Source organism: Streptomyces sp. NBC_01669, assembly GCF_026339735.1.
Lineage (GTDB): Bacteria > Actinomycetota > Actinomycetes > Streptomycetales > Streptomycetaceae > Streptomyces > Streptomyces yanii.
Map to the genome: position 1 here is coordinate 8252026 of NZ_JAPEQG010000001.1, position 55811 is coordinate 8307836.

The 55811-nt window shown below is 68.3% G+C and carries 52 protein-coding genes and 3 pseudogenes; 29 read left to right on the forward strand and 26 right to left on the reverse strand.

Annotated elements, in window-relative coordinates; genetic code table 11:
• Positions 1–50: 50 nt before the first annotated feature.
• Positions 51–1433 (reverse strand): MFS transporter, encoded by a 1383-nt coding sequence (locus OG972_RS36900; RefSeq protein WP_266988929.1) that lies wholly within the window; start codon positions 1431–1433, stop codon positions 51–53.
• A 496-nt stretch (positions 1434–1929) separates the two neighbouring features.
• Between OG972_RS36900 and OG972_RS36905 the strand changes: the two genes are divergently transcribed.
• Together OG972_RS36905 and OG972_RS36910 are read left to right on the forward strand one after the other, a co-directional pair.
• Positions 1930–2889, forward strand: a complete 960-nt coding sequence (locus tag OG972_RS36905) for a nitronate monooxygenase family protein (RefSeq protein ID WP_266988931.1) — start codon at positions 1930–1932, stop codon at positions 2887–2889.
• 552 nt (positions 2890–3441) lie between these two features.
• On the forward strand, positions 3442–4638 hold the full coding sequence (locus tag OG972_RS36910; RefSeq protein ID WP_266988933.1) for an RNA-guided endonuclease TnpB family protein: 1197 nt from the start codon (positions 3442–3444) through the stop codon (positions 4636–4638).
• 200 nt (positions 4639–4838) lie between these two features.
• Here the strand turns inward: OG972_RS36910 and OG972_RS36915 are convergent, their stop codons facing one another.
• The 11 genes and pseudogenes from OG972_RS36915 to OG972_RS36965 all read right to left on the reverse strand — a co-directional run bounded on the left by OG972_RS36915 (position 4839) and on the right by OG972_RS36965 (position 19904).
• The gene (locus OG972_RS36915) at positions 4839–5915 is read right to left on the reverse strand and encodes a CU044_5270 family protein (protein ID WP_323135921.1); all 1077 of its coding nucleotides are present in this window, start codon (positions 5913–5915) and stop codon (positions 4839–4841) included.
• Positions 5916–5917: 2 nt separating this feature from the next.
• Positions 5918–6541, reverse strand: coding sequence for an RNA polymerase sigma factor (locus OG972_RS36920; protein WP_266988937.1), 624 nt, complete (start codon positions 6539–6541; stop codon positions 5918–5920).
• 360 nt (positions 6542–6901) lie between these two features.
• Positions 6902–7909, reverse strand: a complete 1008-nt coding sequence (sbnA, locus tag OG972_RS36925) for a 2,3-diaminopropionate biosynthesis protein SbnA (RefSeq protein WP_266988939.1) — start codon at positions 7907–7909, stop codon at positions 6902–6904.
• Positions 7910–8122: 213 nt separating this feature from the next.
• Positions 8123–9193 carry a 2,3-diaminopropionate biosynthesis protein SbnB gene (gene sbnB, locus OG972_RS36930; RefSeq protein WP_266988941.1) on the reverse strand — a complete coding sequence of 357 codons (1071 nt, stop codon included), beginning with the start codon at positions 9191–9193 and terminating at the stop codon, positions 8123–8125.
• Positions 9190–10194 carry a TauD/TfdA family dioxygenase gene (locus OG972_RS36935; RefSeq protein WP_266988943.1) on the reverse strand — a complete coding sequence of 335 codons (1005 nt, stop codon included), beginning with the start codon at positions 10192–10194 and terminating at the stop codon, positions 9190–9192. Before OG972_RS36935 ends, sbnB begins: the two co-directional genes overlap by 4 nt.
• A 23-nt stretch (positions 10195–10217) precedes the next feature.
• On the reverse strand, positions 10218–13481 hold the full coding sequence (locus OG972_RS36940; protein WP_266988945.1) for an amino acid adenylation domain-containing protein: 3264 nt from the start codon (positions 13479–13481) through the stop codon (positions 10218–10220).
• A gap of 63 nt (positions 13482–13544) precedes the next feature.
• On the reverse strand, positions 13545–16079 hold the full coding sequence (locus tag OG972_RS36945) for a Pls/PosA family non-ribosomal peptide synthetase (RefSeq protein ID WP_266988947.1): 2535 nt from the start codon (positions 16077–16079) through the stop codon (positions 13545–13547).
• A 491-nt stretch (positions 16080–16570) separates the two neighbouring features.
• Positions 16571–17662: an ABC transporter ATP-binding protein gene (locus tag OG972_RS36950; RefSeq protein ID WP_266988949.1), complete on the reverse strand. Its 1092-nt coding sequence runs from the start codon at positions 17660–17662 to the stop codon at positions 16571–16573.
• 109 nt (positions 17663–17771) lie between these two features.
• A complete protein-coding gene (locus tag OG972_RS36955) occupies positions 17772–18650 on the reverse strand; it encodes an ABC transporter permease (protein WP_266988951.1) in 879 nt (292 codons plus the stop codon).
• The gene (modA, locus tag OG972_RS36960) at positions 18647–19468 is read right to left on the reverse strand and encodes a molybdate ABC transporter substrate-binding protein (RefSeq protein WP_266988953.1); all 822 of its coding nucleotides are present in this window, start codon (positions 19466–19468) and stop codon (positions 18647–18649) included. Before modA ends, OG972_RS36955 begins: the two co-directional genes overlap by 4 nt.
• Positions 19469–19476: 8 nt before the next feature.
• Positions 19477–19904, reverse strand: a pseudogene (locus OG972_RS36965) (TOBE domain-containing protein).
• A 139-nt stretch (positions 19905–20043) separates the two neighbouring features.
• Between OG972_RS36965 and OG972_RS36970 the strand changes: the two are divergent.
• Together OG972_RS36970 and OG972_RS36975 are read left to right on the forward strand one after the other, a co-directional pair.
• Positions 20044–20514 (forward strand): molybdopterin-dependent oxidoreductase, encoded by a 471-nt coding sequence (locus tag OG972_RS36970; RefSeq protein ID WP_266988955.1) that lies wholly within the window; start codon positions 20044–20046, stop codon positions 20512–20514.
• 165 nt (positions 20515–20679) lie between these two features.
• Positions 20680–21077, forward strand: a pseudogene (locus OG972_RS36975) (NAD-dependent formate dehydrogenase); the annotation flags it as partial.
• Positions 21078–21113: 36 nt separating this feature from the next.
• On the opposite strand, the gene OG972_RS36980 reads toward OG972_RS36975, so the two are convergent.
• The gene (locus tag OG972_RS36980) at positions 21114–21509 is read right to left on the reverse strand and encodes a molybdopterin-binding protein (protein WP_266988957.1); all 396 of its coding nucleotides are present in this window, start codon (positions 21507–21509) and stop codon (positions 21114–21116) included.
• A gap of 553 nt (positions 21510–22062) precedes the next feature.
• On the opposite strand from OG972_RS36980, the gene OG972_RS36985 reads away from it, so the two are divergent.
• Both OG972_RS36985 and OG972_RS36990 read left to right on the forward strand, forming a co-directional pair.
• Positions 22063–22314 carry a DUF6400 family protein gene (locus tag OG972_RS36985; RefSeq protein ID WP_266988959.1) on the forward strand — a complete coding sequence of 84 codons (252 nt, stop codon included), beginning with the start codon at positions 22063–22065 and terminating at the stop codon, positions 22312–22314.
• Complete coding sequence (locus OG972_RS36990) at positions 22298–22543, forward strand: hypothetical protein (protein ID WP_266988961.1); 246 nt, start codon at positions 22298–22300, stop codon at positions 22541–22543. Before OG972_RS36985 ends, OG972_RS36990 begins: the two co-directional genes overlap by 17 nt.
• Before the next feature lie 50 nt (positions 22544–22593).
• On the opposite strand, the pseudogene OG972_RS36995 reads toward OG972_RS36990, so the two are convergent.
• Both OG972_RS36995 and OG972_RS37000 read right to left on the reverse strand, forming a co-directional pair.
• Positions 22594–23286, reverse strand: a pseudogene (locus tag OG972_RS36995) (class I SAM-dependent methyltransferase); the annotation flags it as partial.
• 114 nt (positions 23287–23400) lie between these two features.
• Positions 23401–24009 carry a TetR/AcrR family transcriptional regulator gene (locus OG972_RS37000; RefSeq protein WP_266988963.1) on the reverse strand — a complete coding sequence of 203 codons (609 nt, stop codon included), beginning with the start codon at positions 24007–24009 and terminating at the stop codon, positions 23401–23403.
• Between the two features lie 119 nt (positions 24010–24128).
• Here OG972_RS37000 and OG972_RS37005 point away from each other — a divergent pair, with 119 nt between their 5' ends.
• The 5 genes from OG972_RS37005 (at position 24129) to OG972_RS37025 (ending at position 29976) form a co-directional block, all read left to right on the forward strand.
• Complete coding sequence (locus OG972_RS37005; RefSeq protein ID WP_266988965.1) at positions 24129–25634, forward strand: APC family permease; 1506 nt, start codon at positions 24129–24131, stop codon at positions 25632–25634.
• An 8-nt stretch (positions 25635–25642) separates the two neighbouring features.
• Positions 25643–26512 (forward strand): carbon-nitrogen hydrolase family protein, encoded by an 870-nt coding sequence (locus OG972_RS37010; protein WP_266988967.1) that lies wholly within the window; start codon positions 25643–25645, stop codon positions 26510–26512.
• Positions 26513–26999: 487 nt separating this feature from the next.
• Positions 27000–27149 (forward strand): hypothetical protein, encoded by a 150-nt coding sequence (locus OG972_RS37015; RefSeq protein ID WP_266988969.1) that lies wholly within the window; start codon positions 27000–27002, stop codon positions 27147–27149.
• A gap of 68 nt (positions 27150–27217) precedes the next feature.
• Entirely contained in the window at positions 27218–29080 is a 1863-nt protein-coding gene (locus OG972_RS37020) for an ABC transporter ATP-binding protein (RefSeq protein WP_266988971.1), read from the forward strand.
• Between the two features lie 8 nt (positions 29081–29088).
• Positions 29089–29976 carry a serine/threonine-protein kinase gene (locus tag OG972_RS37025; protein WP_266988973.1) on the forward strand — a complete coding sequence of 296 codons (888 nt, stop codon included), beginning with the start codon at positions 29089–29091 and terminating at the stop codon, positions 29974–29976.
• 80 nt (positions 29977–30056) lie between these two features.
• On the opposite strand, the gene OG972_RS37030 is transcribed toward OG972_RS37025, so the two are convergent.
• The 5 genes from OG972_RS37030 to OG972_RS37050 all read right to left on the reverse strand — a co-directional run bounded on the left by OG972_RS37030 (position 30057) and on the right by OG972_RS37050 (position 34914).
• On the reverse strand, positions 30057–31316 hold the full coding sequence (locus OG972_RS37030) for an arginine deiminase (protein WP_266988975.1): 1260 nt from the start codon (positions 31314–31316) through the stop codon (positions 30057–30059).
• Entirely contained in the window at positions 31313–32830 is a 1518-nt protein-coding gene (locus OG972_RS37035; protein ID WP_266988977.1) for a basic amino acid/polyamine antiporter, read from the reverse strand. Before OG972_RS37035 ends, OG972_RS37030 begins: the two co-directional genes overlap by 4 nt.
• 43 nt (positions 32831–32873) lie before the next feature.
• Positions 32874–33443: a Na+/H+ antiporter NhaC family protein gene (locus OG972_RS37040; protein ID WP_266988979.1), complete on the reverse strand. Its 570-nt coding sequence runs from the start codon at positions 33441–33443 to the stop codon at positions 32874–32876.
• A gap of 312 nt (positions 33444–33755) precedes the next feature.
• Complete coding sequence (locus OG972_RS37045; protein ID WP_266988981.1) at positions 33756–34196, reverse strand: hypothetical protein; 441 nt, start codon at positions 34194–34196, stop codon at positions 33756–33758.
• 274 nt (positions 34197–34470) lie between these two features.
• Positions 34471–34914: a hypothetical protein gene (locus OG972_RS37050; protein WP_266988983.1), complete on the reverse strand. Its 444-nt coding sequence runs from the start codon at positions 34912–34914 to the stop codon at positions 34471–34473.
• A 333-nt stretch (positions 34915–35247) separates the two neighbouring features.
• Here OG972_RS37050 and OG972_RS37055 point away from each other — a divergent pair, with 333 nt between their 5' ends.
• The 4 genes from OG972_RS37055 to OG972_RS37070 all read left to right on the forward strand — a co-directional run bounded on the left by OG972_RS37055 (position 35248) and on the right by OG972_RS37070 (position 38274).
• The gene (locus OG972_RS37055; RefSeq protein WP_266988985.1) at positions 35248–35832 is read left to right on the forward strand and encodes an RNA polymerase sigma factor; all 585 of its coding nucleotides are present in this window, start codon (positions 35248–35250) and stop codon (positions 35830–35832) included.
• Entirely contained in the window at positions 35825–36529 is a 705-nt protein-coding gene (locus tag OG972_RS37060) for a hypothetical protein (protein ID WP_266988987.1), read from the forward strand. The genes OG972_RS37055 and OG972_RS37060 overlap by 8 nt, the downstream gene beginning before the upstream one ends.
• 306 nt (positions 36530–36835) lie before the next feature.
• A complete protein-coding gene (locus OG972_RS37065) occupies positions 36836–37984 on the forward strand; it encodes a transposase (protein WP_266988989.1) in 1149 nt (382 codons plus the stop codon).
• Positions 37891–38274, forward strand: a complete 384-nt coding sequence (locus tag OG972_RS37070; protein ID WP_266990955.1) for a hypothetical protein — start codon at positions 37891–37893, stop codon at positions 38272–38274. Before OG972_RS37065 ends, OG972_RS37070 begins: the two co-directional genes overlap by 94 nt.
• Positions 38275–38282: 8 nt before the next feature.
• Here the strand turns inward: OG972_RS37070 and OG972_RS37075 are convergent, their stop codons facing one another.
• Both OG972_RS37075 and OG972_RS37080 read right to left on the reverse strand, forming a co-directional pair.
• Entirely contained in the window at positions 38283–38717 is a 435-nt protein-coding gene (locus tag OG972_RS37075) for a CBS domain-containing protein (protein ID WP_266988991.1), read from the reverse strand.
• A 214-nt stretch (positions 38718–38931) separates the two neighbouring features.
• Positions 38932–39231: a hypothetical protein gene (locus OG972_RS37080; RefSeq protein WP_266988992.1), complete on the reverse strand. Its 300-nt coding sequence runs from the start codon at positions 39229–39231 to the stop codon at positions 38932–38934.
• A 618-nt stretch (positions 39232–39849) separates the two neighbouring features.
• Between OG972_RS37080 and OG972_RS37085 the strand changes: the two genes are divergently transcribed.
• The 6 genes from OG972_RS37085 to OG972_RS37110 are packed head-to-tail and all read left to right on the forward strand — an operon-like array spanning position 39850 to position 45498.
• Positions 39850–40587: a DUF1684 domain-containing protein gene (locus OG972_RS37085; RefSeq protein ID WP_266988994.1), complete on the forward strand. Its 738-nt coding sequence runs from the start codon at positions 39850–39852 to the stop codon at positions 40585–40587.
• A gap of 46 nt (positions 40588–40633) precedes the next feature.
• On the forward strand, positions 40634–42151 hold the full coding sequence (locus OG972_RS37090) for an ABC transporter substrate-binding protein (RefSeq protein WP_266988996.1): 1518 nt from the start codon (positions 40634–40636) through the stop codon (positions 42149–42151).
• Entirely contained in the window at positions 42151–43116 is a 966-nt protein-coding gene (locus OG972_RS37095) for an ABC transporter permease (RefSeq protein ID WP_266988998.1), read from the forward strand. The genes OG972_RS37090 and OG972_RS37095 overlap by 1 nt, the downstream gene beginning before the upstream one ends.
• Positions 43113–43940 carry an ABC transporter permease gene (locus OG972_RS37100; protein ID WP_266989000.1) on the forward strand — a complete coding sequence of 276 codons (828 nt, stop codon included), beginning with the start codon at positions 43113–43115 and terminating at the stop codon, positions 43938–43940. Before OG972_RS37095 ends, OG972_RS37100 begins: the two co-directional genes overlap by 4 nt.
• Positions 43937–44734, forward strand: a complete 798-nt coding sequence (locus OG972_RS37105; protein WP_266989002.1) for an ABC transporter ATP-binding protein — start codon at positions 43937–43939, stop codon at positions 44732–44734. Before OG972_RS37100 ends, OG972_RS37105 begins: the two co-directional genes overlap by 4 nt.
• Positions 44734–45498: an ABC transporter ATP-binding protein gene (locus OG972_RS37110; protein WP_266989004.1), complete on the forward strand. Its 765-nt coding sequence runs from the start codon at positions 44734–44736 to the stop codon at positions 45496–45498. The genes OG972_RS37105 and OG972_RS37110 overlap by 1 nt, the downstream gene beginning before the upstream one ends.
• 140 nt (positions 45499–45638) lie before the next feature.
• Here the strand turns inward: OG972_RS37110 and OG972_RS37115 are convergent, their stop codons facing one another.
• Together OG972_RS37115 and OG972_RS37120 are read right to left on the reverse strand one after the other, a co-directional pair.
• Positions 45639–46337, reverse strand: coding sequence for a response regulator (locus OG972_RS37115; RefSeq protein ID WP_266989006.1), 699 nt, complete (start codon positions 46335–46337; stop codon positions 45639–45641).
• Complete coding sequence (locus OG972_RS37120; protein ID WP_266989008.1) at positions 46334–47932, reverse strand: sensor histidine kinase; 1599 nt, start codon at positions 47930–47932, stop codon at positions 46334–46336. Before OG972_RS37120 ends, OG972_RS37115 begins: the two co-directional genes overlap by 4 nt.
• Before the next feature lie 217 nt (positions 47933–48149).
• Here OG972_RS37120 and OG972_RS37125 point away from each other — a divergent pair, with 217 nt between their 5' ends.
• The 8 genes from OG972_RS37125 to OG972_RS37160 all read left to right on the forward strand — a co-directional run bounded on the left by OG972_RS37125 (position 48150) and on the right by OG972_RS37160 (position 54376).
• Complete coding sequence (locus OG972_RS37125; RefSeq protein ID WP_037693453.1) at positions 48150–48965, forward strand: ABC transporter ATP-binding protein; 816 nt, start codon at positions 48150–48152, stop codon at positions 48963–48965.
• Positions 48955–49818, forward strand: a complete 864-nt coding sequence (locus tag OG972_RS37130; protein ID WP_266989013.1) for an ABC transporter permease — start codon at positions 48955–48957, stop codon at positions 49816–49818. Before OG972_RS37125 ends, OG972_RS37130 begins: the two co-directional genes overlap by 11 nt.
• 52 nt (positions 49819–49870) lie before the next feature.
• Positions 49871–50908 (forward strand): ABC transporter substrate-binding protein, encoded by a 1038-nt coding sequence (locus OG972_RS37135; RefSeq protein WP_266989015.1) that lies wholly within the window; start codon positions 49871–49873, stop codon positions 50906–50908.
• Positions 50909–51252: 344 nt separating this feature from the next.
• A complete protein-coding gene (locus tag OG972_RS37140) occupies positions 51253–51717 on the forward strand; it encodes a hypothetical protein (protein ID WP_266989017.1) in 465 nt (154 codons plus the stop codon).
• Positions 51718–51801: 84 nt separating this feature from the next.
• Positions 51802–52311, forward strand: coding sequence for a DUF664 domain-containing protein (locus OG972_RS37145; RefSeq protein WP_266989019.1), 510 nt, complete (start codon positions 51802–51804; stop codon positions 52309–52311).
• 297 nt (positions 52312–52608) lie between these two features.
• Positions 52609–53598 (forward strand): D-cysteine desulfhydrase family protein, encoded by a 990-nt coding sequence (locus tag OG972_RS37150; RefSeq protein WP_266989021.1) that lies wholly within the window; start codon positions 52609–52611, stop codon positions 53596–53598.
• A gap of 17 nt (positions 53599–53615) precedes the next feature.
• On the forward strand, positions 53616–53966 hold the full coding sequence (locus tag OG972_RS37155) for a hypothetical protein (protein ID WP_266989037.1): 351 nt from the start codon (positions 53616–53618) through the stop codon (positions 53964–53966).
• Positions 53967–54136: 170 nt separating this feature from the next.
• Positions 54137–54376 (forward strand): DUF6296 family protein, encoded by a 240-nt coding sequence (locus tag OG972_RS37160; RefSeq protein ID WP_266989039.1) that lies wholly within the window; start codon positions 54137–54139, stop codon positions 54374–54376.
• A 33-nt stretch (positions 54377–54409) separates the two neighbouring features.
• On the opposite strand, the gene OG972_RS37165 is transcribed toward OG972_RS37160, so the two are convergent.
• Together OG972_RS37165 and OG972_RS37170 are read right to left on the reverse strand one after the other, a co-directional pair.
• Positions 54410–54889, reverse strand: coding sequence for a VOC family protein (locus OG972_RS37165; RefSeq protein ID WP_266989041.1), 480 nt, complete (start codon positions 54887–54889; stop codon positions 54410–54412).
• A gap of 150 nt (positions 54890–55039) precedes the next feature.
• Positions 55040–55774, reverse strand: coding sequence for a serine/threonine protein kinase (locus OG972_RS37170; RefSeq protein WP_323135922.1), 735 nt, complete (start codon positions 55772–55774; stop codon positions 55040–55042).
• Between the last annotated feature and the right edge of the window lie 37 nt (positions 55775–55811).

The window sequence follows — 55811 nt, forward strand, 5'->3', positions numbered from 1 at the left end:
CGCGCCGTGGCCGGACGGGCCGGTAACCCGGCCCGTCCGGCCACCGGAACTCAGGCGGTACGGGCATCGGCGGGCAGCACCGCGGGCGCGTCCGGCTCCGCCGTCGCCTCGATGTCCGCGAGATCCCGGTGCCTGGTCTCCTTGGCGCACACGACCGCCAGCACGGTGATGAGCGCCGCGGCGATGACGTACAGCGAGATCGGTGTCGAGCTGTGGTAGTCCGCGAGCAGCGCGGTGGCGATGAGCGGAGCCGGAGCACCGGCCGCGACCGATGAGAACTGCGCACCGATCGACGCACCCGAGTACCGCATCCGGGTCGCGAACATCTCCGAGAAGAAGGCCGCCTGAGGCGCGTACATCGCTCCGTGGAAGATGAGCCCGACGGTGACGGCGAGCAGCAGACTGCCGAAGCTGCGGCTGTCGATCAGTGCGAAGAACGGGAACATCCACAGCCCCACACCGACCGCCCCGATCAGATAGATGGGCTTGCGGCCGAACCGGTCCGACAGTGCGCCCCACACCGGGATGACCGCGAAGTGGATGGCAGAGGCGATGAGTACGGCGTTCAGCGCCGTCTGCTTGCTCAGGTCGGCGGCCGTCATCGCGTAGACGAGGACGAACGCGGTGATCACGTAGTAGCTGATGTTCTCCGCCATCCTGGCGCCCATGGCGATGAGCACATCCCGCCAGTGGTGCCGCAGCACGGCGACGAGCGGCATCTTCTCGGCCGCCGCGACGGCCCCCCTGCGCGCCTCGGCCTGCGCCAGCGCAGCCTTGAACACCGGTGATTCATCGACAGAGAGACGAATCCACAAGCCGACGATCACGAGCACACCGGAGAGCAGGAACGGGATGCGCCAGCCCCAGGACCCGAAGGCGGAATCCGAAAGCAGCGCGGTGAGCGCGGAGAGCACCCCGGTCGCGAGCAGCTGCCCGGCCGGCGCCCCGGTCTGCGGCCAGGAGGCCCAGAACCCACGCCGCTTCGCATCCCCGTGTTCCGATACGAGGAGCACAGCCCCGCCCCACTCACCACCGAGGGCGAAGCCCTGCACCAGTCGCAGGACCGTGAGCAGTACCGGCGCGGCGACACCGACGGTGGCGTGCGTCGGCAGCAGCCCGATGGCGAAGGTCGCCCCACCCATCAGCAGCAGACTCAGCACCAGCAGCTTCTTGCGGCCGAGCCGGTCGCCGTAGTGCCCGAACACCAGGGCGCCCAGCGGCCGGGCGGCGAAGCCGACCGCGTAGGTGAGGAAGGAGAGGAGCGTTCCGACGAGCGGTTCGGACTCGGGGAAGAACAGCTTGGGGAAGACCAGCGCGGCTGCTGACCCGTAGAGAAAGAAGTCGTACCACTCGATGGTGGTCCCGATGAGGCTCGCGGCGACGATGCGCTTGAGTGAGCGGGTGGTCGGTGGAGCGGATGCCGAGGCAGCCATGGATACCACTTCCGGACGGTTGCGGGGACGTTTCCGTGTCGCCACACCGTAGGAACGGGCAGGTCAGAGGCGTATGTGGTGGGAGACCATAGTTCCGGAGGCGGCTGTGCGCGCGGCCACCATGAGGCAGGGGTTCGCGCGCCCTCGGGAGCCGGCTGAGCGGGGTACGGGCGCCTTTCGGACTTGCGTCGTTCGGCAGCCAGTGCAGCCCTCTTCGGAGCGTCTCCGTCCGAGGGGCGAGGTGCCGGAAGGAGTGGTGATGGACGCCGACATACCGCGTTCGGCGGCCGGCCCCGATCAGCCGACTCACCGACCTCACGGGGCAAAACACCTGGGCCATATCCGTCGGATCATGTGAATGCCGGCTGACGCGTTGCTCTCGTCATGGGGCGGGGTGATCTGACAAATCTCCAGTGGACCCGGCTGGAGCCGCATCTGCCTGCTCACTTGGCCGATACCGCTGTGCACCGGCACGGCTTGGGTGATGATGGCGGTCATGGCATTGTCGACGGCGTTCACAGAATTGTTCGGTGTGCAGCACCCGATTGCGCTGGCGCCGATGGGAGGGTCGGCCGGTGGCGCCCTGGCGGCGGCCGTCTCTCGCGGCGGAGGACTCGGGCTGTCGGGCGCGGGGAACGGGGACCGCGGCTGGCTGGCCCGTGAGTTGCCGATCGTTGCGGAGACCGGGAAGCCGTGGGGGGTCGGCTTCCTGGCCTGGGCTACCGATGTCGGCGCGGTCGAGCATGCGCTGGAGCACAGCCCCAGGGCGGTGATGTTGTCCTTCGGTGATCCGAGCCCGTTCGTCGACCGGATCCGTGAGGCGGGCGCGTCGCTGATCATTCAGGTCACCGATCTGGACGAAGCCAGGCGGGCTGTGGACGTGGGCGCCGATGTCATTGTGGCGCAGGGCACCGAGAGCGGTGGGCACGGTGCCCGGCGGGGGCGATCCACCCTGCCGTTCGTACCCGCCGTGGTCGATCTGGCGGCACCGGTGCCCGTGCTGGCGGCCGGCGGGATCGCCGACGGCCGCGGTGTGGCCGCAGCCCTGGCCCTCGGCGCCGCCGGGGCGCTCATCGGAACCCGCTTCCAAGCCACCACCGAGGCCCTTGCCGACCCCGCGACCATCAAAGCGATCATCGAGGGAGGTGGGGAGGACACCGAGCGCAGCAGCGTGCTGGATATCGCCCGAGGTTCCCAGTGGCCGTCGAAGTACACCGCCCGCACCCTGGGCCACCCCTACCTTGACCGGTGGCGGGGCCGGGAAGCCGAACTCGCCGCGGATGCCCAGGCCAAGCAGGACTATCACGATGCCGCGGCACGAGGAGACGTTCCCTCGTTGCCCCTCTGGGCGAGCGAGGGCATCGACCTCATCAACGACCTGCCCACCGCAGCCGATCTCGTCGCCACGCTGGCCGCGCAGGCTGAGGGCGCGCTGGGCCGGGCGGGAAGGCGTTGACTCAAAGGGCCTGCCCGACGTGGTCACGGCCGGGCCATCAGCCGCAACCGGCCATCCGCCGGTCAAGTCCCCAGGCCACGCACGGCTACTGAGGCTGACATCCGCAACTGGCCGTCCCTGGGGAATACCGGATGGCCGCTACACAAGCGGCCCACCTGACCGTCACCGACATAGACGCAGAGAACTCCGGCGCTCCGCGCTCAGGATGCGTTTACCTCCCCGACTGAAGCCGGGGACACCCACGCAAGATCAGGGATGGAGGACGGTCGCGACGGTTGTCGGGTGGCCTTGTGCGCGGCCGTCGGGGCCGGACGTGGGGCGCGCATCGCCGGAGGGATGCCGGCCAGTGCACCGATGGCTGGAGGGGAAGGGGGAGGGCCGGCCGCGGGTCGCTGACGGCCGGGTTCATCCCAAATTCCTTGCGTGGATACCCCGTGCTTCAGCTCGGGGAGGAAACGCATCCTTGGCCCGTAGCCGCGAAGCGGCGGAGTCCGGGTGCGTATCCGTTCTGGCCGTTCGGTGTTCACGAACGGATCTGATAGTTTGTGAGATGTGAAGACCGAGCTGGTGAAGCGGGCGTTCAAGTACCGTTTCCACCCCACGAACGAGCAGGCAGCGGAGCTGTCGCGCACGTTCGGGTGTGTCCGCAAGGTCTACAACCTGGCGTTGGAAGCCCGCACGGTGGCGTGGTTCCAGCGTCAGGAGCGGGTGAACTACAACGCCACCTCGGCGATGCTGACGCAGTGGAAGAAGACCGACGAGCTGGCCTTCCTGTCCGAGGTGTCGTCGGTGCCGTTGCAGCAGACGCTGCGGCATCTGCAAGGGGCGTTCTCGAACTTCTTCGAGGGCCGGGCGAAGTATCCCCGGTTCAAGTCGAAGAAGAAGACCCGCCGCTCCGCCGAGTACACCAAGTCGGCGTTCACGTACCGCGACGGTGTGCTGACGCTCGCGAAAATGAGGAACCCGCTCGCGATCGTGTGGTCCCGGCCGCTCCCGGCGGGGGCGGAGCCGTCCATGGTGACCGTGTCCCAGGACAGCGCGGGCCGCTGGTTCGTGTCCATGCTGTGTGAGGACGCGTCCGTCAAGCCCCTGTCGAGGCTGGATACGGCGGTCGGGATCGATGCCGGAATCACCAGCCTCGTGACGCTGTCCACCGGGGAGAAGGTCACCAACCCACGCCATGAACGCCAAGACCGTGCACGCCTGGCCAGGGCGCAGCGGGTCCTGGCGAAGAAGGAGGAGGGCTCCCGCAACCGGGACAAGGCCCGCGTCAAGGTCGCCAAGGTGCATGCCCGGATCGCCGACCGGCGCCGGGACTTCCTGCACCAGCTCACCACTCGGCTCGTTCGTGAGAACCAAACGATCGTGATCGAGGACCTGAGCGTCCGCAACATGGTCAGGAACAGGAGTCTCGCCCGCGCCATCTCGGACGCGGCCTGGACCGACATGCGCTCGATGCTGGAGTACAAGTGCACCTGGTACGGAAGGAACCTGGTCGCCGTCGACCGTTGGTTCCCCTCCACCAGACTGTGCTCCGCGTGCGGCACCATCCGGGAGAAACTGCCGTTGAACGTCCGCGCGTGGACGTGCGACTGCGGCACCACGCATGACCGCGATGTGAACGCGGCACGCAACATTCTGGCCGCCGGGCTGGCGGTTACGGCCTGTGGAGCGGGTGTAAGACCTCAACGGGAGTCCTCCCGGACGGGGCAACTTGCTGCGAAGCAGGAAACCTTCACTGCGAAGTGAGGAATCCCCCTCGTTCACGAGGGGGAGGATGTCAACCCCTCCAGCGGGTACGTCGGCCCCGGCCGCATCAACGTGCCGTCTGCTGAACGTAGTGACAGCGATACCGCCGGATCGTCACGCGGGCTGCGGGGAACGAGGGCGCGGCAGTAAACCGCTGTCGCGGATGGGGCTGTCCCGCGATCGGTCGACGCCGCGGGGTGCTACGCGGCGGAGGAGGGAAGCTGCTTCATCTCGTCGACGGCCTGTCGCACGGTGATGGCCGAGGTGTAGAGGATGGTGCCGGGCTTGATCTTGCCGGAGTCGCCGCCGTGGGGGCGGACCTGGATGGTGCGCTCGCCCAGGTAGGTGTAGCTCTTGGCGTCGAAGATCCATTCGGTGCGGGCGCCGGAGGTTTCGTCGAGCCGCGCGACGGCCACGCCGTGGCGGCCGGCTGCGTCCACGGCGTCCTTGACCTGGACCACGCCGGGGATCTTGGCCGCGGTCTTGAAGAGGGAGACGTTGAGATCGGCGGGGGGCATGGATTCGTTGAGGAGATCCCCGATGGTGGTGAAGGCCTGCTGGTCGGGACTGTTGCCCTGTCCCTTGGTCTCCTTGTAGATCTTCGCCAAGAGTGCGTCGGGGTCGGTGGTCAGGGTGGCGAGATAGTCGTAGGACGGGCCGCCCAGCCGTGCGGGTTCGATCTCACCCTTCTCGTTGATGTGGTCGATGGTCTCGCCGCCGGGCGGGGAGACGGCCGGGTCGATGAGCCAGCCCTTCGCGCCGTCGGTCGAGCGCCAGGTCTGTCGGCGGTGGATGCCATCGCTGACGACGGTGGTCTTGTCGCCGACTGTCTTCTCGTAGGTGGTGCCGACCTGGCTCTCGATATAGACGTACTGCCCCGAATGCACGGTGGGCGCCGGGTTCTTCGCCGCGGTCAGCGAGATCTGGTTGAGCAGCTGTGGCACACCCTGGGTGGTACCCGCACCGACCTGTGCAGTGAGCGCCGGCCCGGCGACGGGGGATTCGTTACCGCTGCCGGATTCGGTGAGGGTGAGGACACCGGCGGCGATCACGGCCAGCGAGCAGGCGGCGGCCGGGATGACGATCAGGGGCCGCATGAACCCGCGGCGCCGCGCGGGTGCGGTGGCCGGGGCGGCCGACTGGGTGTCCTGGTGGATGAAGTTCATCAGTTCTTCCCTGTGGAAGGCGTGGCGGCCCGCGGGAAGGTCGGCTTCCTCGAGGGAGACCAGACGCGCGGTCTCCTGCCATTCATCAGGCATAAGACGGGACTGGCTCATGTTCACCGGGTTCCTTCCTGTACGGGCCGGGCCGCGATGTTGCGGTCCCCTCTTACCTGTCGATCCACAGGTCGGGGTTCCCGGAAATCTGCCTGCATTTCCGTATCCGCGAGTTTGCGCAGCTTGGTCCGGGCCCGTGAGAGACGGGAGCGGACCGTTCCGACGGGGATGCCCAGGACCTGGGCGGTGGTGGCGTAGTCCAGGCCCTGCCACAGGCACAGGCTGAGCACTTCGCGCTCGGTGCGCCGCAGCCCGGAGAGAGCGGTGGCGGTGGCGGCCAGGCGCCGGCGGTCGTCGATCCGGCCGGCGACCTCGTCGGCGTGATCGGCCACAGCAGTCTCTGCTTGGGCGGCGGCGAGGGCGGCCGCCTTGAAGCGGCGGTTGCTGCGAGACTGGGCGCGGACCAGGTTGGTGGCGATGCCCAGCAGCCAGGGGCGCAGGGTGCCGCCGTCGGCGTCGAGCCGCTGATGGCCCCGCCATGCTTCCATGAACGTCGCGGACACCACGTCCTCGGCCGCTGCCCAGTCCGCGGTCAGTCGAAAGGCATGGTTGTAGAGGGTTCGCGCGTACTCGTCGAAGAGTTCCGCGAAGGCCTGCGGATCCCCTGCGCGTATACGCGCGCGCATAGTTGTCGTCACATCAATCAGCTGTCGATTCTGAGCACGGGGTTCCCGAGACGTGAGTCACAGGGATCATGCCCTCGGACGGTCCCGCGGCGGAATAACCACAAAGTCCGTTCCTGTGTGCCGTCGATCGCTCACATCCGCAGCCGGTTGTGAGCTCGGGCCCGACGGCGGCGAGCGTACCCCAGCAGAGCCCACCGGAGCCGCACGTCCCCTTGGCCGGTACCGGCCCCCCGGGCTGTTGGTCGAAGTTCGACCAAGCGCTCCCGACATCGGAATTTCGAGCGGCCCTGGGCCTCATGATCCTGGAACTGACGGCGCTGGTTGCCATTGACGCTGGTCAGCAGGTCCAGCCGCCGGGCCTCACCGTGTCGGTGGCGCGGGGGAGGCCACCCAGGAACCGGCGGTCACCTCGTCGGATTCGAGCACGTCCTCGCCGTAGAGATCCTGCAGCCAGTTGGTCTGGTAAATGGTGTCGAGGTACCGCTCGCCGAGATCCGGGCCGACGGCCACCGCGGTGAGATCGGGGGCGTCATGCCGGGCCAACCAGTCCGTTGCGCCGCTGACCACCGTGCCGGTGGAGCCGCCGAACAGGAATCCGCGCCGGGCCAGACGATGGCAGGTACGGACGGTGTCCGCCTCCTCGACACGTATCACCTCATCCACATAGGACTCGTCGAGCAGTGGCGGGCGCATGCTCATCCCCAGGCCGGGAATCATCCGGCGGCCCGGCGAACCACCGAAGGACACCGAGCCGACGCTGTCCACGGCGATGATCCGCACCGGCCGGTGCCACTCCCGGAAGTAGCGCGCGCAACCCATCAGGGTGCCTGTGGTGCCGGCCCCGACGAACAGCACGTCCAGCCGCGGGAACTGGCGGGCGATCTCCGGTGCTGTCCTGCGGTAGTGCGCCTTCCAGTTGCTCGGATTGGTGTACTGACTGAGCCACACGTACCGGTCGTCGGAGGCGCACAGCGCACGGACGTACTCGATCCGCGCGCCGAGAAAGCCGCCGTTGGCCTCCTGCCCGGCGATCATGTGCACCTGGCTGCCCAACGCCTCCATCATCATCCTGGTCGACAGGTTGCCGCGGGAGTCCGTCACACACAGGAACCGGTAGCCCTTGCTTGCCGCGATCATGCTCAGCGCCACGCCGAGGTTTCCGGACGAGGACTCGACCAGGATCGATTCCGGCGTGAGGATTCCATCCCGCTCTGCGCTCTCCACCATCTCGGTCGCGGCCTTCAATTTGATCGAGCCGGCGAAGTTGAAGCCCTCACACTTCAGGAAGAGCGAGTGCCCGAAGATCGACCGAAGGTCGACATAGAGCTCCTCTTCGTTGAAGGCGTAGGGATCGGATACGACGGGCACGATGGTCTCCTCTGTCTGGAGCAGAGCACTTCCGGAACGTCCATCCGACCGTGGGCGGGCTTATCGCTCTTGCGGGCGGGAGCCAGTGCCCAACCGGGCCGGACGGGGCCCTGCGTCAGCGGTCGCTGTCTCGTACGCCCTGTCCTGCGGCGATTTGACCGGCGATCTCTCCTGGGATGAGTCCTGGACAAGCCTCCTGGGCTCCGGGCGGACTCATCCGTAACGGCTCAGTTCGTGGAAGAAGTCGTCGACGACGTGCAACTCTCCGCGGCGGACCACTTCGTCGTAGACGTCTTTGCCCACCGCGAGGTCGAGCACCCCGAGGCCGAAGGGCGAGAACACCACCGGCCGGTCCGCCGGCACCGTCACGCGCCCGGCCATCACGTCGTCCAACGTGCCGTGCAGGAAGTCCCGGTTGCCGGTGAGCTGCTCGGCCAGATGCGGCGAGGTGTCGGCTTTCAGACAGTGCTCGATGTCATCGACGATGTTGGCCGAGGCGAGCAGGATCTCCGGCGCGAGGTCGCGCAGCGACACGTGCAGCACCAGCGGATGGTGTGCGAACCATGACAGGTCGCCGACATGCGGCCGGCCGGCGACGGTGGCGAAGACCACCAGGTCGCTGTGTCGGATCAACTGCTCGGCGCTGTCGTGCACGGTGATCCGGCCGGTGGTCCCCGACTGCTCCAGGTAGCACCGGAAGCCTGCCGCGCTGTCGGCGGACAGGTCGTGCACACCGATCTCGTCGAACGACCAGCCGGTGCCGGCCAGGAAGGTGTGGATGTAACGGGCGATCAGGCCCACCCCGACGAACCCGACACGCGTCGGTCGCGGCCGGTCGCGGCTGAGCCAGTCGGCCGCCGACGCCGCCGACGCGGCCGTCCTGGTGGCGCTGATGATCGAGCTCTCCAGGCAGGCGAACGGGTAGCCGGTGTCATGGTCGTTGAGGATCAGCACGGCGGAGGCCCTCGGAATGCCGGCCGTCACGTTCTCCGGAAAGCTGGAGATCCACTTCAGGCCGTCCACCCCCACCTCGCCGCCGATCGAGGCGGGCAGCGCGATGATCCGTGAGGACGGGCGGTCGGGGAAGCGCAGGAAGTACGACGGCGGGTTCACCGAATCACCGGCGCCGTGCACCCGGTAGGTGGCCTCGACCAACTCCACGAGCTGTTTCTCGCGCCCGTGCAGTGCGCGCTGGACCTGGGCACCGGAGATCACGGCGAACGGGGGCACGGTGACCGGAGCGGACCTTGCGGACTTCGTAGCGGTGGAACCGATGGTGGTCATCCCGCGGTCACCTCGACGGTCGGCGAGCAGTCGGCCAGACGCACCGGGTCGGCCATGGCGACGAGCACCTCGCGCGGCCCTTCGAAGGGCTCCCTGCTGTGCGCGGTCCGGACATTGTCGACGAGCATCAGGTCGCCGGTCTGCCACGGCTCGCGTGCGGTGTTGGCCTCGTAGACGCTGTTGAGCAGTTGCACGACGTCCTCGCCGATCGGGTCGCCGTTGCCGAAGCGGGTGTTGAACGGCAGCCCGTCGGCGCCGTAGACGTCGACCAGGTACTCGCGCACCTCGGGGGCCATCGTCCACTCGTTGAGGAACGCGATCTGGTTGAACCAGCAACGTCGGCCGGTGACCGGGTGACGCACCACGGCGCTGCGGCGCTGTCTGGTGCGCAGTCCGCCGTCGGGCTGCCACTCGAACGTGATCGCGTTGGCACGGCAGTAGCTCTCGACGGCGCCACGGTCCGCGGTGCCGAACGCCTCGGCGACGGACGCCCCGATCTCGTCGTTGTAGCTGCGGGTGAGCAGCCAGCCCTCCCGCTCGAACCGCTCGGTCAGGTCGGCGGGCAGCGCGTCGAGCACGGTCGGTGAGTCGGCCACCGCGGTTGCCCCGCCGGTGGTGGGCGCGCCGAGACAGGCGAACATCATCAGGCTGGGGAACTCAAGCGTGTAGCTCAGTTCGTGGTGCATGCACATCGGCTGGTTTGGCGGCCACTTCGATGAGGAGTACACGCCGTCGGAGTAGGTCCGTCGGGGCGCGAAGACCTCCTTCTCGGTCATCAGACCGGTGGCCAGTCCCGAGAAGACGGCGCCGGTCCCGTCCACGTCGCGCAGCCCGAGGCCGCGGACCAGGACCGAACCGTGCTCGGCGACGACAGCGCGCAGCGCGTCCCGGTGCTCGGCCGCCCAGCTCAGCGCGTCGCCGGTGGCCCCGGCCCGGAGGAGAGGAGGTTTGCCGGTTTCGAGTTCGACGTCGAGCGGCGACACCGTGGATATGGAAGACATCTCGGTTTCCTTTCAGTTGCCGGTCAGGAAGAAGCGAACAGTTCGGCGCCGCGCAGCACGGCCTGTGCCGCTTCGGTAGGACGGGTACGCAGGAAGTAGTGGCCGCCGTCGGTGAGTTCGTGCAGGTCGACCTGCTCGGCGAGGAGCTGCCAGTCGCGATGGCGACGCGAGTACTCCGCCGTGCTCGGGTCGTCGGCGGCAACGACCACGGTGACCGGCGCGGTCAGCTTCAGCGTCGGCGGGCTGTCCAGGGCGTCGGCGAAATAGCGGTGTGCGGACAGGCAGTCGTGCCGGTAGGCGGCACCGATGTGCTCGGCGTGCTGTGCATCCAGCTCACCGAGCTCGGGGTACCCGCCGTCCGCGCTCAGCATGCCGGTGATCTCGGCGTCGCTGCGCCGGGTCAGCTCGGTGATGCCGGCGCGCCGGTCGGCGGCGTTGCCGAGCAGCTGCGCGCCGAGGAACACCCGCTGGACGTCCACCCCGCGCTCCTGCAGCTTCCTGGCCGTCTCCACGGCCAACGCGGCGCCCGAGGAGTGGCCCCAGAGCAGGACCCTGGTCAGGCCACGCCGGATGATCTCGACGACGACCTGCTCGACCACCTGTGCCATCGGCGCGAACGGCTCGCTCCCGGCGGCCACGTCGTGACCGGGCAGCTCGACCGCGTAGACCGCCGGCCTGCCGCTCGGCAGCGCCCCGGCCATCGGCTGGAAGTTCACCGCGTTGCCGCCGGCGTAGGGGAAGCACACCAGGGCAGCAGCCTGCGTACCGTCCGATTCCGACAGTGGCTGAAGCAGCCCGGAGCGCCCGGAGCACAGCTCGGACCTGCCGTCGACCAGCCCGGCCAGATCGGCCAGGATCGGGTGACGGGTGACGTCCTTGAGGGACACCGCACGGTCCAGGGTGATCGCCAGCTTCACTGCCGACAGTGACGTGCCGCCCCGGTCGAAGAAGTGGTCCCGCCGTCCGATCTGGTTCTGGGGGATGCCGAGCACCTTGGCCCATGCGGCCGCCAGCTGCTGTTCGGTCGGCGTATTCGGCGCGCGGTACTCGTCCTGGACGAGGCCGAGTTCTCCGGCGAGTGCCTGCAAAGTCTTCCTGTCGATCTTGCTGTTGGCCGTCAGGGGCAGACTTTCCCGCCAGTGGAAGGCCGACGGGACCATGTAATCGGGCAGCGACTCACCGAGCCTGTCCAGCAGGACGTCTTCCTCGAGTGGCCGCCGACCGGAGTAGAACGCCACCAGGTGCTTGCTCTGGTCGGCCCGCTCGGTGACCACCACTGCTCCGTCGCGTACACCGGGCACCCGCAACAGGGTGTTCTCGATCTCGCCGATCTCGATCCGGAAGCCACGAATCTTTACCTGGGTGTCCCGGCGGCCGAGGAACTCCAGCTTGCCCTCGGGCTGCCAGCGGCCGTAGTCGCCGCCCCGGTAGAGCCGGGCGCCCGGACGGTGCGGATCGGTCAGGTAGGCCTGCCGGGTGCGCTCGGGGTCGTTGACGTATCCGCGGCCGACGCAGACGCCGGAGAAGACGATCAGACCGGGGGCGCCGAGCGGCACCGGGGTCAGGTGCTCGTCGACGACATAGACGTGCACGTTGTTGACCGCGGGACCCAGCGGGACCCGGTCCCCGTCGGGCGCGCGGTCCATGACCTCGTGGTTGGTGTCGTCCGACGTCTCGGTCAGTCCGTAGGCGTTGACCAGTTTGATTCCGGGCTGGGCGGCGAACCAGCGCTGCGTGAGCTCCTTCTTCAGCGCCTCGCCGGTGACCGACACGCACCGCAGGTCCGGCAGCTCGCGCGGGTGCTGCGTCAGGCACGACACGACGACGTCCAGGTAGGAGGGTACGACCTGGAGGACGGCGACCCGGTCGTCAACGATCTTGTCGACGAACCGCTGGACGTCCAGGATCACCTCCTGCTCCACCAGCAGGGTCCGCGCCCCGATCAGGAGCCCGGACACCAGTTGCCACAGCGAGATGTCGAAGCACTGGGGTGCGGTCTGGGCGACCACCTGTCCCTCGCTGATCCCCAGGTCGTCGATCTTGGCGTAGAGGTGGTTGAGCATGCCCGCGTGCTCGCACATCGCGCCCTTGGGCTCCCCGGTGGACCCCGAGGTGAAATAGATGTAGGCGAGCTGGTCCGGTGCGACGTGGAGGCCCAGATCGTCGTCGGCATGGTCCTCCTCGTAGGCTGCGCCGACGAAGAGCTTCTGGACCCCGGACAGCGATTCGAGGGCCTGGTCGAGCGTGGAAGTGCTGCCGGGTTCGGTCAGCACGAGCTCGCATGCGGCACGGGAGAGCATGGTTGCGAGGCGATCGGCCGGGAAATGCGGCTCGATGGGCAGGTACACGCCGCCGGCCTTGAAGACCGCGAGCACGGCGGCCATCCAGTCCAGGTTGCGCTCGGTCACCACCGCGACGACACCCTCGGGGCGAAGCCCCCGCTCCAGCAGGGCCCGTCCCAACCGGTTGGCACGCGCGTTCAGTTCCTGATACGTCAGCTGCCGCTCTCCGTGGGTCGCCGCGACGGCGTCCGGGTGTGCCGCCACCCGCTGCTCGAACAACTCGTGGAACCGGCGGTCCGGGAGCTCCCGGCGCGGACCGGCGAGCCCCTCGAGCTGGAAGCGGAGTTCCTCGGCGGAGAGCAGGCTCTGCCGCCCGTGCTCGGCGTCCGGATCGGCGGCGATCAGCGCGAGCGCGGTGAGGTGGTATCCGGCGATCCTGACGGCGCAGTCCGCGTCGAGCGCGTCGGTCCGGTACCGCAGCCGCAGCACGAGCCGACCGCGGCGTTGCGAAAATCCCACCCACAGCACGGTGTCATCGGCGAGTTCGCCGCCCGAGCCGTGCGGATCGAACACGGTCTCCATCGACGGTTCGGCCAGGCCCAGTTCGCGCCTGAGCTCATCGACCGGAAAGTCCTTGTGCGCCGGCAGATCTGACGTGACTCGATGGGTGTCCAGCAGCAGCGTCCGCCACGAGTGGGGTTCGGTCGTCAGCAGGCAGGGCAGCGGCCGGCTGCCTTCCGCCGTGACGTAACCGGTCGCGACCTCGTGCTCGCCGGACAGCGCGGCGAGCACCTTGGCGTGCGCGGCCAGCAGTACAGAGTCGAGTGGCATCGTCAGGTTCTCGGCCAGCCGGCCCAACGCTGCCACGACGTCGTCCGGGACCGTCGCCTCGTGTTCGCCGACGCCCGTCATCGGATTGAGCGTCCACCGCGGTATTGCGGTGAATTCACCGGCGACGAGCACAGCGCGCCAGAACTCCCGGTCGGCCTGTACGTGCATTCCCATCTGGTCGTCCCTCTCCATTCACCGTCGCCACCGTGCTGTTCGGCGCCGACAAGGGCGGCGCTGCTACGCCTTCAGCGTCAGTGCCTCGGGTTGATAAGGGGCATCTCGCATCTCCGTGGCGGGATTTCCTCCCCAGCGTGCGTGCTGTGGGACTTCCTCGCCCTTCATGAGAAAGGAGTCCGGGGCGAGCACCGCGCCGTCGCCCATCGTCACGCCGTAGTGGATGTGGGCTCCCACACCGAGGGTGCAGCCGGCGCCGATGGTGCTGCGATCGGACTTGAAGGTGCCGTCCTCCTGCGAGTGGCACTGGATCTTGCTTCCCGCATTGAGCGTGCAGTCGCTCCCGATGGTGGTGAGCGTCCGCTCCGTCAGATAGCAGCCGTCATCAAAGACCTTGCTGCCGAGCCGAACCCCCAGCATCCGCCAGATCACGTTCTTGAAAGGGGTGCCGTTGAAGACGTTGAGGTACTTGTCAGGCACCTTCCAGAGGCGCTCGTGCCACCAGAAGTACGGGTCGTAGATGGAACACAACTGCGGTCGCAGCGCGCGGAATGCCGCGATGCCGCGCTCCACCAGTACGAAGTAGACAGCGGTGAACCCAAGGCTGAACACCATGAACGCGGCGATCAGTACATGCCCGTAGGAATCGTACAGATCGACGTTCGCCAGGCCGAGCATCGTGAGCACGAAGAAATGCAGCCACCGCACGAGCAGGAAGAGGATCATCGAGCGGATGTTGTAGCGGTTCTTTGCGGCGAGGTTGCGGCGCAACTCGTCACCGGTCCGGAGATGGTCGAACCGGGAGTCGCGCTCGACCGACCGGGGAATCTCGAAGCACGGCGAGCCGAGCAGGCCGACCCCCTCCCGCACCTCGCCGTCGAGCGGAATCATCACCTTCGTCGCGAGGAGGCAGTTCTCGCCCGTCTTGGCCCCTGAGGGATAGGCGATGTTGTTCCCGAGGAAGTTGTGTGCCCCGATCGAGGCCCGGGACACCCGGAAGGACGTGCTCGAGAAGTCGGCGTTGATGATGGAGAGCCCGTCAGCGACCATCGTTCCACTGCCGACAGAGCACAGATACGGGGATTCGTGTTGCACTTCCGTGCCGAAGTTCGACCCGGTCTGCTCGACCCGGGACAAGTCGTATCCGAGGCCGCGCAGGTAGGGGACGATGTAGGAGCTGTCACCGAACAGCCAGGTGAAGAACTTTATGTTGGTCATGCGCCCGATCGCCCGGTGTATCGAGTAGTGAAATCCGTACAGCGGATAGACCTTGTCCGGTTTGACGGCCAGGTTCAGCAGGCGCGGAACGGTGAACAGGACGACAAGGCCCACGACGACGAAGCCGAAGAACAGCACGAAGGAAAGGATCAGCGCGTCGATGTAGAGATCCGGCGAGGTGAGCCCCACAGCACCCGGGCCCAGCCGGTTGTGCAGCGCCGGAACGATGGCCACCAGCATGTACGCGCCACCGACAGCCAGCGGCACGTAGAGGAAGAACAGCTGAAGCACGGTGATGAGACCGAAGCCGGCCCGACGCAGCGTGCCGCACTTGGCCGGCCCGATCCTCAGGTAGTCGTGCTCGGTGAGCTGTGCCGGTGATCCGTGCCAGCGGCGGCCGTCCGGGACCTCCTGGCCGCTGTACAGCGTGGACGTGTGGCCGAGTTGCGCCCCGTCGCCCATCGACGTGTCGATGTCGAGCACGGTCTTCTCGCCGATGAACACGTCCCGGCCGAGGGTGACCCGGCCGGTCTGGATACGGCCGGCGTGTGCCCGGTAGCAGAGGAAGAACGAGTCCTTGCGGATCACTGTGCCGGCGCCGATCGTGAGCAGGTCGGTGCAGACCGGAACGTTGCGGGAGAGGATCGTGACCCCCTTGCCGATCCGTGCGCCCAGGGCTCGCAGGTACAGCACGTACAGGGGATTGCCGACGAAGAAAATCATCGGGTTGGCGTGGATCAGTACCTTGACGGTCCAGAAACGCAGATACGTCAGACCCCAGACCGGGAACTCGCGCGATTTCCACCGGCCGATGAGGAGCCATTTGGCCACGATCGGGAAGGTGCAGAGGCCGACGAAGCCGACGCCGCCGAAGACGAACGACCGCAGATAGATGCCGATCACATCCGAGCCGGCGGAGACCCATGCATAGCCTCGGTCGGCAACAAGTCCGGCAAGGAAGGAATATCCCAGGAAAAGCAGGAACTGCAGCGTTCCGCAGAGGGCGTATCGCACCGTGCCGGCCGGGGGCACCACCTCGGTCGACACTGGGACCGACGGTTCGGCAGGGGTGGTTACGGCGTTCGCGAGCCCGGTCGTCAGGCTTCGGATCGTGGGGTGCCGGTAGATATCCTTCATCGACGCCGAGGGGAGGTCCGTCCGCTTCCTGACCCGTGCGCAGAATTGGGCCATCACCAACGAATTGGCGCCGAGGTCATCGAAGAAGTGGCTGTCGACCGACACCCGCTCGACGCCCATGACGTCAGCCAGCACTTCGGCGAGGTTTCTCTCGATTCCGATACTCGGGCCGGTGTATCTGCGCTCGTCGATCGCAGATTCATCCGGCCCGGGCGTCAAGACGTCGACGGATTTTTCCTCCATGCGAGCTCCTTGAGGAACATTCGAGCGCCATCGGCCATAGTGGTCGGCGCCCTGACACACGCTCTTTTCGATGGCCGGAGCGAGCAATCCGGAATTCCGAGGTCGGGATCTGTTGTCCAGTTCCTCAACCGTTGCCCAGTCTCTGCTGCTCACCGTCGGGCTGCCACTCGAATTCGATCACGTCGGCGTGGCTGCAGCTCTCGGCGACGCCCGGGGGTTCTCGCCGCCGGAGGTCTGGCGTCGGGAGAATGGAGCGCTCGCCGCCGAATTTCATTCCTCATGCACGATCCGGCCCCATACGACGGCGATGAGCTGCACACGGTTCTCGCCCTACTGCATACGAGTGGCGTGGGCCTGATCCGGGACGGGGCGGCGCCGGTGGCGGGCAATGGAGTGCCTGGCAGGTCGGGGCTGCCCGAAAGTCACGGATGTGCCGGGCCCTGAATACCCGGCGTTCGGGGCTTCCGGCCTCGGCTGGGGCGAGCGCTGCGTCAGGCTGGGTATGCGTGCGTCTGTGCGGCCTTGACCGTGGCCCAGACCGTGGCTCCCGGATGGAGGTCGAGTTCGGCTGCGGCGACCGTGGTCAGGTCGGCAGCGAGGGGGAGCTCGCCGGTGAGGTCCGCGCGGATCTGGTCGCCGTGCGTTTCGAGCCCGGTGACCTCGCAGTGCCACAGGTTTCGGGCGCTGGAGCCGGTGGGCCGGTCGCGATGGAGGGTGACCGCGCCGGGCGGGAACGCGACGAAGGCGGGGCCGGCGAGATCCTCGGTGGTGGTGATCGCCGGGCCGGAGTCGAGCTGTACGGTGTGCCCCTCGGCCAGCCCCTTGTAGAGGTTCAGGCCGACCAGTTGGGCGATGTAGTCGGTACGCGGATGGCGGGCGATGTCGGAAGGGGTGCCCTCCTGGACGACCCGGCCGTGCTCGATGACGACCAGCCGGTCGGCCAGCACCATGGCGTCCAGCGGATCGTGCGTGACCAGCACGGCGACCGCCTCGAAGTCGGCGAGGTGGCGGCGGAGTTGGGCGCGTACATCGAGGCGGGTGCGGGCGTCGAGCGCGGCCAGCGGTTCGTCGAGCAGCAGCAGGCGGGGGTGGGTGGCCAGAGCGCGGGCGAGGGCGACGCGCTGGGCCTGGCCGCCGGAGAGTCGGCGGGGTTTGGCGCCGGCGTGGTCGGCGAGGCCCATGCGGTCCAGCCACTCGGCGGCCTGCGCGCGTGCCTCGGCCTTGGGCGCGCCCTGGCAGCGGGGGCCGAATGCGATGTTGTCGAGGGCGGAGAGGTGCGGGAAGAGCAGGTAGTCCTGGAAGACGACGCCGACCGGACGGGACTCGGGCGGCGTACGGTCCAGCGCGACGCCGTCGAGGCGCAGATGACCGCCGGTGAATGGGGTGAGACCTGCGAGCGCGCGCAGGGCGGTGGTCTTGCCCGCGCCGTTGGGCCCGAGGAGCGCCACGACGTCGCCGGGCGCGGCCGCCAGCGCCACGTCGAGGTGGAAGGCGCCGCGGTTGACGACCAGATGGGCGTCCAGGCCCGCGGCGGCTGCGTCCGTGGTGGGGAGGCTGCCCGTGGCGTCGTCGATGTCCGTCATGAGGGGTTCGTCCAGCGGTTGCGCGGTGGGGGAACGGGAACGGAAGCGCCGGCGGTCCGGCGCCTCGGCGATCCGGGGCGGACTGCGAGTGGCTCACGGGCGGTTCGGGTCATGAGGCCGTCATCCAACGGTCCCGCAGTCCGGCCAGGACCGCGATCGACACGGCGAGCAGGACCAGGCTCAGCGCGATGGCGGCGGCCGGGTCGTTCTGGAGGGCGAGGTAGACGGCCAGCGGCATGGTCTGCGTACGGCCGGGAAAGTTGCCCGCGAAGGTGATCGTCGCGCCGAACTCGCCGAGCGCGCGGGCCCACGCCAGCACGGAACCCGCTGCGATGCCCGGCGCGATCAGCGGCAGGGTGACCCGGCGGAACGCGGTGAAGCGGGAGGCGCCCAGCGTGGTGGCGGCCTCCTCGTACCGGGGATCGGCCGCCCGTAGCGTGCCCTCCACGCTGATGACGAGGAACGGCATCGCCACGAATGCCTCCGCGACAACCACTCCCGCCGTCGTGAACGGCAGCGTGATCCCGAAGGCCGAGTCCAGCCACTGCCCCACGACACCGTTGCGCCCCAGCGCCAGCAGCAGTGCCACACCACCCACGACCGGCGGCAGGACGAGCGGCAGCGTCACCAGGGCCCGTACGAAACCCCGCCCCGGGAAGTCGGTGCGCGCGAGAAGCCAGGCCAGCGGCACGCCCAGCACCAGACTCACCGCGGTGGCCGCGGTCGCGCACACCAGGGACAGCTGAAGGGCTTGCCACACCTCCGGGCTGGTCAGCTGGTCCGGCAGGCTGCGCCAGGGAGCCCGTACGAGAAGGGCGATCAGCGGCAGCAACAGAAAAGCCAGGCCTACCAGGGCCGGCAGCAGAAGAGGCAGAGGCGCCCGGCCCCGGGCGTCCGCCCGTACACGCCGGCGCCGCGGCCGACCCTCGCGGGCGTCGCCACCCACGAGGATCTCGTCCGCGGCGCCGGACTTGTCCAGTTCGGTCACGGCTTGAGGAACCCGGCCGCCGTCAGGACCTTCTGGCCCTCGGGAGACTGAACCAGAGCGATGAACGCCTTCGCCGCTTCGGCGTTGGGCGCGTCCTTGAGCAGCGTGATCGGGTAGTCGTTGACGGCCTCGGCGGACTCGGGGAACTCCACGCCCTCCACCTTGTCACCCGCCGACTTCACATCGGTCTTGTAGACCACGGCGGCGTCGGCCTCCTTCAGCTCCACCTTGGTCAGGGCGCTCTTGACGTCCTGTTCGTACGAGACCGGGGTGAGCTTGAGCTTGCTGGCGTCCAGCGCCTTCTGCGCGGCAGCCCCGCACGGCACCGTCTTGTCGCACAGCACGACCTTCAGGCCGGACTTGGTGAGGTCCTTGAGGGAGGAGATCTTGTCGGGGTTGCCCGGCAGGGTCGCGATCTCCAGCTGGTTGCGCACAAAGGTGGTCGGCGTACCGACTGCGTTCCCGTCGGTGACGATCGCCATCGTCTTGGGGCTGGCGGCGGCGAAGACGTCGGCCGGGGCGCCACCGGTGATGCTGGCGGCGAGGGTGTCACTGCCTCCGAAGTTGAAGGTGACCTTCGTACCCGGGTGGGCCTTCTCGAACTCCCTGCCCAGGGTCGTGAAGCTCTCCTTGAGCGAGGCGGCAGCGAAGACGGTCACCGTGCCGGACAGCTTCTTCGACGAGCCCGTGGACGCCGAGGAGTCCGGCTTGGCCGAGGAGTTGTCGGACGAGGAGCAGGCGCTCAGTGCCAGCAGCGCAGCGGCGCCTGCGCCGGCCACCTGCAGGGTCCGGCGGGTCCGGCGTGCGGAACGGGTCATCACGGGGTCTACTCCCTCTGGTTTCTTCCGGAAGAGTCCGTCGGACTCTTCCACGGCCTCTCGACGACCACGTGGGTCGACTTGATCACGGCAACCGCCGGAACACCGGGCTCCGACGTCAGTTCCTCAGCCGGGTCCCGGCTGAGGACGGACACCACCCGGAACGGCCCGGGCTGGATCTCCACCCGCGCCGACACATCTCCGAGGATCACGTCGGTGAGGATCCCGGCGAGGCGGTGGCGCGCCGAGGATCCGCTGTTCGTCCGCCCGGTGCGATGCAACTCCCGGGCGAAGGAAGCCGGTTCCGGCCCGGGATCATCCGGTGGCCCAGCTCGTCACGCTCGGCATGCAGTTGTCCGCCGTCGGCCCGGCGCCGCAGTGTGTCGGCGCTGACACCCGGCAAGCCGGCTGCTTCCTCGATCCGGTAGGCGTGCATGTGCAGATCATACTGCCGCAGATACGAGGTGGAAGTCTTCTGTGGCATCGCATGAGCTGGACTGTCAATGGGTGATGGTGGGCATGTGCGTTTATACGGGGCCGCTGTCCGGGTATCGACATCCGGGAGGTGGTAGCCCGTGAGTCATTCCCTTACGGCCGCCGATCCGGTGGCAGAGGTAGCCCTGATCGGCGACCTCGCGCGGCCGGCCCGGCTGTCGGTGCCCGACCTGCTCGCCTGGCCCCAGCACCGGGTGCAGGTGAGCTTTGAGTGCGCCACCAGCGGAATCCAGCGCCATTGCTTCGCAGGACCGCTGCTGCACGATGTCCTGTCCGACGCCGGCCCCGCCTTCGACTCCACCCGGCGCAAGGACCGCCTGCGCTTCCTGATCGCCGTGACGGGCGCGGACGGCCACCACGCCGTCCTGTCCTGGGCGGAGATCGACCCCGACTTCGGCCGTGCGTCCGTCCTGCTTGCGGCCAGCATCGACGACACCCCGCTCGACGGGGCCGGCCCGCAGCTCGTGCTGCCGCAGGACCGCTGCGGCGCCCGGCACATCAGCGGCATCAGCGCGATACGCGTGGACGGCGGCTACACGGCGTGGACGTGACACCGGCGAGGCGAACCCGGTGGGGCTTCGACAGTTCCATGAGGGGCTGCTCGCCCTCGGCTGACGCGCAGCCACCACGCCCACCGCATCCAGGGCCGGCGACACCCGGTCGCGGGTCGGCGGAAGCTCTGTGAAGCGCACGCCGGTGGCGTCCCGCGGGGCGACGCGGACCGCGTGGCCCGGTCGTACGACCTGGAGGGTATGCGCGTCGGCACCGTCGCCGCCGGACGCATCGGCCTCGCGGTGCTGCGCCGCCCCGCGCCGTTCGACGTGAAGCTGCACTGCACGGTCCGGCACCGCCTGCCCGAGGAGGTCGAGCGGGAGCCGGTGCCGGCCTTTCGTCCGCCGCCCGCACCGCCCGACCATCCCTGCGCACGATGCCGCACCACGGCATGACCCCGCACCTCCGGCTCCTCGCTCTTCGCGCAGGCCCGGTACGCGACGGACACCCGCCAGATCCTGGAGTCCTGGCTGGACGGCACTGCGGTCCGCGAGGAGTGGACGAGCACCTGATCGCCGACGGCGGGGCGTTGGCCGGTGCGGGGGCGCGCTCCTCCTCGGTGAAGGCGTGCCCCCGGCCACCGTCTGTACGTGTCCGCTCAGGTGCGGTCGATGTGCACGCTGGTCGACTTCACGCGGGCGGTGGCCTCCACGCCGACCTCCAGGCCCAGTTCCTCCACGGCCTCCCGGGTCAGCAGCGAGACCAGCCGGTGCGGCCCGGCCTGGATCTCCACCTGGGCCGCGACATCGCCGAGCTTGACGGCGGTGACGATGCCCGGAAAGGCGTTGCGGACAGAGGTGTACGGGGCATCCTCCTCGCCACCACCGGTCCTGGCGACCTCGATCGAGAAGGCGGCCAGATCTCTGCCGTCGATGAGCCGGCGTCCGCCCTTGTCACGATGCGTGGCCACCCGGCCGGCATCCGCCCACCGCCGCGCGGTATCCGGGCTCACGCCCAACAGGCGGGCCGCCTGCCCGATTGTGTAGGATTGCATACGCGCCAAGATAGTTACATATTCCTTGCATATGCAAGCTCTTAGCCGTAGTGGTGTTGGCATACGCCGCACCACTTGAGTGGGCTGCGGCGTCCGGCCCCGGCGGGAATGCGGTCGTGAAAGTCTAGTAGGGCTTTGCCGGGTGGCGCCGTACGCAGGGCTGCCTTGGGGAGGGTTGTCGGCGGGTGGGGCAGGCGCCGGTCCCGGACTCCGCACTCGGTGCGCGGCCGGGCGCCGTGCCGAGGGCCTTGACCGCCGGGCCATGACGCGACAGCACCCCGGCGGACCCGGCCCGCCGGCCACACCTCTCCAGGGCCGAGCCGCAGTCCATTCCGCGAGGCAGGTCATGAAGTACGTCACAGTGCCGTACCCGGACCGTGTCCGTCGTCAGGGCTCTGGCGCCGGCAACGCCCCACCCCTGTCAGCCGATCCGAGGGTTCCTCGCCGATGGGGCGGGCGCTTCGTCGCCCCCAGGGCAACTTAGGTCACCCTTCCCCGTTGCTGTGGTCGCCTGGTACATGTGGGATTCCACCAGCGCATCGGAAGTTTCGCCATGAACAAGGAAGATCCCACCGATCTCATACCCTTCACGATCGATCTGACTTTCGAGGAAGCCCGGCGACGGGCCGAGGTCGTGGCCGCACTCGGGTCCGACTGGGACCCGGTCGCCGTTCTCCAGGGCGAGGACGAGGCGTACGCACTCCTCTACTCGGGCCTGGACGCCGAGCAGCAGCGCACCTACGACCTGCTGGTGGCGGCCGGTGTCCTGCCAGGAAGGGAGCCGGGCCGTGAGGCTGCCCATTGACCCACAGGCGGACGTCGCCCGCCGTGCCTGGATGGCCTGCCCCGTCTGCGACGACGCCCGCCACTGTGGGACCTGCGCAGACCGCCGTAACTGCGCTGATCACTGGCGCTACTTGATATCCACCAAGGGACCGGTCGTTCACCTTCAGTGTCCGCAGTGCACGCACATGTGGTCAGTGAACACGCGGCCTGGCGTCACCTGCCGCGACGACAGCACCCCCGGTTTCTGACGGACGGCGGGCCGAGCGGGAAGTCGCAGCTCGTGCCACCGGCTGCTTGATCACTGCTCGGCGGGGCCTTTCCACCGGACGAAGACCTCGGTGCTCGGACGGAGTTCGGAGAACCGGCCCGACGGGGAGAGCTCCCGCAGCAGTCGACGCACGTCTGCCTCGAAAGCGTCACGATGCGTGCTGAAAAGGTGCGGAGCCGGGGACGACATCGAGAACACCCACGCGACGACATCGTCACAGGTGCGTTCCAGAGCCTGCCCATCGGGAACGACATGGCGCTGCGGACCGGAGAATCCCGCCCGGGTGAGCACCGCCGCCTCATCGCCGGGAGTCCCGTGCGGCAGCACCCGCTGACCGGCTCGTCGGACCCGTCCCAGGTAGTGCCTGACCGGCTCGTCCATCGCTGCACAGGGCACCGCCGGACAGGGATGACCGTCGACGGCTCGGGTCTCCGTCTTCAGGTCCGAGATGTGCACCCGCGCCCCGCCGGGCTGGAGCGTGTCCCTGGTGGTTGCCGCCGCCAGGTCACGATCCATCCGGTGGAAGGACTGACCGAAGGTCGCGACGCTGAACGTTGCGAGACCTGCGGGAAGATCCTCGGCCCGGGCCTGAACCCACTGAGCCTTCCCGGCCGCTCCTGACTCGGCGGCCCTGCGTCCGGCCTCGGCAATCATCCCGCTGTCCGGGTCCACACCGACGATCTGTCCGGGCGAGCACGGCATGGCTGCGGCGAATGGGCGACCTGCTGCAGAGCCGGTTCAGCGAGGCGCCGGGCAGGGTGACCGGAACGTCGCCGAGACGGTTGCGGACGGACTCGTCGGTCTCCTCGATGCGATTCGACGGGCAGCCGAGGCGCGTCAGGAGCTGTCTGCCAGGTCGTGGCCGGTGATGGCGCGGGCGTAGGCGTGCAGGGCTGCGATCACCTCGGCGCGGGTGCGGCGGCCGGCGAGCACCTCCATCTGATAGCCGTCCTCCATCGCGACGAAGCTGGCGGCGAGCATGCGCGGCGGGTCCTGGAGGGCAAAGTGGCCCTGGGCCTGCCCCAGAACCAGGATCGCGGTGTAGACAGCGATCTGGCGCTCCGTCAGCGCGCTGTCGAGCGCGGCGGCCTTGGCGTCGCGAAGGCAGCGGGGCCAGTACTCGAACAGCAGTCGGGTCAGCGCGTCGCCGGGGCCGCTGGCGACTCCGTTGTCGATGCAGGCCCGTAGCCGGTCGCGAGCGTCGGAGAAGCGGTCCGCAGCCTGTTCGCGCTGCTGACTGTAGCGATCGATGGCTTGCTGGTAGGTCTCGTAGACGAGCCCGTCGAGGTCTCCGTAGTAGAGCACCGCGGCAGGCGTGACCCCGGCCTCCTCGGCAATGTCGCGCAGGCGCAGGCCCTCAAGTCCGCGGGCCACCAGTGCGCGCTGCACGGCCGCGCCCAGCTCAGCCCGACGGGCCTCTTTGCCTTTGCCCTTCTTGGCCGCCACGCCTGCCTCCTCGATCGACTTACTAAATATGACTTCAACGATATCGGACCAGCCCTTGACTGAGTAGCGGCACAGCTCTTAAATCCACGTTTAACAAACGTCGACCCGAGGGAGCTCATGTGACGACGAACCCGACCGATGCCACGGCCAGAGCCGGCTCTCCACCCGCCCCGATCGGCAAAGGGCTGCGTGGCGGCTCCGTGGGCCTCCTCGCGGCCGTCGCCCTCGGCCTGTCCTCCGTGGCCCCCGCCTACAGCATCTCCGTCACCCTGGGCTTCGTGACGCTGGTGGTCGGGCACCTCGCCCCGGCTGCCTTGCTGCTGGGCTTCGTCCCGATACTCCTCACAGCCTTTGCCTTCCGAGAGCTCAACCGGGTGATGCCCGACTGCGGCACCACCTTCGTGTGGACGACCCGCGCGTTCGGACCCGCCGTCGGCTGGCTCTCCGGCGGCTGGGTCCCGCAGATCGCGACGCTCATCGCCATGACGGCGCTCTCCCAGGTCGGCGCCACCTACCTGCTGGAGGTGCTCGGCCTGCCCGCGCTCGCGGGCGACACCACTGCCGTCACCATCACGTCCGTGCTTCTGCTGGCAGCCGTCACCGCGATCGCCTACAGGGGTCTGCAGCTCGCGGCCTCGGTCCAGTACGTGCTCCTCGGGCTGCAACTCCTTGCGCTGCTGGGCTTCGGCGCCGCCGCCTTCGTCCGGGCCGACGCGGCCACGCCCTCGTTCGCCTGGCTCAATCCCTTCGCCTTCGGCGGCTTCGGCCCCTTCGCCGAGGCTGTACTGCTGTGCCTGTTCATCTACTGGGGCTGGGACGCGCTGATCACCGCCAATGAGGAGACCCGCGACGGTGACCGGGTACCCGGCCAGGCGGCGCTCATCTCCACCCTCGTACTGCTGGGCACCTACCTGTTCACTGCATTCGCCGCGGTCAGCTACGCCGGTACCGGCACCGAGGGGCTCGGACTGGGCAATCCCGACAACGCCGCCGACATCCTGGCGACCCTCGCCCCGCCCGTGCTCGGCACGGCGCTCGCCAAACTCATGCAACTGGCCGTCTGCGTCTCGGCCGTGTCGGCCCTGCTCACCTGCCTCGTCGGCAGTCCCCGCAGCGCACTCTCCATGGGCGTCCACGGAGCCCTGCCCCATGCGTTCACCCGCATCCACCCGCGCCATCGGACACCCAGTTTCGGGACGGTCTTCTTCGGCGCCGCCGCAGCCGCCCTGCTTGTCCTGCTCACCCTCGTGTCGGACAACTTCCTCGGTGACGCCATCCTGTCCATCGGCCTGCTCATCGCCTGCTACTACGGCGTCACCGCGCTGGCCTGCGTCTGGTACTTCCGCACGTGGCTGCGCGACTCCCCGCGCGACCTGCTGTTGAGGGGCGTCATGCCCCTGCTGGGCGGCCTGCTGATGCTTGCGGCCTTCACCCGCAGCGCCTACGACATGGTCGACCCGGCCTACGGCAGCACTTCCTTCCACGGCGTCGGAGGGGTCTTCCTGCTCGGCGTCGGTTCCATCGCAGTGGGCGCACTGGCCATGCTGATCGTCCGCGCCCGCTTCCGCCTCTTCTTCCGCGAGGGCCGCCGCGCCGTCGCCGAGCTCACCCTTACCGAGGACTGACACCACCCATGCGCACTCTCGCCATCGCTGCCCTCCAGACCGCGCCCGTGCCCCTCGACCCCGAAGCGAGCTGGCAGCGCTTCGCAGCCCAGGTCCGGGCCACCCACGAACTGTTCCCGCATGTCCAACTCGTCGTCGTCCCCGAGCTGCTGCTCGCCGCCGAGGGTCCGTTGCTGGAGTCCTCATCCGACTGGATGGAGCAGGCCGCTGTCCCGATCCCGGGCCCGCTCACCGACCGGATCTGCGCCCTCGCCGTGGAAACCGGTCTGTGGCTGGTCCCGGGCAGCCTCTTCGAGCGTGCTGAGGACGGACGCATCCACAACACGGCCCTCGCCGTCTCCCCCCAGGGCGAGATCGCGGCCCGCTACCGCAAGATCTTTCCCTGGCAACCCTACGAACAGACCGCGCCCGGAAGCGAGTTCGTGGTCTTCGACATCCCCGGTACCGGCCGTGTCGGGCTGGCCATTTGTTACGACGGGTCCTTCCCGGAGGTGGTTCGCCAGCTCGCCTGGCTGGGGGCGGAGATCGTCATCCAGCCCACCCTGACCACCACCCGCGACCGCGAGATGGAACTGGTCTGTGCCCGCGCAAACGCCTGGACCAACCAGCTCTACGTGGTCAACGTCAACACCGCCGACCCGGCCGGCGTCGGAATGAGTGTCATCGTCGATCCCGAGGGCATCGTCCGCCAGCAGGCCGGCCCCGGCGAGGAAATCCTCGTGGACGTACTGGACCTGGCCACGGTGACCCGCGTCCGCCGTTACGGCTCTGCCGGCATCAACCGCCCCTGGGACCAACTGGCCCGCTACGGAGAGCAGATAGAACTTCCCATGTACGGCGGCACGTTCCGCACACCCGACTGGCTCAAGGGCGACTGAGAGTCGCCCGGCAGTGGGCTTCGCGGTGTCGCGGGGCCGGTGCACGCACCTCGCGGCGTTGTCGTCCATCACCAACTCCCCCATAGCCCTGAAGGGGCATGGGGACCCTTGGCGTTGGCTCAATCCTCCGCCTTGCGATGCACGCACCCCAGCCCCGCTCCTTCACCCGCGCTGCCTATTGCCGGGCACTCTGAGCCACATGCGGGGAGGTCCGTGACGTCCCGTACGGGTATTCCATGACCTGCCCGGCTTCGTCACGCCGGCCATCTCGCCGCCACGTGCGACCACGAGGGCAGCCGGTTCCCGGGCGAGGCGGGCCCGGGAGCGGTGCGACCGGGGTACGTGGCCATGGCGCCGGCAGTGGACCTCGGAATCTGTCCGTGCGAGAACGGCAGGCGGATTCGGGCACGAAAATTTGTCGAACAAGGCAATCCCGCGAGCGCTCTGGAGCGTATCCCGTCTGGAAGCCTCTTCAGGAGGGAAGCTCATGGCGATCTTCAGTCATCTCATCCCCGCGAAATACCGTCACGACAAGAGGGACATGACGTCGAGGAACTTCGACGACCACGGATTCGACGACCACGGAAGGGATCGGCGTCGCCACCGTCGTCACTCCCACCACGGTCACCACTGGTGACTGCACAGGACGGCTGAGCGGGCCAGGGCTCCTGGACCGTTCAGCCGACGATCTCGAGGAACGCGTCTATGAGGCGTGTCTCGCTTCATGTTCTGCGGCGGCTGCTGTCGGTGGCCGATGATCCCGACGCGGTCGTCGCCGCCGCGCCGCCGGTCGCCCCGCGTGACGCGTTCCGGCGCTTCTGGCCCTACACGCGCGGTGGCCGGCGCTTCCTCATTCCGATACTCGTCTTCAGCGTGATCGGACCCGTCGTCGACGCGGCCGAGATCTGGCTCTTCAAGATCGTGGTGGACGACGTCCTCGTTCCGCGCGATCTGCGTCCCTTCCTCTGGATCGCCCTGGCATACACAGGGCTCATCATCGGCTCCGGCGTTCTGGGGTTCGCCGACGACGTGACGTCCACCTGGGTCAGCGAGCGCTTCCTGCTGGCCCTCCGGTCGGATGTGTTCCGGCACGTCCAGGGCCTCTCGCTCGGGTTCTTCGAACGGCGGCGGCTGGGGGACGTGCTGTCGCGTATCACGGGCGATGTCGACGCGGTCGAGACGTTTCTGCTCTCGGGGGTGGCGGATGGCCTCTATTACGTGATCCGGTTGGGCGTCTTCCTGGGGCTGCTGTTCTACCTGAGGTGGGATCTGACCATCCTCGCGCTCGTCATCGTGCCGCTCTTCTGGTGCGCGGCCCGCCGCTTCTCCCGGCTGATCAAGGCCGCATCGCGGGAGCGGCGGCGGCGCAGCGGTTCGATCAGCGCGATCGCCGAGGAGTCGCTCGGCAACATCGCGCTGGTGCAGGCATACAACCGGCAGGAGACCGAGGAACACCGGTTCGCACGCGAGAGCGTGGGCAAGTTCCGCGCGGCGATGGCCTCGGCACGCATCCATGCTGTCTACAGCCCCATCGTCGAGGTCATCGAACTGACCGGCGCGCTGGCCGTCATGGGCCTGGGCACGTGGAAGCTTGCCCAGGGGCAGCTCACGCTGGGCGGGCTGCTGGTCTTCCTCGCGCTGCTGAGCAGCCTCTACAGTCCGATCCGCGGTCTGTCCCACCTCACCAACACGTTTTACGCGGCGTCCGCCTCCGCCGAGCGGATCATCGAGTTGCTCGACCAGCGCCCCCAGGTCGTCGAAGCCGCCGACGCCCGGAGGATCGGGCGGGCCCGGGGCGACGTCGAATTCCGTGGCGTCTCCTTCCGCTATCCGGGTACGTCCCGGTGGGCGCTGTCCGATGTGTCGTTCCAGGTGACGCCCGGCACGACGCTGGCGCTGGTCGGTGCGAGCGGTGCCGGAAAATCCACGGTCGGGAAGCTGCAACTGCGCTTCTACGATCCGGATCAGGGGTCAATCCTCCTCGACGGCACCGACCTCAGGGACCTGCAGCTGTCCGAGCTGCGCGAGAACGTCGCGGTGGTACTGCAGGAGACGCTCGTGTTCCACGGCACCGTACGGGAGAACATTGCCTATGGCCGCCCGGACGCGGCAGAGGCAGACATCGTCGCGGCGGCGCACGCCGCCGACGCCCATGACTTCATCCAGCTGCTTCCCGAGGGCTACGACACCGTGGTGGGCCAGCGCGGCCGCACGCTGTCCGGCGGGCAGGCCCAGCGACTTGCGATCGCCCGCGCGATGATCAGGGACGCACCCGTACTGATCCTGGACGAACCGACCACCGGCCTGGACACCCAGTCGGGCCGCCGGATCATGGAACCGCTGCGCCGGCTCATGGCCGGGCGGACCACCATCGTCATCTCCCACAATCTGATCACCACCCGCGACGCCACCTCCACCGTGGTGTTGGACGGCGGCCGGGTCGTCGAGCGCGGCACGCACGAGGACCTGCTCCTGCGCGACGGGGCCTACGCCCGGCTTCACCGGCTGAACGGAGTGACCGGCCCGGCCCTCTCCGTCTCCCCATCCGCTCGGAAGGTTCTCTCATGAGCCGCGCCATGTCCCGACCGGTTCCGCCCCTCGCTCCCGGAGCGATCCCCGCGCCGGGTTATGAGGTCCTGGCGCACCTGGCCCGGACCGGCTGGCTCGACCTCTACGACGCCTGGAGCGAGGAGCGGGACTGCCGATGCGTCGTGAAGGTACTGCGCCCCGACCACCGCCACGAGGAGCAGCTGCGCGACCGGCTGCTGCGAGAGGGCCGTTGGCTCCGGACATTCACCCATCCGCACCTGGTCCGCGCTTACGAGACCTTCGAGTCGCCCGAGCCGCTCGTCGTGCTGGAAACACTGACAGGCGAAACGCTGGCCCACCTCATCGGCCGGTCGCGCCGGCGACCGGCCACCGCGGACGTGGCCCTTCTCGGCGTGCACCTGTGTTCCGCGATGCACTACCTCCACGGTCACGGCCTGTTGCACCTGGACCTCAAGCCGTCCAACGTCGTCGTCGACTGCGGGCACGCCAAAGTGCTCGACCTGAGCGTCGCACGACCGCCCGGAAGCGCACCTCCGGGCGTCGGCACCTTCTGCTACATGGCTCCCGAACAGGCGCGTGGCGGGCCGCTGTCGGCCGCGGCCGACGTGTGGGGCATCGGCATAACGCTGTACGAAGTCGCCGTAGGCGACGTGCCGTTCGACATCGGCGTCACCACGGACGGGACCGACGACAGCGACGACACGGGCGGCGAGGACGACTGGTATCCGCAGCTTGAGGAACCTGCTCCGCCCATCCGGTCCCGCCGACGCCTCCCGCGTGATCTCGCCACGGCCATCGACAGCTGCCTGCGGCCCGACCCGGCTGCCAGGCCCACGATTTCCGAACTCGCCGCCGCCCTCGACGCGACGCTGCCTCAGCAGCGATGCCACGTCGCTCCGCCGGAGGTCGACTGACACGGCAGACAGCCGCTTGCCGTGATGCCGAATCAGTCTCTGAACGGGGCGGGCGATGTGCGAGGCAGGAAACCGGGACGTCAGAAGTCGACGGGTTCGCGGATGAGCGGGCAGGTCATGCAGTGGCCGCCGCCACGTCCACGGCCGAGTTCGGCGCCGACGATGGTGATGACTTCGACCCCCGCCTTGCGCAGAAGGGCGTTGGTCTGGGTGTTGCGGTCGTAGGTGAAGACGACGCCGGGTTCCAGGGCGACGGCGTTGTTGCCGCTGTCCCACTGCTGTCGTTCGGAGGCGTACACGTCGCCACCGGTCTCGATGACGCGCAGTCCGGGAAGTCCGAGTCCCTTGGCCACGACGTCGACGAAGGCTGCCGAGCCTTCATCGGTGATGTCGACGCCGAGGGGCTTGTCGCCGGGGCGCAGGGAGAAGGCGTGGACCCCGTCCATGATCGTCGGGTAGAGGGTCACGATGTCGCGGTCGGCGAAGGTGAAGACCGTGTCCAGGTGCATCGCTGCGCGCAGTTTGGGCATGCCCGCGACGATGACGTGCTCGGCGGCGCCGTTCTCGAAGAGGGAGGCGGCGACCTGCGTGATGGCCTGGCGGGACGTACGCTCGCTCATGCCCATCAGGACGACGCCGTTTCCGACGGGCATGATGTCGCCGCCCTCGAACGTGGCCTGGCCCCAGTCCTGCTCGGGGTCTCCCCACCACACGGTGGAGTCCTTGAAGTCCGGGTGGAAGGTGTAAATGGCCTTCATCAGGAGGGTTTCGTCGTGCCGCGCCGGCCAGTAGAGCGGGTTCAGGGTCACCCCGCCGTAGAGCCAGCACGTGGTGTCGCGGGTGTAGAGGGTGTTCGGCAGCGGCCGCATGAGGTACTCGCGGGCCCCCGTCGATTCGCGGGCCAGGGCAAGGTAGCCGGAGCGGAACTCGCCCGGCAGGTCCGCGGTGGCGAGCCCGCCAATCAGGTACTCGGCGAGTCTGCGGGGATCGAGGGACTCCAGGAAGGCCCTGGTGTCGTCGATGAGCCCGATGCCCACCGCGTTTGCGGTGATCTTCCGGTCCAGTAGCCAGGTCCGGGCCTCGGGGACGGCCATGGTCTCGGCGAGCAGGTCGTGCAGCTCGACGACCTCGACGCCGCCCCGGCGCAGCTTGTCGACGAAGTCGGCGTGGTCGCGCTCGGCGTTCTCCACCCACATGACATCGTCGAACAGCAGGGCGTCGGAGTTGGTCGGGGTGAGACGTCGGTGGGCCAGACCGGGCGCACAGACCAATACCTTGCGCAGCTTGCCGACTTCGGAGTGGACACCGAGAACCGGCTCGGAGGTGGTGGTGTCAGTCATGGGCGTGCTATTCCTTCCGCGGTGGCGAGGGGGCAGGGACGTCCGGGCGGGCAGAGTTCGATCCAGCCGGCTGCGAGGGCGATCACACCGATGACGGCCCCGGCGATCGAGACGGCGCAGATGACCGCTTCGGCGGGCGAGAACAGGCGTCTGTTCTGCTCGCGGCGGGCCTTGACGAACAGGAACGTGGCCGGGGCGTAGATGATGAAGGAGACCAGGACGTACTTGAGCCCCGCGGCGTACAGCAGGAATGCGGTGTAGAGAGCGGCGAGCAGACCGATGGCCAGTTCCCGGTGGGTGGTGCCGCCGATGGCGACCTCCTGGTCCGGTCGCAGGGCGATCTTGACCGCGAAGGCGGCGGCCAGGAGGAACGGGATCAGAGTGAGCGCGCTCGTCAGGTCGAGGGCGAAGTTGAAGGCGTCGTCGGAGAACAACGTGATGACCAGCACGATCTGGCTCAGCGCGGTGCTCATCAGGAGGGCGGGTACGGGGACGTCGGCCGCGGTCGACCGGCTGAGGAAGCGCGGCATGTCGTCGTCCTTGGCGGCGACGAACAGCACCTCGGCTGCCATCAGCGTCCACGCCAGATAGGCGCCGAGGACCGAGATGATGAGCCCGACGCTGACGAAGACCTTGCCCCACGTGCCGACCGCGGCCTCGAGGACGCCGGCCATGGACGGCTGGCGCAGCTCCGCGATCTCGCCCATCGGCAGGATGCCGTACGAGACGATGGTGACGGAGGCGAAGACGGCGAAGACACTGAGGAAGCCGAGGACGGTGGCCCGGCCGACGTCCTCACGGCGTTTGGCGTGGCGGGAGTACACGCTGGCCCCTTCGACGCCGAGGAAGACGAAGACGGTGGCGAGCATGGTGCCGCGGACCTGGTGGAAGAGCGATCCTGCGTAGTCCGCTCCGCCGAAGTTGTCTGCGAAGACGGACGGGTTGAAGAAGAAGAGGGCCAGGATGACGAAGACCAGGATGGGGACGACCTTGGCCACGGTCACGATCCTGTTGATGGCCGTCGCTTCCTTCACTCCGCGCCGGATGAGGAAGAAGAACGCCCACAGGCCGACGGTCGACAGGACGACCGCAAGGACGGTGTCGCCGTCACCGAGGGGCGGTGCGAGAGCGCCGATCGTCGACATGATCAGGACCCAGTAGGTGACGTTGCCGACGCACGCGCTGGCCCAGTACCCGAACGCCGAGAAGAAGCCGAGGTATTCACCGAAGCCGGCCTTGGCGTAGGCGTAGACGCCCGCGTCGAGGTCGGGTCTGCGGACCGCGAGGGACTGGAACACGAAGGCCAGCATCAGCATGCCGATACCTGCGATCGCCCAGGAGATCAGCGCGCCGGCGACGCCGGTCTCCTCGGCGAACCGCCGGGGCAGGGAGAACACCCCGGCGCCCACCATCGAGCCGACGACCATGGCGGTCAGCGTGAGCAGGGTCAGCTTGATCGCGGGTTGTCCTTCAGGGACGGTGGACGGGGTGGCCCCGGTGTCGGCGTTGGTCATCAGTTCCCTCATCGACGCGCCCCGGCGGGCTGCGAGTTGGCTGTCATTGAGCGTCGGGCTCGGTGTCGGCGGCGACAGGTGCGGTCTTCTCGATCTTGAAGCCGGTCATGCCGTAGAGCACGCTCAGGGCGGGGTTGGCGTAGTTGAAGACGGCGTGCGGCAGGTAGGAGAGGGTCGGTACGCCGAGCACGGCGCCCATGAAGGCGCCGCACGAGTTCCAGGGCACGAGTGCGGACGTCACGGTGCCGCTGTCGGCGGCGAGCCGGGACAGGTTCGTGGCCGCGAGTCCCCGCCTGGCGAACTCGAGGCGGAACACCCGTGAGGGCAGCACAAGGGCGATGTACTGGTCACCGGCGACGATGTTGAGGCCGAAGGCGCAGGCGAACACGGTGAAGAACAGCCGTCCGGTGCTCCGGGCGGAGCGGGCCAGGGGGTCCACGAGGCGGGTGATCAGGCCGAACTCCTCCAGCACGGCACCGAAGGTCACCGCCCCGATGATGAGCCAGAGGGTGAGCAGTATGCTGTCCATGCCCCCGCGGGACAGGAGATCGTCGTACAGGGGCCGTGCCGACCGCGACACCGCACGTCTACCGGGACTGGAATCTAGCCCCATTCGCACCCTTTGTCGCGCTATGAGCGATGAGGAACCTTAGACTGACCGGCAATTGGGGGTGCGTACCCCAGCCCCGTGACGCCGTCCCCCGAATTGCCGCCCGGTCTCGAGGAGCCCGGTGGGCGGCGCTCGTACGGGTGCTGCACGAACTGCGATCTCGGACCGGGGCACCGATCCGGAGATCGGCGCACGGCGGACGCCGCCGACGTGGACGCCGGCGGAGAGGGGGCGCGCCGATGAAGAGGAAGGCGCCCCTCGGGGCGTGTCCGAGAGGCGCCGTGGCAGATGGCCGGCCGGAGGGTGGGGGAACCGTCAGGTCCAGAGCCGGTATGTCACCACTCTCGGCATCTCCGACGGCCTGCTGTCGGTGAAGACGAGATGGAGCTGGGTGTAGTGCCGCTGGTGAGGATGCTTCTTCAGTGGCTCCGAGCGGTCGAGCCTGACGGTCACAGGATAGGAGTGGAACGTGCCGGCGGCGCAGAACGGCCGACAGTCGTTCACTACGTTGAGCCCGCGGCCCGCAGCGAAATTGGGTTTCCAAGCCGACCACCGGAGTGCGGTGAGGATGCTGTTGCCATCCCCGCAGGCGATCAAGAAGTCGTTCGGGCGTACTTGAGGATGCGAGAAGCAGTCGACGATCACGACGTCGGCGGGTGACCGTGTTTTTGTGGAAGCGGATGCCGGTGCGATCGCTGTTGCGAGCGACGCCGCGGCACAGATCAATACCGCTGCCTTCAGCTTGTGTCTCTGCATGTCCGCTCCCAGCCGTCTCTCTCCGAGCCCATCTGGCCTTAGCCGTACGCCTGGTCCGCCCCGGGGCGCGATCTGCGAATCCGGAGCAGATGCCGGACGGTGCTGCTGGCCCCTTCTCAACGGTTGTTCCGATATCGACGCTACGGCCGCGTTCAGGGACGCACCACCCGCACAGGTAACAACTTCGTAAAGCGATAGAAATATGCATATCTTCGCGCATGTGAATGGAGTTCACGAAGGCGTCGGAGGTGGCGAAACGGGGCTGTGTCCCCGTTTACGGCAACCGTGCCGGCGGAGCCTTCATGCGGGGAGCTTCTCGCGTCCGCAGATCCGCAATCCGCCCGGCGCCGCTCTCCCTGAGCCAGGCCAGAAAGGTGAGAACGAAGATGCCTTCCACCACCAGGGACAGGACGCCGTACGGCGGCTCCCAGCCGGCTTCGCGATAGTCCGGCAGCCCGACGGTGCGGGACAGCAGGAATCCGATGATCATGCCGATGCTGGTAATTGCCCCGATCAGCCATGCGCCGAACGGTTGCCTCTGAAGGACGAGTGCTGCGGCGACGGCGAGCATCACCACGCTGCCGAACAGGAACAGAATGCCGATGTAGGGCATCTCCGTCAGGTGGGAGGGGACCAGCAAGAGGTGGATCACCGCGTTGGCCAGGGCGCAGAATGCTGCGGTCCCGCGCAGTGCGAGGTGGGTCGTGCGAGACGTCATCACGACTCCAGGGGTCCGAGGCGGCCGACGCCGCCTTGCTTCTGACAGGGGTTGCGGGCCGGGGCCACGCCGGGGCGTTTCCGGTGCCCGCCGAGCCTTCCGGTCCTGGGACCGGTCGGCCACTGTCGTTCGTAAGAGCGTGCCTTTGTTACCTACGGTGCTGCCGGGCCAAGGGTTCATGATCGGCCCGCTCCGGGTGGGTCGGCGCTACGTGTTCGTGCCGGGAGGCTTTGGTACCTGGACCGCGACCTGGGGGTTCCGGCCCAGTTCTTCGGCAGCGCCGCGGGCTGCCGGGCGGAGGCAATCCCTGGGGGCTCGTGTTACGTAGGGAGTATGCGCAGGATTGGCATTCCCTTGGAGCGGGTGCCCGACGAAGCGCTGCTGGCCGGCCTCATGACCGGCGATCCCGAGATCGCCGTGGCCTTCGTTCGGCGGTTCCAGCGCCGGGTTTTCGGCGTGGCCGTCGCTGTGGTCGGAGACGTCCAGCTCGCCGAGGACATCGCTCAGCAGACCTTCGAGCGCGCCTGCCGACACGCTCAGGTCTACGACCCGCGCCGGGGATCGGTGCCCACCTGGCTGGCGGCCATCGCGCATAACCTTGCGATTGACGCCGTACGCGCCCGCAAGGCCACTCCAGTCGACCCCGCAGACCTGGAGAACATGATGGAGACCGTCACCAGCACGCCGGAGCGGCAGGCGCTCTCCGCCGAAACCGCAGCGGAACTGCGTCGAGCGGTCGCCGCGCTGCCGCGCGATCAGGCACGTGCGCTGGTGATGGCCGGCATCTACGGGATGACAGCTCAGCAGGTCGCCGATTTCGAGAAGATCCCGCTCGGTACCGCCAAGACCCGGATCAGGGCAGCCATGGGCAAGCTCCGCGCATCCCTCGCAACCAAGCAGGCGGACCACGATGACTGAGACCCGTGGATTCACCTGTGAGCAGCTCCGGGAGATCGGTGCGGAGCTGGCGCTCGGCGTACTGCCCGCCAAGGAGCGGGCCGGGGCGATGGACCACCTGGAGCACTGTCCTGCCTGCCGCGAATACGTCCACGAGTTGGTGGCCACGGCGGACGCGCTGCTGGATCTTGTCCCGGGAAGCGAACCGCCGGTCGGCTTCGAGGACAGGGTGTTGGACCGGCTGGGACTGTCTTCCGGGCGACGGCCGCTCCGGCGCGTACGGTGGCGGCGCTTCGCCCTCGCCGCGGCGGCAGCCGCGGCGGGCCTTGCCCTTGGTGGCGGGGGTTGGGTGCTCGGCGCATCCATCGGTCGTCCGGCCCCGGTCGCGCCGATCGTCTCTCCGGTGCAGTCGCACCTGCTCACCGCCCCACTCACCCACAGGGGCGAGTCGCGCGGGCAGATTTTCCTCTACGCCGGAGCGTCGCCCTGGCTGTACATGACGGTGGACGCCGACGGGCACTCCGGCATCGTCCGGTGCGAGCTTCAGCGGGCCGACGGCTCCACCGTCCAGGTCGGTTCCTTCGCCCTCAGCAAGGACGGTTACGGCGCCTGGGGCGCGCCCTACCCCGCCGGCACGGCGCCGGTCACCAGCGTCCGCCTGCTCGCCGCTGACGGCTCCGTGCTCGCCGCCGCCACCTTCGGACAGTCCCACCACTGAGCAGGGGTCGGGCTGCCGCGGGCCGCGCCCAAACCCTCGGTAGCTGTCAACCTGCCTGCCCCGGCCGCGCCGCCGTCTCGATCCGTCGGGTCGGACGCGCACCCCGGAGAAAATACCCTCGGGGTATCTCCTTCCGAGGTTCGGCGAGACGCCTCCACGTGCGGACTTACCGGAGGTCTAAGCTTGACTATTAACCCCACCAAGATCATGTCTTGGTGGGGTTCGTCGTTCGCCTGACAGCTGGGCGGCCTTTGCGTGATCGTGTCTTCTCGCTGAAGTCGACAGTCGATCAACCCAAAGGCCGTGATGGACAGTCTGCAAGACGACGCTGCGCGCGTCGAGGCATTGACCGGGTTATCCCGGTTTCGCCGCGAGTTCTACGAGTGCCTGACCCTGCGGGCGGATGCTCTGTTCGAGCTGGCGGACGCGGTGCTGTGTGCCGGCGGGCCGGTGGTCTCGCTGCCGGAGTTGTCGCTGGAGGCAGTGCACCGGCGTGGGCACGGGGCGATGTACGACGCGCTGGCCCAGGGCCACATCGCCGTGTCCCGCCTGCGGATGGCGCTGGCAGGCCTTGAGCTGCCGCGCGGGGCGGACCGGCAGCTGTCGATCGCGCTGGACGTCACTCCGTGGCCGCGTCCGGACGCCGAGTGCTCGCCGGAGCGCCTGCACTGCCACCGTCCGTGTCGCTGCGACGGGGTTCGCCAGACCATCCCGGGCTGGCCCTACCAGGTGGCCGCGGCCCTGGGCGGTGGCCGCTCCTCGTGGACAGGGCCGCTGGACGCAGTGCGGCTGGGGCCCGAGGACGATCCCACCGAGGTCACCGCGACTCAGATCCGTGACCTGCGCGCCCGCCTGCAGCGGGCCGGGCAATGGCGACCGGGCGACCCGCCGGTCCTGTTCGTCCTGGACTCCGGCTACGACCTCGTGCGCCTGACCTGGCTGCTGCGCGATGAACCACTGCGGCTGCTGGGCCGCATCCGCGCGGACCGGGTGATGTATGCACCGGCTGGCAAGCGCCGCGGAACCAACCCCGGACGCCCGCCCCGCCACGGAGCGCAGTTCCGCCTCGCCGACCCCGCCACCCACCCGGCCCCGGTCCAGGAGTCGGCCGGCGTCCACGACCGCTTCGGCCAGGTCCTCGCCCGCTGCTGGGGCCGCCTGCACCCCAAGCTGGACCGGCGCGGCTCCTGGGCCGACCATGAAGGCGAACTACCCCTCGTCGAGGGCACGTTGGTCCATCTGGCCATCGAGCACTTACCCGGCAACCGCGCCCCAAGCCGCTATGGCTGTGGCACGGCGACCCCGACGCCACCGCGCACGACGTCGACCGCCTCTGGCGGATCTTCCTTCGACGGTTCGATATCGAGCACACATTCCGCTTCTTCAAGCAGACCCTCGGCCTCACCCGACCCCGCCTGCGCACCCCCGAACAGGCCGACCGGTGGGTGTGGCTGATCCTCGCCGCCTACGCGCAACTCCGTCTCGCCCGCCCCCTGACCGAGGACCTCCGGCGCCCCTGGGAAAAGCCCCTGACACCGGATCGGCTCACCCCCGGCCGGGTCCGGCGCGGCTATCCCCGCATCCGGCGGACCGTGGGCACTCCAGCCCGCGCGCCGAAAGCCTCCCACCCCGGCCCAGGCCGCCCCAAGGGCCGCACCTCCACACCCGCACCCCGCCACCCAGTCGGCAAGAAACAGCGCAAAACGGATATGCCTAGACGCGGCGGGGCCGAGCAGCAGCCTTAAAGATCAAGCTAAGCGGTCGCGTACACGCGGCTCGCGAACTCGGCGACCTGTTCGTCGCTCAGGTTCTTTGCGAGATTGGCTTCCGTGATCATGCCGACCAGGCGATGGCCGCCCTGGACGTCGATCACCGGCAGCCGCTTGATCTGATGTTCCTCCATGGTCGTCAGGACCTCGGAGGCATCCGCTTCGGCATCGATCCAGTGGACCTTGGCACTGAGGGACCCGGCCTGCACGGTCGCTGGGTCGACGCCCTCGGCGCAGCACGTGATGACGATGTCGCGGTCGGTGATCAAGCCGGTGAGCCTGTTGTTGTCGCCGCAGATGGGCAGGCAACCGACGTTGAGATCGCGCATCATTTTCGCCACATCCAACAGCGACTGGTGCGCACCGACGCACTGCACGCCACTGGACATGATGTCTCGCGCTAGCAGCTTGGCAGTCATGATTTCCTCCGTACTCGACAGCGTTGCCTCTCCGTCATCGATCACAACACGAATGGCTCAGCGTCGCTCCCCGGACGTGTCGGCGAAGTAGCGGATCCCGAATCGGCCGCGACCGGGCACGGATCCAGGCGCTCGTGCAACCCGTCATGTGCCGTCGCCCGTGAGTGTCGGCCCGGCGGCTGTGCGGCGCGGTCGACATCCGGACCGCTGACCGTTATGGCTCCACGTGGCCGAATCCCACCTCGAAGCGCTCGACCGAGACAACCCGTTGGCCTTCCCTGTGGGCGACTTCCTCGCGGAGCCGGGTGGCCCGGTCCTCGCTGGCCTGCATGGCCTGCTCGTCATCCCACAGAGTCAGGGACGTGGCCTTCCCGGAGGCCCGGTCGACGAGGTAGTACACGCCCCGGAAGCCGGAAACTTCCCGGATCTGCTCGAGAATCGCTTCCCAGTTCGCGGTCAGGTCTCCCTCCGCAGGAACGGGTGAACCCTGATAGGTGCTCAGCCTCGCGAACATGGCTGCCACCCCTTTCCTGGCCGGCTGCCGGTCGGGGGGACAAGCAGCCTCAGATCCAGCGTGCTCCGGCAGGCCGCATGCCGCATGCCGGAGCACGCTGCCATGCGTCCACCGGCCCGTCGAGGGGCGGTTCGTACGATACGAGATGTATGCCCGACTTTGAACCGGTAGTGACGGTATGCCCGACACCCCTCGGAAGGAGCGTGCTTCCCAGGAGGGCGGAATCCCTACGACCTGGCCATGTGGGTGTGGCCGGAGGTGACGGGGAGGCCCCGAACCATCTCTCCGGTGATACGGGGGCCCGACTGCTGACACCGCACCCGGCGTCCCAGATCGCACCGAGAGCGTTACGCACACCTCGCCGGGCCTACCTCCAGATCGTCACACCGTCCACCCGATCGTGTTCATGTTCGCCAAAACGATGTGCTGGGCCAGCAGTTGTGACCCCCTTTGCTCCTGCCTGCTGATGGTCGGGCTTGACCTGCGCCTCCCGGCCCGGTCTCACTATGTAGTCCAACTTGACATTAGTTCGCCTTATGGAAGATAAAGAAGGTCCTTTGGGCTGAACTTCACACAGTGTGACATTCGACGTGTGGCAGCCAACGATCGTCTACGTGAATGAGTAAAGCCGTGTCCCACGCCGCCGTCCCGGATCAGCCGACCGACCCCGCCGCGGACTGGGAGGCATGGCGCGCCGAGCGGCGCCGCTCGGTCACTTCGCCCGCGGGGAACCTCGCTCTCGTCGAGACCCGCTGGGCCCCCGCCGGTGAGCGCCCCGACCTCGATGCGGCCCGTGCCGGACAGCCGGAGACAGTGACCGTCACCACAGTCGAGCGCACCGACTTCGTCACCGGCGACCCCGAGCACGGCCTGCGCTTCTGGGACGCGCAGTCGCCCGCGATCCAGAACTTCGAGCGCACCGATGTCTTCCCGTACGACCCGGCCTGGGTGCTGGAGGCCTCGTACACCCCGGTGCCCGGTGCCCGGCGGGTGGGGTTCGAGCACATCCGGGACAACGGTGGTACCCGTGACCTCGCCGTGCCGGGAGACATCGTGCTCACCCTGGACGGCCGGGACTACACGCTGAGCGCCTTCGACGACGACGGCACCCTGCTGCTCGTCTTCGGCGACCCCACCAACGGCGACACCACGTACGGCGCCGGGCGCTTCCTCTTCGTCACCCACGTCGGTGAGGGCCGCGTCCTTCTCGACTTCAACCGCGCCTTCGTGCCGCCCTGCGGATTCTCCGACCAGTACAACTGTCCGATGCCGCCGCGGCAGAACCGTTTCCACCTGCCCGTCGAGGCCGGCGAGAAGCGCCCCGTCTTCCGCGACGGCTTCTCCGCGCAGCACTGACCAACCCCCGCACTCCCGCATCGCAGCACGAAAGCGCGTACTCCTCATGAGCATCAAGAAGACCTCCCTGTACGGCGGCGCCACCGCCGCTGCCCTCGCCCTGACCCTCACCGCCTGCGGCGGGGGCTCCAACGGCGGCGGCGCCGCCGGAGGGGCGTACGACAAGAACGCCACGGTCAACATCGGTTCGCTCTACGAGCCGCAGAATCTCGACAACACCGCGGGCGGCGGTCAGGGCGTCACCGAGGCGCTCAACGGCAATGTGTACGAAGGGTTGTTCAAGCTCACCGACGACGGCAAGGTCGAGAACCTGCTCGCCCAGGACTACAAGGTCAGTGGCGACGGACTCACGTACACCTTCACCCTGCGCGACGGCGTGAAGTTCCACAGCGGCAAGAAGCTCACCAGCCAGGACGTCAAGTACAGCCTGGAGAAGGTGATCGCCAAGGACTCGCAGTCCGCGCGCAAGAGCAATCTCGCGGTCATCAAGTCCTTCGAGACACCGGACGCGCGCACGGTGAAGGTCCAGCTGTCGAAGAAGTCGATCTCCTTCGTCTACAACCTCTCCTACGTGTGGATCATCAACTCCGATGCGAAGAGCCTCAAGACGAGCGAGGACGGCACCGGCCCGTACAAGCTGAACAAGTGGACCCGCGGCTCCGCCCTCAGCCTCGACCGGTTCGCCGGCTACTGGGGTGACGCGGCCAGGAACAAGCAGGTCGTCTTCCACTACTACAAGGACGCGACCGCTCTCAACAACGCGCTCCTGACCAACGCGGTGGACGTGGTCACGAGCGAGCAGTCGCCCGACGCCCTCGACCAGTTCAAGAGCAACCAGAACTACAAGGTCAACGACGGCAACTCGACGACCAAGCTGCTGCTCGCTTTCAACGACAAAGCCAAGCCCTTCACGGACGTCAAGGTCCGCCAGGCCGTCTCCGCCGCCATCGACGACAAGAAGCTCCTGGAGTCGGTCTGGGGCGGTTACGGCAAGCTCATCGGCTCGATGGTGCCGCCCACCGACCCCTGGTACGAGGACCTCACCAAGGTCAACGGCTACGACACCGCGCGGGCCAAGAAGCTGCTCGCCGAGGCCGGATACCAGAAGGGCTTCACCTTCACCCTCGACACCCCGAACTACGACCCGCACCCGACCGCGGCGACCTTCATCAAGTCGCAGCTCGCCAAGGTCGGCATCACCGTCAAGATCAACACGATCACGCCGGACGAGTGGTACACGAAGGTCTACAAGAACCACGACTTCACGGCCACGCTCCAGGAACACGTCAACGACCGCGACCTGGTCTGGTACGGCAACCCCGACTTCTACTGGGGCTACGACAACAAGCAGGTCACGAAGTGGGTCGACGAGGCCGAGCAGGCGTCGGGCACGGCTGAGCAGACCGAACTGCTGAAGAAGGTCAACCGCCGGACCGCCGAGGACGCGGCGAGCGACTGGCTGTACCTGTACCCGCAGATCGTCGTGGCGAACAGCAAGCTGTCGGGCTACCCGGTCAATGGCCTCAACTCGCAGTTCTTCGCCTACGACATCGAGAAGGGCTGATGGCGCGGTATCTCCTGCGCCGTCTCGCCTTCCTGCTCGTGTCGCTGGCGCTCGCGAGCGTGGTGCTGTTCGTGCTGCTGCGGATGCTGCCGGGAGACCCCGCCAACGCGCTCACCTCGGTGGGCGCCGGCCCCGAGCAGATAGCGGCGGCGCGGCACTCCATCGGCTCCGACAAGCCGCTGCCCGAACAGTTCGTCCACTGGATCGGGCAGCTGGCGAGCGGTGACCTCGGTACGTCGTTCGTCAGCTCGCTGCCGGTCGCGCCCGAGGTCGGTTCGCGGCTGAACGTCACCATTCCGCTCACGCTCACGGCGTTCGTCCTGGCCGTCCTCATCGCCGTCCCGGTCGGCTTCGTCGCCGCGCACCGGCGCAGGACCTGGTACGGCGCGCTGCTCAACGGAGTCTCCCAACTGGGGATCGCCGTCCCTGTGTTCTGGCTCGGGATGATCCTGATAGCCGTCTTCGCGCTGAACGCCGGCTGGCTGCCCGCAGGCGGCTTCCCGCCGGACGGCTGGTCGCAGCCGGTCGAGGCGGTCCGCTCGCTCGCCCTGCCCGTCATCACCATCGCACTCGTGATGAGCGCCTCGCTGATCCGCTACGTCAGGTCGGCCACGCTCGACGTACTGGACAGCGACTATCTGCGCACCGCGCGAGCCCTGGGCTCGTCGTTCGGGCAGGCCATGTGGCGGCACGGGCTGCGCAACGCCTCGGTACCGGTGATCTCGATCCTCGGCATCGAGCTGGCGTCCACACTGCTGGGCGCGGTGGTCGTGGAGTCGGTGTACGCGCTTCCCGGCCTCGGCTCACTGCTCGCGACAGGCATCGCACAGCACGACTATCCGGTGATCCAAGGCGTGCTGTTCGTCTCCACGCTCGCGGTGTTGGTCATCGGCTTCGCCGCCGACTTCGTACAGAGGATCATCGATCCTCGGCTCCGCGGCAGGCTCTCCGGAGGTGCCCGATGAAGCAGTCGACGAAGCGCTCGTACACGCTGACCTTCGGATGTGCACTGGCCGGCCTGATCGCGCTGCTTGCCCTGGTCTCGCTCTTCTGGGCCCCGTACGCCGCCGACGACACGTCCGGCGGGCGGCTCACGGGCCCCGGTGCGGGTCACCTGCTGGGCACCGACAAGCTCGGCCGCGATCTGTTCACCCAGCTGATGACCGGCTCCCGGGTCGCCTTCGAGGCAGGCCTGGGCTCGGTTCTCATCGCGGCCGTGGTCGGCGTCACGCTCGGGGTGCTGGCCGCGTTCGCCCAGGGCTGGCTCGACGACACGCTCTCCGCCTTCCTCGACATCCTGATCGCCTTTCCGACGCTGCTGCTGGCGATGCTCATCGTCGCCGCGCACTCGGCCACATTGGGGTCGGCCGTGCTGGCGATCGGCCTCGCGCAGAGCGCGGTCGTGGGACGACTCGTGCGGATCCTGGTCAAGCGGGTCCTGGCGCAGGACTACATCACGGCCGCGCGCACGTCGGGCACCTCGTGGCCGCGGATCGTGGCCGGGCATGTGCTGCCGAACATCTGGCCGACGCTCGTGGTGAACCTGGCCCTCCAGTTCGGACTCGCGGTGCTGGCCGAGGCCGGCTTGTCCTACCTGGGTCTGGGGGCGCCGCCGCCCAACGCCTCGTGGGGCCGCATGCTCCAGGAGGCGCAGGCCACCTTCACCACGGCCCCGGCCGGCGCGCTCGCCCCCGGCATCCTGCTCGTCCTGCTCGTCATCGGCGTGAACCTCATCGCCGACGGACTGCGCGACACCCTCGACCCGGCGGCCCGACGGAGGCGCGCATGAACATCCTCGACGTGCGCGACCTCGGGATCCGTACGGCAGACGGGCGCACGCTCGTCGACGGCCTCTCGCTGACCATCGCTCCCGGCGAACGACTCGGCCTCATCGGAGAGTCGGGCTCCGGGAAGTCGCTGACCACCCTCGCCGTGCTCGGCCTGCTGCCCGACGGCATGACAGCCACCGGCGGCGTCGAACTCGCCGGCACCCAGATCGTGGGCGCGAGCGAGAAGCAGCTCAGGGGCGTACGCGGCCGGGACGCCGCCATCGTCTTCCAGGAGCCGCTCACCGCACTCGATCCGCTGATGCGTGTCGGCAGGCAGATCGCCGAACCGCTGAGCAGAAGGCGAGGGCTGAGGGGCGCCGAGCTGAAGCGGGCTGTCGTGGACGCGCTGGAGCAGGTGCGGCTGCCCGAGCCCGACCGGATCGCCCGCGCCTTCCCGCACGAAATCTCCGGCGGGCAGCGGCAGCGCGTCGCGCTCGCCATGGCACTGGCATGCGACCCGAAGCTGCTCATCGCGGACGAGCCGACCACCGCGCTCGACGTCACCGTGCAGTCCGACATGCTCGACCTGCTCGACACCCTCGTACGGGAACGGGACATGGCCGTCCTCTTCGTCAGCCACGACCTCGCGGTCGTCTCGAAGGTCACCGATCGCGTCGTGGTGATGAAGGACGGCCGCGTCGTGGAGGAGGGCGACGTCCGCACGATCGTGCGGGAGCCGCGTGAGGAGTACACCAAGGCGCTGGTGGCGAGCGCGCGGCAGCTGGAATCGGCTCTTGACCTGAGGAACGCGTGATGACGCCCGTACTGGAGCTGAACGGAGCCTCCTTCGCCTACCGCGGACACACCGCGCCCGTCGTCGAGGACATCTCCTTCACCGTCGAGACCGGGCACAGCCTCGCCCTCGTCGGCGAATCGGGAGCGGGCAAGACGACTCTGCTGCGGCTGCTGCTCGGGCTCGCCCGGGCAACCGCAGGCACCGTGCGGTTCGACGGCGACGAGCTGAAACCGCGCGACCGCGAGCAGATGCGGCGTTTCCGGCGCAGCGTGCAGTGTGTCTTCCAGGATCCGTACTCGTCGCTGGACCCGCGTCGCCGCGTCGGCAGCATCGTGTCCGAACCACTGCGTTCCCTCGGTATCGACAGCCGGAGCACGGCCGCGCCCAAGGTGGCCGAAGCCCTGGAACGGGTCGGACTCCCGGCCGACGCCGCCGAGCGCTATCCGCACGAGTTCTCCGGCGGCCAGCGCCAGCGCATCGCGATTGCCCGCGCGACCGTGTGCGACCCGCGGGTGCTGCTCGCCGACGAACCCGTCAGCGCACTCGACGTCACGACCCGCGTCAAAGTCGTCGACCTGCTGAACGAGTTGAAGCAGGAGCAGAGGCTGACTCTCGTCATGGTCTCCCACGACCTGTCGGTCGTGGCCTCGCTGTGCGAACGCACCGCCGTCCTGGAGAGCGGCCGCATCGTCGAACAGGGCGAAACCGGACAGGTGCTGGGTTCTCCCGCGCATCCGTACACACGTCGCCTGGTCGACAGCGTGCCGCGCCTTCCCGCGTGACCGGTGGGCTCGATAAGGAGGCTCCGGTACCGCCTCGGCCGATCGGTAGCGGCCGGCGGTCCGTCCGGCGTGATCTCCGCCGGCACCGCCCCGAGCGCCGCTGAGGGTGCCGTGCCGGATGCCTCAGCGCCTCACGGTCCTCAGCTCGCCCCGGCCCACGCGTAGCGGTGTTCCGGTCGGCCGGTGTCGCCGTACTTGAGACTGAGGCTGATGCGACCCGCGCTCTCCAGATACTTGAGGTATCGCTGGGCCGTGGAGCGGCTCAATCCGGCGCGGACAGCGACCTCGTGTGCCGACAGCGGTTCGTCGGCTGCCGACAGGACGTGGCGGATGACGTCGGCAGTGGGCGCGGAGTGCCCCTTGGGCAGGCCGGCTGCGGCAACGGCCTGCGGAGTGCGAAGCGCTCCGAAGATCTGGTCGACCTGCTCCTGCCCGGCCTCGCCCCGGCCGCTGCCCACACCTTCCAGAGTGCGGCGCAGGGCGGCGTAGCTCTCCAGCTTGGACCGCAGGCCGCCGAAGCTGAAGGGCTTGACCAGGTACTGCAGGGCGCCGTAGCGCATGGCGGTCTGCACAGTCGTGACATCCCGAGCGGCCGTCACCATGATCACGTCTGCCGTGTGGCCGCGCTGGCGAAGCCGCCGTACGAGCGTCAGTCCCGTCTCGTCCGGAAGATAGTGATCGAGCAGTATGAGGTCGACATGTTCGCGCTCCAGCACGGACAGCGCCTGCGCGGCGGTGTGCGCGCGAGAGACGACGCGGAAGCCGGGCACCTTGGCCACGTACGCCGCGTTGATCTCGGCCACACGGAAGTCGTCGTCGACCACGAGGACGTCGATCATTGGAACTCTCCCACTTCGGTCAGCTGCCGGACGGCGAGTGTCTCGGGCAGGACGACGGTGAAGACCGCGCCACCGCCGGCCCTGGCACTGACGCGGGCCACGCCGCCGTAACGCTCCGCGAGCCGGCGTACCAGTGCCAGGCCGAGCCCACGGCCCCGATGTGAGGGGGACTCCTTGGTGGACCAGCCCTCGGTGAAGATCTGTTCGCGCAGATCGGGCGCTACGCCAGGACCGTTGTCGCTGACCCGCAGGACCGCTGTGGTGCCCTCCGCGAAGAGTTCCACTTCGATGAGTGAAGCGACGTCCAGTGCGTTGTCGATCAGGTTGCCCAGGACGGTCACCAGATCGCGCGGGTCCACCACCACGTCGGGGAGCAGGGTGCTGGGGGAGATGCGCAACGACGCGCCCCGCTCTGCGGCGATGGCCGACTTGCCCACCAGCAGCGAAGACAGCAGAGGGTCATTGACGCGTTCCGCGACCTGCTCCGCCGACGCCCGGTGACCATGGGCCACCTCCGCGACGAACTCCATCGCCGCGTCGTGCCTCCCGAGTTCCAGCAGCCCGAGCAGGGTGTGGAGCCGGTTGGCATGCTCGTGGTCCTGGGCGCGGAGCGCGTCGAGAAGGCCGTGCGTGGAGTCCAGTTCGCGGCCGAGCAGCTCCAATTCGGTGCGATCGCGCAGGGTGACCACAGCGCCGCCGTCACCGGTCGGCATGCGGTTGGCGATCAGCACGCGTCCCCGGCAGACGGTGAGGAGGTCCGCGCCGTCGACCTGCCCGGCCAGCACCTCTGCCGTACGGCCCGGGGGCAGCACCTCGCCCAGCACACGTCCGACGGCGTCCTGGGTCAGCTCCAGCAGACGCTGCGCCTCGTCGTTCAGCAGACGGATCCGCCCCCGCGCATCGACGGCGAGAACTGCTTCGCGGATGCTGTGCAGCATGGCCTCGCGCTCGTCCAGCAGCGCCGAGATGTCGGCGAAGGCCAGTCCATGCGTGCTGCGCTGCAGGCGTCGCGAGACGGCCAGGGCAGCCAGCACACCTGCGGCGAGTGCAGCCCCCGCGTAGAGCAGAAGTCCGGGAATGGTTCCGAGCAGCCGCTCGTGGACGCTGTCGTAGGCAATGCCCACCGAGACGGCACCGACGATGGTCCCGCTCCTGTCGCGGAGGGGGACTTTCGCGCGCGCGGAGCGGCCCAGGGTTCCGTCGTCGATCTGCATGATTTCCCGGCCGGCCAGGGCCGTGCTGGGATCGGTGGAGACGTGCTTGCCGATCTGTCGGGTGTCGGTGTGCGACCAGCGGACCCCGCGGGTGTCCATGACCACGATGTAGAGGGCACCGGTGGCCCGCCGGATCCGCTCCGCCTCGGCCTGTACCGGACCGCTGGGGCTGGGCTCGGTGCTCGTCAGGTGGAGCACCAGCGCGGGTTCGGCGGCAGTGGTCTGGGCGATGGACAGGGCCTGACGCATCGCCTGGTCGTCCAGCTGGTGGCTGAGCGGGGCAAGGAAGAGTCCGGTGACGAGCATGACCACCCCGGTCGTGATGGCCACCTGAGTGAGCAGGACCTGCGCGAAGACACGGCGGGGCCAGTGAATCCGCATGCGTTCGCCCTCTGCCTTCCGCTAGCCTGGAACCCGAAGATCCGTTTTGCCTTGTGTGAACGCAACGTAAACGTCGCCGCCGCCTCTGACTAGCCCTCGTTGCGCTTTCGTTCTGTGAGCGTGAGCAGAACGAGCAGAACCGCAGGTTATGGGCAGAAGCGGGAGTTGTGAGCGCAAGGGTGCCGCCGTGCCCAGGACGCACCTAGCGTCCCGCCTCATGAACAGCGAAACGAGCCCCGCCATCGAGCTGCGGGGCGCGAGCAAAGCGTTCCGGACTCCGTCGGGGGCGCTCCACACCGCCGTACGAGATCTGGACCTCACGATCGGGCGCGGCGAGTTCGTTGCCGTGGTGGGACCGACCGGATGCGGCAAGTCGACCACCCTGACCCTGGTCAGCGGCCTGGAGGAGCCCACCGAGGGCGAGGTGCTGGTGGCCGGTGAGCCGGTGCGCGGCATCGGCGACAAGGTCGGCTTCGTCTTCCAGCAGGATGCGGTCTTCCCCTGGCGCACCGTGCTCTCCAACGTGATGGCAGGTCCCCGCTTCCGGGGCGTGCCGAAGCCCGAGGCGAAGGAACGCGCCCGGGAGTGGCTCGCCCGGGTCGGCCTGTCCTCCTTCGAGGACCGCTATCCCCACCAGCTGTCCGGCGGTCAGCGCAAGCGTGTCGCGCTCGCGGCCACGTTCGTCAATGATCCCGAGATCCTGCTCATGGACGAGCCCTTCTCCGCACTCGATGTGCAGACCCGGGCCCTGATGTCGGACGAACTGCTGGAGTTGTGGGCCGGGACCGGCGCCTCCGTCGTCTTCGTCACCCATGACCTGGAGGAGTCCATAGCGCTGGCCGACAAGGTCGTGGTCATGACTGCGGGACCGGCCACCGTCAAGGAGGTCTTCGAGATAGACCTGCCCCGCCCGCGCAAGGTCGAACAGGTGCGTCTGGAGCCCCGGTTCCTCGAGATCTACCGGGAGATCTGGTCCTCGCTCGGCGAAGAGGTTCGCATCACCCGCGAGAGGGGTGCTCTCCATGTCGCCTGAATCCATCACCGCGAGCGCCGCTGTGACCAAGACCGAGCGGACCCAGGCCAGAGCGCGGGCCACCCGCAACCGCAGGTTCCTGGTGCTCGGCAGCCGGATCGCACTGCTCTTCGCGGTCATCGGGCTGTGGGAGTGGCTGGCCAGGACCGCGGTCATCGACCCGTTCAACTTCTCCATGCCGTCGAAGATCTGGGACCAGATCCGCACCTGGGTCGTCGACGGCACCGCCCAGGGCTCCCTGTGGGAGCAGATCTGGTACACGCTCTACGAAGCGCTGCTCGGCTGGGTCATCGGTGTGATCGCCGGTGTGCTGCTCGGTATCGCGCTGGGCCGGATCCGCTTCGCCGCCGATGTCCTGGGCCCGTACATCAAGGTGCTCAACGCCCTGCCGCGCATCGTGCTCGCCCCGATCTTTCTGATCTGGTTCGGCCTCGGCCCCGCCTCGAAGGTGGCCTCCGCGGTCGTCCTCGTGTTCTTCCCCGTTTTCTTCAACGCCTTCCAGGGCGCCAGGGAGGTGGACCGCAACCTCGTCGCCAATTCCCGCATCCTGGGGGCCAGCAACCGCCAGGTCACCTTCCAGGTGGTCATCCCCTCAGCCACGTCGTGGATCTTCACCAGCCTGCATGTGAGCTTCGGCTTCGCGCTCATCGGCGCCATCGTCGGCGAGTACATCGGCGCCACCAAGGGTCTCGGGCTGCTGGTCGCCGCTTCCCAGGGCACCTTCAACGCGGCCGGCGTCTATGCCGCCATGGTCATTCTCGCGATCGTCGCGCTGCTGGCCGAGGGGCTGTTGACCTTCCTCGAGAAGCGGCTCTTCCGCTGGAAGCCTGCTGACGCCGACTCCGCACGCTGACGCCGCACGCCATCCGAACATCCCATTGCTTCTTCACAAGGACGTGAACCAGTTGCGTACATTCACCCGGATCTCGGCCGCCGCTGTCGTCGGCGCACTCGCCCTGACCACGCTGACCGCATGTGGCGACAACTCCACCTCCGCCTCCGGCGACAAGAACGTCAAGGTCAAGATCATGGTCGGGGGCCTCGACAAGGTCATCTACCTGCCCGCGATGCTCACCGAGCGCCTGGGCTACTTCAAGGACGAAGGGGTGTCGGTCCAGCTTCTGACCGAGCCCGCGGGCGTCCAGGCCGAGACGGCCCTGGTCTCCGGTGATGTACAGGGCACCGTCGGCTTCTACGACCACACCCTGGACCTTCAGGTGAAGGGCAAGCAGGTCGAGTCGGTCGTCCAGTTCTCACACGCTCCGGGCGAAGTCGAGATCGTCTCCAACCAGGCAGCGGGCGGCATCAAGTCGGCGAAGGACTTCAAGGGCAAGAAGCTCGGAGTGACGGGCATCGGCTCCTCGACCGACTTCCTGACGAAGTACCTCGCCGTCAACAGCGGTGTCCAGACCGACCAGTTCTCACCCGTCGCGGTGGGAGCGGGGCAGACCTTCATCTCCGCCCTCCAGCAAGGCTCCATCCAGGGCGGTATGACCACCGACCCGACCGTCGCCACCATCCTGGACAAGAAGCTCGGCAAGATCCTCATCGACATGCGCACCCCGGAAGGTTCCCAGCAGGCGCTCGGCGGGCCGTACCCCTCCTCCAGCCTCTACATGCAGACCGAATGGGTCAACAGCCACAAGGAAACCGTCCAGAAGCTGGCCAACGCCTTCGTCAAGACGCTGAAGTGGATGTCGACGCACAGCGCCGACGAGATCGCGGCCAAGATGCCCGCCGACTACGCGCAGGGCGGCGGCACGGCCCTCTACGCGCAGGCCATCAAGAGCACGCTGCCCATGTTCACCACGGACGGCGTCATGCCCGCGGACGGACCCGCCACCGTCGAGCGTGTTCTGAAGGCCTTCAACCCGAACCTGAAGAACGCCAAGGTCGACCTCGAAAAGACCTACACCACCGAGTTCGTCAAGAACGCGGGCTGACCGCACGCGTCGATCGCGCCTGCGCACCGGCGGGCCGGCTCACCGGAAAGCCCCGGTGTGCAGGCGCCTTGGGCTCACGCGACGGCCTGAATGACGTACCCACTGGTTGGCGGAGCTCCCGAACTCGAACGACTCGCCTCGGCGAACACGTCGTTCTCCCGGGGGCTCCGCTTTCCTGCGAACGGCGGAAGGCGCGGCACGCGGCCGTGCGACACCGGAGGGCGCCCGGGCAGAGGCGGAATGCGTGATCCGGCACCGAGAGGCACGACCTCACCGCGAGGCGCCCGGGCCGCCTTCTGGCTATGGTCGACGAGGGGCCGAGTAGCTGATTGACGGAGGCTCCCATGATCATGAAAGTTGAAACACGCGATGTGGCCCCGCGCCTTGCCACTGGAGCGTTCATCCTGAACTCAGGGTTGAGCAAACTGAAAGCGGACGAGGAGACGGCCGCGGGCGTGCACGGCATGGCCTGCGTGGCCTACCCATTCCTGAAGAAGCTGGACGCACAGCGCTTTACGCGGCTGCTCGCCTGGTCGGAGATCGCGGTCGGCGGAACACTGCTCGCTCCCTTCGTTCCGACCCCACTGGCCGGGCTCGCCCTGACCGGGTTCTCCGGCGGGCTGGTCGGCCTGTACCTCCGGGTCCCCGGACTGCGGGAGCCCGGCAGTCTGCGACCCACGCAGAACGGCGTCGCGATGGCCAAGGACTCCTGGATGCTGGGGATCGGGATCGGCTTCCTGGGCGCTGATTCACGATGGGGAGGTGGGTGTACGACCCGGCGCCGGCGACGCCGGTGCGGACGGCACTGACCGGAGGGCCGACGCCGGACCGGCGGTGCTCTTCGAGGCGTGTCGATGGCAGGGCCCGGGTGGGGGAGCGGCGATGGTGGTCGCATGAAAAGCGCGGACCTTTTGACGGATGCGTTCACACGAGTCCAGGAATCGGTGCACTCGGCGGTCGAAGGTCTGTCCGTCGATGACCTGCATGTGCGGCTCGACGAGGGCGCCAACTCGATCGCATGGCTGGTGTGGCACCTCACCCGGATTCAGGACGATCATGTCTCGGACGCGTTCGGTGTGGAGCAGGTCTGGTTCTCCCAGGACTGGGACTCCCGCTTCGACCTGCCTTTCGAGAGGGGAGCCACCGGGTACGGGCACAGCAGTAGACAGGTCGCGTCCATGCGGGTGAGTTCGCCCGAACTGCTGCTCGGTTACCACGACGCGGTCCACGAGCGGAGCGTCGAATTCATCCGTGGGCTCGACGCCAGGTCCCTGGACCGCATCGTGGATGAGGCCTGGTCGCCGCCGGTCACCCTCGGCGTCCGGCTGATCAGCGTCATCGCGGACGACCTGCAGCATGTCGGCCAGGCCGCATTCGTCCGGGGCTCGATCGAGCGGCGGTAGAACCGGACACCTACGGTTCGGCTGCCCGGGTGACCTGGACCGTGCGCCCGGCCGACCGTCATGGTGACGGGTGCGGTGTGGACCCACGCGCAGCCGTCGGCCGCGGTCCCGGCCGCCCATGAACCGACCTTTCGCCGGCATTCATGCGGCTCGACTTCGCCGCGACTCTCCGCCAGTTGCCCGAAGTGCTGCTCACCGGGAGCTGATCCGCGCATCGCAGTGAGGCGCGGGCAGCCCCGCGACGGGCATCATGATCAGAGCACACATATGACGGCATCAGGACGCAGGACGGTGGCCATGACCCCGGAGAGTCTCATCCCGCAGCGAGCCGTGCTCGGGACGTGGCCGACCCCGCTCGAGCCGATGCCAAGGCTCGCCCTTGCGCTCGGCCTCGGCGCGGACGACCTGTGGATCAAACGCGACGACCTCACGGGGTTGGGCGGCGGCGGGAACAAGGTACGCAAGCTGGAGTGGACATGCGGCGCGGCCCTGGCCGACGGTGCCACGGTCCTGGTGACCACGGGTGCGCCACAGAGCAACCACGCTCGTCTGACCGCCGCCGCCGGCGCCAGGCTGGGACTCGACGTCGTACTCGTACTCGCGGGATCCCCTGGAGCATCGGCCTCCGGAAACCTGGCACTCGACGGTCTGTTCGGCGCCACGGTCGTATGGGCCGGTGACGTCGGCGACCAGGCACTCGACGCCACCGCGCAGGAGGTTGCCGCCGGGCTGCGACGGCAGGGCGGTGTCCCGGCGGTCATCCCCTTCGGCGGTTCCAGCGTGCTGGGCGCGCGCGGATACGTCGAGTGCGGACGCGAACTCCTCGCCCAGGCCCGTGACCTGGAGACCGTCGTCGTAGCGGTCGGTTCGGGTGGCACGATGGCCGGCCTCGTCGATCCGCTGGGCGCCGCCCGAGTGATCGGTGTCCATTGCGGCGCCGTCACCGACCCGGCCGGGACCGTGGCCGCGTTGGTCTCCGGACTGTCCGGTACGGACTGCGCGCCGGACAGCCTGAGAATACGGCTCGACCAGGTCGGCGACGGCTACGGCGCTCTGACGGAGCAGTCCATGGCAGCCCTGACACTGACAGCCCGCACCGAAGGCATCGTGCTCGACCCGATCTACACCGGACGCGCGATGGCCGGTCTGATCGCGGCGATCGAGGACGGGGACGTGCTGCCCGGGCAGCGCACGGTCTTCCTGCACTCGGGCGGTCTGCCCGGACTCTTCGGTCACCGGGCGACGCTCGCGCAAGCGGAGGCGGCGTTGACCGTTTCACGACCATAGGCGGCGGGCTCGCCGCGGTGGCCACCACCGCCCTGATCCAGCACATGTGGCCGCCCCCCGCCACCGAGGCGCACTCCGCGGTGCTGCGCGCCCTGCACGACACGGGGATCCGGGCGGATCTGTGCCATGGGGTGGCGGACCGGCCGGACGTGACACGACGGTGGGGCTTCGACACCCGGCTGGTACAGCCGCTGGACGACGTCTTCGCCCATACCGACAAGCCGGCCGGCGACGCGGTGGGCAGCAGGGTGGCGTTGGGCCTCGCCGTTCCCGATCCGCGCAGTCTCACCGCCGGAGGGCGGTGGCGGAATCGTCGCTCCCGAGGCCCCGTCCACCGTGCCCGCGGCGCGCGAGCCACCGCACCCTGACCCGGGGATCAGCGGTCCGGTCCTCCACCGGCGGTGAGGCACTCCAGGCCTCAGCGGGCCGACTCCTCGACCACGACGGAGTCGCCCTGAGGCACGGCGCCCTGTTGTGGGCGACAATGGAAGACGCAGGCAGGACATTCGCAGCCGCCGATTCTGGTCCGGAGCCACCCATGGATTGCCCGGAAAGTTACGAGCTGGTATTTCAGGCGTCCGCCGTCGAGGACGACACCGTGATCGTTCGGCGCACCGCGAAAGAAGGGGCCGGCGGCTATCCCATCTACGAGGACGAGACGGGAATCGTCCGCGCGGAGATCAGCGAGCTCGGTGAGGTACGCATGCTGGCCAGCGGCGGACACCAGGTGTTCGGATCACCGCAGGTCCGCGCGGTCACCGAGCACACCAAGCCCTGAGGAGACCACGCCGCCTCGACCGCCCGGTGGACCTCAGACCCCGGCGTGGACCTTCTGAAGTGCAGCGATGTCGAGCTTCTTCATCGTCATCATCGCTTCGGTGGTTCGGCTCGCCTTCTCTGGATCAGGGTCGCCGATCCAGTCGATGAGCACGTTCGGCACGACCTGCCACGACACGCCGTACTTGTCCTTGAGCCATCCGCAAGGACCTTCCTCGCCGCCTTCGCAGAGCCTGCTCCAGTAGTAGTCCACTTCCTCCTGGTCGTCGCAGCGGATCTGGAACGAAATGGATTCGTTGAAGGTGAACTGCGGTCCGCCGTTCAGTGCGACGAACTTCTGGCCGTTGATCTCGAACTCGACGGCCATAACAGACCCGGCCGGACCCGGCCCGGCCTCGGAGTAGCGGCCCACCCTGCCGAGCTGCGAGTTCTTGAAGATCGACATGTAATAGTTCGCCGCCTCTTCGGCCTGTCCGTCGAGCCATAGACAGGTGGTGAAGCCTTCGCTGGTCATCGCTGTCTCCTCGCCATAAGGGTGTGTCCACCGATACCGACCGATTCAGCGTCGAAAACTCATCGGTGTCCGGTTCAGAAAAAGGGACGGGTTGCCGTCCGCCATTCGGCGGCAAACCGGTGCACCGTCGCGAACCGCTCTGCCGGATCCCTACGGGTGGCCCGCGCGAGCACCGCCAGCTGTGCCGGACTGCCCCGCCACGCCCGCTCCTCGTCCCCGGAGTCCAGGAGAAGCCGAGCGGCACGGCCCAGGGTGAACACCGTCGTCCGCGTGTCGATGAGTGCCCCCCCGCACGGACTCCTCGGGCGCCATGAACCGCCGTGACCCCGGCAGCCGGTCGTCGGCCTGCATAAAGGGGCCGGGCCGGTATTCGTCGAGGTCGATCAGGCGCACCCTGTCCCGGGCGAAGTCGTACAGCAACGCACCGTCGTAGAAGTCGACCGCCACCTGACCGGCGTCCTCCACGGCGAGATGAGCGCTCAGGATCTGCTCGAACGCGTGGAGTACCCGGGTGACCGGCAGCGCCCGGAAGCGTGCGACGGCGCTGTCGGGGCTGGAGCGGTTGCGCCTCGCGTACAGCACATCGCCCTCATGCCACGGCATCACCACCGCGCACCTGTCACCCACAGTGATCCGGTGGAGCTGCGGGACGATCGCCGGGTGGCGTACCGCCCGGTGGAAGGCCCACCCGCGGTCGAGCGACCGCCGGCCGGCTTCCGTGACCGCCGCCTTGACGAACCACCGCTCACCGTCTTCGAGCCGTACGCCGTAGGACACACACCCCGAGTCCTGTTCGCGAAAGGCGGCGAAGACCTTCCCCACACGGTCCAGATACGGCTCCAGGGCGGACAACTCGGTTTTCTCCAGCAACGGGTGCGAGGCCATGGACAGCATGATGCCCTCGCCCGTCGGTCGTCCGCAG

Coding starts and splice junctions, on each gene's coding strand:
- OG972_RS36900 (WP_266988929.1), bottom strand. CDS start 1,433: ATGGCTGCCTCGGCATCCGCTCCACCGACCACCCGCTCACTCAAGCGC.
- OG972_RS36905 (WP_266988931.1), top strand. CDS start 1,930: ATGGCATTGTCGACGGCGTTCACAGAATTGTTCGGTGTGCAGCACCCG.
- OG972_RS36915 (WP_323135921.1), bottom strand. CDS start 5,915: ATGAGCCAGTCCCGTCTTATGCCTGATGAATGGCAGGAGACCGCGCGT.
- OG972_RS36920 (WP_266988937.1), bottom strand. CDS start 6,541: ATGCGCGCGCGTATACGCGCAGGGGATCCGCAGGCCTTCGCGGAACTC.
- sbnB (WP_266988941.1), bottom strand. CDS start 9,193: ATGACCACCATCGGTTCCACCGCTACGAAGTCCGCAAGGTCCGCTCCG.
- OG972_RS36935 (WP_266988943.1), bottom strand. CDS start 10,194: ATGTCTTCCATATCCACGGTGTCGCCGCTCGACGTCGAACTCGAAACC.
- OG972_RS36940 (WP_266988945.1), bottom strand. CDS start 13,481: ATGGGAATGCACGTACAGGCCGACCGGGAGTTCTGGCGCGCTGTGCTC.
- OG972_RS36945 (WP_266988947.1), bottom strand. CDS start 16,079: ATGGAGGAAAAATCCGTCGACGTCTTGACGCCCGGGCCGGATGAATCT.
- OG972_RS36950 (WP_266988949.1), bottom strand. CDS start 17,662: ATGACGGACATCGACGACGCCACGGGCAGCCTCCCCACCACGGACGCA.
- modA (WP_266988953.1), bottom strand. CDS start 19,468: ATGACCCGTTCCGCACGCCGGACCCGCCGGACCCTGCAGGTGGCCGGC.
- OG972_RS36980 (WP_266988957.1), bottom strand. CDS start 21,509: ATGCAATCCTACACAATCGGGCAGGCGGCCCGCCTGTTGGGCGTGAGC.
- OG972_RS36985 (WP_266988959.1), top strand. CDS start 22,063: ATGAACAAGGAAGATCCCACCGATCTCATACCCTTCACGATCGATCTG.
- OG972_RS37010 (WP_266988967.1), top strand. CDS start 25,643: ATGCGCACTCTCGCCATCGCTGCCCTCCAGACCGCGCCCGTGCCCCTC.
- OG972_RS37015 (WP_266988969.1), top strand. CDS start 27,000: ATGGCGATCTTCAGTCATCTCATCCCCGCGAAATACCGTCACGACAAG.
- OG972_RS37020 (WP_266988971.1), top strand. CDS start 27,218: ATGAGGCGTGTCTCGCTTCATGTTCTGCGGCGGCTGCTGTCGGTGGCC.
- OG972_RS37025 (WP_266988973.1), top strand. CDS start 29,089: ATGTCCCGACCGGTTCCGCCCCTCGCTCCCGGAGCGATCCCCGCGCCG.
- OG972_RS37030 (WP_266988975.1), bottom strand. CDS start 31,316: ATGACTGACACCACCACCTCCGAGCCGGTTCTCGGTGTCCACTCCGAA.
- OG972_RS37035 (WP_266988977.1), bottom strand. CDS start 32,830: ATGACCAACGCCGACACCGGGGCCACCCCGTCCACCGTCCCTGAAGGA.
- OG972_RS37040 (WP_266988979.1), bottom strand. CDS start 33,443: ATGGGGCTAGATTCCAGTCCCGGTAGACGTGCGGTGTCGCGGTCGGCA.
- OG972_RS37045 (WP_266988981.1), bottom strand. CDS start 34,196: ATGCAGAGACACAAGCTGAAGGCAGCGGTATTGATCTGTGCCGCGGCG.
- OG972_RS37050 (WP_266988983.1), bottom strand. CDS start 34,914: ATGACGTCTCGCACGACCCACCTCGCACTGCGCGGGACCGCAGCATTC.
- OG972_RS37055 (WP_266988985.1), top strand. CDS start 35,248: ATGCGCAGGATTGGCATTCCCTTGGAGCGGGTGCCCGACGAAGCGCTG.
- OG972_RS37060 (WP_266988987.1), top strand. CDS start 35,825: ATGACTGAGACCCGTGGATTCACCTGTGAGCAGCTCCGGGAGATCGGT.
- OG972_RS37065 (WP_266988989.1), top strand. CDS start 36,836: ATGGACAGTCTGCAAGACGACGCTGCGCGCGTCGAGGCATTGACCGGG.
- OG972_RS37075 (WP_266988991.1), bottom strand. CDS start 38,717: ATGACTGCCAAGCTGCTAGCGCGAGACATCATGTCCAGTGGCGTGCAG.
- OG972_RS37080 (WP_266988992.1), bottom strand. CDS start 39,231: ATGTTCGCGAGGCTGAGCACCTATCAGGGTTCACCCGTTCCTGCGGAG.
- OG972_RS37085 (WP_266988994.1), top strand. CDS start 39,850: ATGAGTAAAGCCGTGTCCCACGCCGCCGTCCCGGATCAGCCGACCGAC.
- OG972_RS37090 (WP_266988996.1), top strand. CDS start 40,634: ATGAGCATCAAGAAGACCTCCCTGTACGGCGGCGCCACCGCCGCTGCC.
- OG972_RS37095 (WP_266988998.1), top strand. CDS start 42,151: ATGGCGCGGTATCTCCTGCGCCGTCTCGCCTTCCTGCTCGTGTCGCTG.
- OG972_RS37100 (WP_266989000.1), top strand. CDS start 43,113: ATGAAGCAGTCGACGAAGCGCTCGTACACGCTGACCTTCGGATGTGCA.
- OG972_RS37105 (WP_266989002.1), top strand. CDS start 43,937: ATGAACATCCTCGACGTGCGCGACCTCGGGATCCGTACGGCAGACGGG.
- OG972_RS37110 (WP_266989004.1), top strand. CDS start 44,734: ATGACGCCCGTACTGGAGCTGAACGGAGCCTCCTTCGCCTACCGCGGA.
- OG972_RS37115 (WP_266989006.1), bottom strand. CDS start 46,337: ATGATCGACGTCCTCGTGGTCGACGACGACTTCCGTGTGGCCGAGATC.
- OG972_RS37120 (WP_266989008.1), bottom strand. CDS start 47,932: ATGCGGATTCACTGGCCCCGCCGTGTCTTCGCGCAGGTCCTGCTCACT.
- OG972_RS37125 (WP_037693453.1), top strand. CDS start 48,150: ATGAACAGCGAAACGAGCCCCGCCATCGAGCTGCGGGGCGCGAGCAAA.
- OG972_RS37130 (WP_266989013.1), top strand. CDS start 48,955: ATGTCGCCTGAATCCATCACCGCGAGCGCCGCTGTGACCAAGACCGAG.
- OG972_RS37140 (WP_266989017.1), top strand. CDS start 51,253: ATGATCATGAAAGTTGAAACACGCGATGTGGCCCCGCGCCTTGCCACT.
- OG972_RS37145 (WP_266989019.1), top strand. CDS start 51,802: ATGAAAAGCGCGGACCTTTTGACGGATGCGTTCACACGAGTCCAGGAA.
- OG972_RS37150 (WP_266989021.1), top strand. CDS start 52,609: ATGACCCCGGAGAGTCTCATCCCGCAGCGAGCCGTGCTCGGGACGTGG.
- OG972_RS37160 (WP_266989039.1), top strand. CDS start 54,137: ATGGATTGCCCGGAAAGTTACGAGCTGGTATTTCAGGCGTCCGCCGTC.
- OG972_RS37165 (WP_266989041.1), bottom strand. CDS start 54,889: ATGACCAGCGAAGGCTTCACCACCTGTCTATGGCTCGACGGACAGGCC.
- OG972_RS37170 (WP_323135922.1), bottom strand. CDS start 55,774: ATGGCCTCGCACCCGTTGCTGGAGAAAACCGAGTTGTCCGCCCTGGAG.